Consider the following 56,731-nt stretch of genomic DNA (forward strand, 5'->3'; position numbering starts at 1 on the left):
AGATGTGTATAAGAGACAGTTCCAATCCGGGGCGGTTCTCGATCCTCTATAAGAGCGCATACGGCTTGAGCCCCTCATCCGATCTTCGCAATGCCCGTAAACATGAGGATGCAAGCTGAACAGCCAATCGCACTTTTCAGCATCGATCGGCTTAATATTTCCCGATGGGGTATTCTGAACGACTGCCGGAAGCCGGAAATAGAGCCTCATTGGAAGCGTTCCGCCCGGCGGGCCTAAAGGGGCAATAGGTCGGCCCAATAGCCAAGAGCTCAAAAATTGGTCTCCGGCAAACACAGTAGGGTTCACAAGCGTAGACGCTGTCGTTCCTTGCAAAACGGCGCCTTGGGGGAATATTCCCGCGTTTACAGAAAGATCACGGTGAAACCTTGAATAAATCGGAACTTATCTCTTTGATTGCTATGCGCAATCCTCATCTTTATCGCACCGACGTGGAGCGATTGGTCGAAACCGTTCTCGAAGATATTGCCGATATTGCATTCTCCGGCGATTTCCTCTGGCAGCAGGCAGCTAAAAGTAGTTCACGGAAAACGCTCGTATTACCGGACGGAGCGCAAGCCGCCTGAGTATTCTCTTTCCGTTCACGCCAACCGTTGTTCAGCGGGAAATCAACGCCATGCCCTCTTGCCGCCACATTGTTTGTAACGGCATTTTAGAGATGCGACAGTCGTCGCCTCTCGGCGGCGCCCTCGTCATCTTGTCGAACGCAAGATTCCGATCAACGAGATCGGCTCGGACGACATCGTTCGACCATCTATCGTGAGATCAGGTTCGCTGGATACAATTGTCGGCGACAATGAGGGGAGATTGTACCTCTAAGGCGAGAGCTACGACACTCTGCTCGGATCCAATCTCCGGTTCTTTAGGCTAAGGCTAGGCCGAGCTTCGACCTGCCCCATTTCGCCAGTTGCTCGATGGCCTCGTCGGCTTCCGATGCACGGCCGGCCATCATCTGGAAGCTGTGGAGCATTTCCGGGTAGATATCCAACCGGACTTCGACCCCGGCTGCCTTTGCGCGCTTCACGAACATCCGGCTGTCGTCGAGCAATGCCTCGTCGGCCCCGGCCTGCAGATAGACCGGCGGCAAACCTCTCAGATCGGCATAAAGCGCGCTGGCCAGGGGATTCTTATGATCAGCGCCCTCGCCGAGGATGTTGGCAGCAAGCCAATCGACCCCCTCCTTGGCAAAAGCGATGTCCTTGGCACGGTTGATTTCGTAAGTTGCGCCAGTCTGCGCGAGATCGAACCATCCCGACACAATCATGACTGCCGCAGGAAGTGGCATTCCTTCAGAGCGAGCGCGCTGTAAGGTCCCGTAGGTGAGAATTGCTCCGGCCGAGTCTCCCGCAAAGGCAATGTGTTTGGGATCGACGCCCTGTTTCAACAGCCAGCGATAGGCGCTGACGGCCGTTTCGAGCTGGTGAGGATATTTCTTTTGATGCGCGTAGGCGTATTGGAACATCAAAGCGCGGCAGCCGATCGCCTTTGCCAGATGCCCGACCATCTTGCGATGGGTATAGATCGAGCCTCCGACGAAACCACCGCCATGGGCATAGAAGATTACACGATCCTCGCTGGCACGCTTCGGCACGATCCACAAAGCCAGAACGCCGTCAGCATCGGCTTCGATATAGTCGACCCCTCGCGGCTCCGCCGTGAGCGATGTCCAATGGATATCTGCCCATTCGATATTATCTTCCGGACTCTTTATCTCGCCCCTGGACATAGCGAAAGCGAGTGTTTCGTAGTGATCCTTGTTGGCGTTGCTTGCATTGCTTGCCATAATATCATCTCCGTTTGAGATTTACTCATATATCGAAAAATCGCTCGTGATTTTGCCGGAACTTGCAACGGGATCACGACATGATTTTCGACATCTCCAAGACGAGTGGGGTCTGCAAAAAGATACGTCGCCCGACGCCAAGCGGGCGTGGACGTTGGCCCGTTTCGACGGATTCGTCGGCGCGTTCAGCCGTGCTCGACTTAGTGCAGCGTCGCCGAAGTGTCAGACTCGATCGTCAAGGAATCGGCGGCCGCAAATATCCACGGACATTGGGAATAGTGACGTATGGAGTGAATCCCGCGCCGGTCCGATTCCAGACGCACGATGACCGTCGGGACCATGTGCGGCGCTAACCCGCCCAGCAACACCAATACGCGTTCGCCGTCGAGAAGTGCGGTGACAAGCCTGCGCGGATATGGCAACAGCTCGAAGCGTGTGAAGTAGCCCGGCAACGCTGGGCCTGCAAAAAGATTGGTAACCAAAAGCCGCGCGTCATCGCGAATGAGTTGGCGTATACCCTCCCAGTCCTGGCGGTTGAAGCGCTCGACATAAAGAGCGTGCAGGTCAAGCAATTCCCTGTCCGCGGCGCCTGCCGACGATGGCTGGTCTGGCAGCGCAGCAAGCTTCGACCGGCCCCGGTGCAAAGCGACCTTGACCCCACCGACGGTACTGGCGACGAGCTCCGCGATTTCCTCGAGGCTATAGTCGAAGACGTCCTTGAGAAGCACGCAAGCCCGCTCCTTAGGCGGCAGGTTGATGACCAGCCGCTCCAAGGCCCGGTTGATGCCGCGACCGTGGACGTCGGCGGGAGACATTATGTCGGGCCCGGCCGCCGCAGCTTCCTTGGTCTTGCGCACCGCGCGCTTGCGTATGAAATCGATGCAGCGGTTGTGCGCGATGCGAAACAGCCACGGCCCGACATTCTGTCCGTCCTGCAGATGATTGAGCTTGCGATAGGCCTCCAAGAGGACATCCTGCATGATGTCCTCGCCATCGAGCACGGATCCGCTCATGCGGCTGCAATAGCGATGCAGCTTGCCACGATGTCCCGCGACCGTCTCGATGAAGGCTTGATAACGGTCATCGAACTTGCCGACGCGATAAAGATCCTCTGTCATATTTGCTCATACTCCCAACGACGGCGCATGAGGGCGTCGATGCCACCAAGGACGTTCGCCGAGCTCGGAAGGATACGTAATCCGACCAACATAGCCGCATCAAGTTCGGGATCGCGATGAAAGGTATGGAAGATACAGGGCCGCCATGCCCTTGCCATCAGACTGCATGTTGCCATCTAAGAAGGCAGTTACCCACTGACTGGCGAATAAATGGGAACTCGCAGGCTCTGGCTGAAGCAGCCGCCTCAGTGCCCATCCGGGGCGACGTCGTCCTTCGGGATCGTGTCGACCAAATTCTTTCGATGGAAGATGAAAAGCCCGGCAAGCACGATGACGACAGAGCCGATGAGGATCTGAGCATCCGGAATATCGCCGAAGAAAACAAAGCCCAGTATGATCGCCCAAAGGAGAAGACTGTACTGCAGCGGGGCCAGCAGCGATGCCGGAGCAAGTTTCAGTGATCGCGTGATCATCAAATGCGCGCCGCCGGCAACGACACCGAGCGCCAGCATGGCGCCAAGATCGAGTGCCGATGCCGCGCGCCAATTGCCGATGCTGAGCACCGATCCGGCCGCAAGGGCGCCCACCGTTTGCCAGGCGACGAGCGTGGCATCGCTCGTCTGGCGCAGCCGCCGGCCGAGCACAAGCGTCATCGCGAATGCGAGACTGCCGCCAAGGCCGAAGAGCGATGGCCAGGAAAACATCGCCGCCGAAGGTCTAAGCGCGATCAATACGCCGACGAAGCCGGCAAAAACGGCCAGCCAGCGCCGCCAACCGATCTTCTCGTCCAGGAAGAAATGTGAAATGGCCGCGACATAGATGGGACCGGCCATATAGAACGTCATGACATCGGCAAGCGGCAGATAGGCAACGGCGGCGTAGAAGAGAGCGACATCGAGTGTCGTCATCACCACCCGCAAAAACTGAAGCGGCGGCCGCTCAAGGCGAAAGAGCGCATCGCTGCGGAGTTCTATCTGAAGGCGCATGGTGCTCCGATCGCCTTTTAGCCTAATTCGATGCGTTCCGTACTCCCGCGATTGCGGAGTTGCTCGAGATAAATGACGGCAATACGTCCATCAAAAGTGCCGACAGCCAAAGAGGATTCAACTAGATCCATAGAGTAGATGACCGTTGGAAAACCTTCGATCGTCACTCGTCCAGCCATCACGACTACCCCGTCGGCTGCATTTAGCAGCGAGAGCGTGCCATCCAGATAGGCCACAACGATCAGCTCTTCTTTTGGAGCATGCACCATGGCACTTGCGACCGCCGTGGTGGCGAGTCGCCATGCTTCTTGCACCTTCTTGTCGTCGCTCAACCGACTAAGGACAAAACCGCGGCGCGCAAACCTGCTCTGCTCGATCGGCCTACGGAAAATAAACCCTCGATTGCCCTTGCTAGGGTTCGGATCATAATGCAGACCAGAAACAATTGCGCTTGGTCCCAATTCATCATCGATGTAGCAGCCAAGGCATTCCATGGCGTGGCTGGCGTTAGTACCATCGGGGGGCAAGAGGTGCCACAATGTCTCAACAGAGCCATCCGCTCGGACCCGGCAAAGACGTTTCTTCTCATGCTGGGTCTCGGGGGTGCCCTGAAGCATGAAAAGGTCAGGCGCGCCGTCAATCCCGAGGAAATGGTTGAAGCAATCATAGTGACCAAGGTCGAAAAGGCGGACATCGCCGGTCTTGATATCGACCATCACATCCGACTTTCCATCTCTTACCAGACTCCTGTCCAGTCGACCGAGCACCTGTCCGTCCATTGAGGAAACGAAGTTGTAGGCACCTTCAAATGTCGCGATTTCGACCAGGCCATCGTTGGAAATTGCCGATAGTTGCGAGCGTCGTACCTGCCAGCCTTCTCTTGCATATGACGCGACCAGAGGAGGCGATGTGCGAAGGAGGCTCGCGCCATGGGCACCATCCTTCTTGAGGCTGGTCACGCTGCCCGTTGTCAGATCATGGATTTCCACCAGGCAATCGTTATGAACGGCGGCGACCCTGTTATCATCGACCCAAGCGACGTCCCAGATTGGACCGCGTCTTGATATCCTATCAACGCCAAACCACTCCATGATCTGTTGATCGATCAGGTCATGCCGGCCGGAATCATTTCTAGCAAACTCGACAGTATGCCGGACAATTGCCTGCCCTGGGTCTATCTCAATATCAGCGCCACCAGCTTCACTCAGCCCTCCATAGGGAACACTCAGCAGATAAACACGATCGAAGGGATCGTCTCCCGCTCCCCAATCCTCGTCCCAGGGTCTGACTAGGACATTGAGCCGATTCCCGTCCTCCGTGAAGCTGCATTGTTCGACCTCCGGCACTACCTTTGCAGCCGGCCAGAAATGATCAGTCTGCCAGTTCCAGAACAGCAGTTCGCCCTCGAACAGAAAGCCGCCGTCATAACTCCCTGCGGCCACCGCTATGACCGGATCGGAAGGATGAAAACTCACATCGTTGATCGACAAGCGCAACTCATCAAAGACAGCGAATGGCCGCAGTTCACCTCGTCGGTGAAGTGCCAGCCTCTGACGCATCCGTTGTCCCATATAGGCCGCACGCCCGGGAGGATTTGTAAGTAGTGGAAATGTACTTGCGATAGCGAGGATACTGCTGTCAGGGCTTCGGAACACGCCTGTGGTCGCTCCGCTTCCCCGGATAGTTGGTGAACAGATGATCAAAGGGCTCGTCTCCTCGCTGCAGCCGCAGGTTAACTTGTAGTACCTGCTGAGCGTTCACCTGAAAACCCAGAAAGGTTCAAAATGCGGAAGCCTGCCAGTCCGCAATCGGCCCCTTGAACCAAGAATTTGCGCGTTCCTTCAACGGCCAATGGCGGCCTTGGAAGCTGCCGTCTGCTACGGCCCCATTCCCGCTATATATTGGTCAGTGCGCGTGCAGATCGCAGACCCGTTCAGTCGCTGCCTTCTCCGCAGGACGTCTTGGGACCACTGCCCGGTGTTGGAGACGACAAATCTTCAAATGTGCACCTTGAACGGCAGTTCAGTTCCAACTTAGGTAGTCTCTCGAGTGAATCTCAATCGCTTGTAAATCGCTCGTCGTTGCGGCGCATATCGGCAAAACGAGTGAATAATCGGCGGGGCCTCGTTATCCAACGTGCTTGCTGAACCGTTTAATTCGTCATATATGATATCTTGATCGATTAAACCTGCCATATATGGATAACTGTTATGGGATCGCCGAAATCACAGTCCGCCCTCGAAAGGCTTGGCCATGACATCCGCGGCGCTCGTTTGCGGCGCGGCATCGCCGTGGCCGATCTGGCGGTGCGCGCGGGCACGTCGCCGAGCACTGTCGCGCGTCTCGAGAAGGGAGATCCCGGTGTCGGGATCGGGACGCTAGCGGATATCCTGGTCGTGCTTGGTCTTGTCGACCGGCTGGCCGACCTGATCGATATCCGCAAGGACGATTTGGGCCTGGCGTTGACCGCCGAACGCCAGCCGCGTCGCGGACGATCTTTTGCGACTACACTGCGCAGGCAGAAGGCCAAGGGTAAGACGACGCAGGATGGTTCGGATGTCGTCGACCCGGACGGCTCGGCTTTCTGATGCCCGACTTCAACGCCCATGTCGTTCTCGGCGAGAGCCTGACACCCGTTGGTCAGCTGCGTTTCACGCAGGCCGGGCCGCGCCAGTTCTCGACCTTCGCCTATGACCCCGCCTGGATCGAGAACCCCCGCGCCTTTGCTGTGCAACCGACCTTTCCCCTTGAAGCTGGGCCATTTCACACATCCGGCCAGTCCGGAAACGTGCGCGACGCACTGGCTGGTGTCTTCGCCGACGCCGCGCCGGATAGTTGGGGCCGCAGGCTTCTCGAGCGCGCCTATGGCAACGGCCTTTCTGAGTTCGAGTACCTGACCCTGTCTGATGACACTTGCCGGCAGGGCGCGTTGCGATTTCTGGACGATAGGGGAGAAATCATCAGGGGTGGCGCGGCAGACGCCGTACCGCGTCTGGTCGATCTGGAGGCCATCACCTCCATCGCCCGGGCCTATGAGCAGGGCAAGGAAATATCCCCCGAGGACATGCAGGCGCTCGCCGGCGCGGGCGGTTCCGGCGGCGCACGTCCCAAGGCAAATGTCCGGGACGGCGAGACTCTTTGGCTTGCCAAGTTCACGTCGGTCCACGACCAGCAACCAATCGAATGCGTCGAGGTCGCCACGCTCCGCCTCGCCCGGGCCTGCGGGGTCCGCACGCCAGAGGTCAGGCTGGAACTGGCTGATACGTCGTTCCCGGTCGCTCTAGTCCAGCGTTTCGACCGGCGCGGCACCGCACGCATTCCTTACATTTCGGCCCGCACTGCTTTGGGGAAAACCGGAACCGAACTCGGTTCCTATACAGAGATCATCGACTTCATGCGGGCAAACGCCGCCGATCCGCAGGCCGATTTTCGCGAACTCTTTCTGCGCCTGATCTTCACCATCCTCGTATCGAACAAGGATGACCATCTGAAGAATCACGGTTTCCTTTATGTGGGGGCCGGTCGCTGGCGACTGTCTCCGGTTTTCGATGTGAACCCAGCACCTGACCGCAATCCGCATCTCGAAACGGCAATTCTTGAGGGCGGTGCTCATGATCGGTCGATCCGTCTGGCCCTCGACGCCTGCGAGTTCTTCGAGATCGCCGAGACGGATGCGCGTCAGATGATTCGCGAGACGGCGCAACGCATTTCCGTGGAATGGCGAGATGCACTTCGACAAGTGGGCGTCTCCGGCACCCTGGCGCGCGAATATGAAGCCGCCTTCGCAAACGAACAGACCGAGATAGCGCTCGCCTTTTAATTTCCAGATATGCACAATATTGTCCATTAAATGGTCATATATGACGCATTATGGCTCTGGCGTGATAGAGGGCATAATCTGAATTGGTCCTGATTATCACGCATCTCACATGGGCAATAACTCCCTGGTCGCCCGATCTCTCTCAACCGGCGATCCTACGGCGCTCGCCCATTCCAATGGTGAGTAAGCTGTGGCCAACTCCTTTTTGTTATCGATCGACCAAAGTTGAAGATTGATAGGAGGCGAATAGCCATAATCGCCGCTGCCGCTCTCAGCCTCTTTTCCGGATCGGGCTCAACGAAATCGACCTTGGGCGATCTTGCCGAAATATCGAGAAAATGGGGACTGACCAGCGCGTCGGTCTGCCTCAGGCGATGTCGGATGTTATCACCTGCCCCCTCCCTTCCCTTGCAACCCGGTCTGGTCGGGGGCTCGCCTCAGCGCAAGCGGACATGTCGGCATTTCTAACTGGCTGAGGACGTGCCCAAAGTGAAACTTTAACTTTGCATCGAAACGGACATTCCAACCTTGTTGCCACCCAATCTACAATTGTTCAAAGCGCAAGATACACCCTTTGGCGACGTTGGTGTACAGCACTTCCCGGCAGATCAGTTGACGTCTTGAAGCAACTTCGCGACGGGTTTCTGCGATGGTGCAGGAGCTTCATGTCTGGCTGAAATCGATGATGTGAGAACAGCAATGATTGCAACAGCTATATACGTTATCGTCCCTTTAGGCTTTCGGTCAGATACACAATGCCGTGTCGATTCTAGCGTGCGGGAATGTTCAGACATCTTGGTCCTTTGTTCTGGAGAGCGGGAATTTAAGTCATCAGCGCTCCCTAATGAACCACCAGAATCGCGTGCCTCCCTTGCAACAGGCGAATACCGGTCGCGTTTCGACGCAACGATTTTGTCGAAAACAATGCATCAATGATGGCCCCTGGAGAGGGGTGCTTCGGCTATTGAACAGTCGTGCAATGAGCGACGAGACGAGCCTGGCCCTGCGTTTTGGCCCGATACATGGCCTTATCGGCCTCCTCATAGAGCGAGGCCGAGGTCATTCCCGGCACGGCCCACGCGACGCCGACGGATGCACCGAGGACAATTCCGTCGCGAGCGTCCCAATGCATTTCCTGCGCAATACGGCTGGCAGCATGTTCGACATGCCCCACCGCTGCTCCGGTGTAGATCACTGCGAACTCGTCACCCCCGATTCTTGACACCAGATCGGCATGCTCCGCAGCGCCAGTCAGGCGCCGCGCCGCCTCTACCAGGCACGTATCCCCCATCCGGTGGCCCAGGGTGTCGTTGACGCGCTTAAATCCATCGAGATCTATCAACAGAAGCGCTGTGTTGGTGGCCGATCCCGATCCGCAGAGCGCGTCGAGGCGTTCGTGGAACTTGAACCTGTTGGGCAGCCCCGTCAGATGATCGAAGTCCGCTCGGCGGCGGATCTCGTGCAGCATCATGACTTCCGCCGTAACATCCTGTTTCAGGCCAAAGATACGGACGGGAATGTCATTCTCGCATTCGACCGTCGCCGTGATCCTGATCCAGCGTCGATTGCCTTTGCACGTAACGATCTCGGCATCGAGTGAGAAACTGCCGCGCTGTTCGATGGCTGCATTTCGAAGCCGCGCAAGCTCCTTGGCTGCGTCCGGCGAATAGAGCGCGACGATGTCATCCCGAACCAGGGGTGTTCCTGGTTGAAGATCGAACAGCTCGTAGACCATATCCGTCCAGGAGAGCCGTTCTTCCGGAAGGCTGCACTCCCACACTCCGATCCTGGCTGCCTTGGAACAGCGGTCGAAAACCTTTTTGAGATGGTGCACATCGTATGACGGATCGAGGCGATCAATGCCTGGCACCTCGGGGTGGCTCCGCATTCTTCTCATCAGGGACGACAGCAGGCTCAAATTCCCCATTCCGCTCGTTGGCTCTACAGGCTGCCATAGATTTGTTGATGCGCAGTTTATCGTAACGGGGGATGAACACGAATCCTAGTGGGCGGCTGGCCCTCGCCTCCCCTAATCTGCCTGGCCGACCTCTCCAAGTGGCCACAGTGCTGCGCTCAGGCAGACGAGTTGCCGAATGGCTGAAGATGTCATCGAGATGACGAGACGTGTCAGCCTCAATGCCCATCCGGGGCGACGTCGTCCTTCGGGACCGTATCGACCAAATTCTTTCGATGGAAAATGAAAAGCCCGGCAAGCACGATAACGACAGAGCCGATGAGGATCTGAGCATCCGGAATATCGCCAAAGAAAACAAAGCCCAGTATGATCGCCCAAAGGAGAAGACTGTACTGCAGCGGGGCCAGCAGCGATGCCGGAGCAAGTTTCAATGATCGCGTGATCATCAAATGCGCGCCGCCGGCAACGACACCGAGCGCCAGCATGGCGCCAAGATCGAGTGCCGATGCCGCGCGCCAATTGCCGATGCTGAGCACCGATCCGGCCGCAAGGGCGCCCACCGTTTGCCAGGCGACGAGCGTGGCATCGCTCGTCTGGCGCAGCCGCCGGCCAAGCACAAGCGTCATCGCGAATGCGAGACTGCCGCCAAGGCCGAAAAGCGATGGCCAGGAAAACATCGCCGCCGAAGGTTTAAGCGCGATCAATACGCCGACGAAGCCGGCAAAAACGGCCAGCCAGCGCCGCCAACCGATCTTCTCGTCCAGGAAGAAATGCGAAATGGCCGCGACATAGATGGGACCGGCCATATAGAAAGTCATGACATCGGCAAGCGGCAGATAGGCAACGGCGGCGTAGAAGAGAGCGACATCAAGTGTCGTCATCACCACCCGCAAAAACTGCAGCGGCGGCCGCTCAAGGCGAAAGAGCGCATCGCTGCCCTGCCGCGCAATCATGGGTGCCAGGACTATGAACGAGCCGAGCGAGCGGATAACCAGAATCTGCCCGACGGAGAAGCTCGCAACCAGCCACTTGCCCATGGCATCGTTCAGCGAAAACATGAAATCGCCGACGAGCATCAAAAGCATGCCGGCAAGCACGAGATTGCCATTCGCCGCAGCTTTGCGAACGTCCATGTCTTTGTCCTTGCGAATCCTGTATTTCTCCTGGTCGGGCTTTAGCGGTTTTCATCCCTGCTCCGCAAGGCGATCACCAGGCCTCGCGCGGAATATGATCGGCATCCAGCGCAACCACCCGAACGAAATTCTAATTGCGCCACAAAGTGTCAGGCTGTCGAAGGTGCTGGTGGGCACTGTGGCTTTCTCCCGCCATGCAATGCGACGCCTGCCAAATCCGCTCAGGTTCCTCCGGATAAAACCCCGATAAACCGGTATTTTTAGCCAGATCATGATCCAATATGCCTTTACGCCTTCGTATATGACGGCCAAAATGCTCCATCCGTTTTCATGGTTATATAACTGCTTGCCTCTATTGTCCGTTCACCACGTGAGAGAACATTGATGACACAGCGGCCGGGTAGCTCGTCGAAGTCAGCCAATACAGATGCGAACGATGATGACCGGCATGTCCGTGAGCTGCTCGAATTGCTCCGGGCTCAGCATCTCTCGCTTACCGAGCGTTATGAATGGCTCGAAGCGATGATCAACTACGTGCCGGACTATATTTACGCCAAGGACAGAAACGGCCGTTTCCTCTTTGCCAACCAGGCTATCGTTCTCAACAACGGCTTTACTCACGTCACTGAACTGATCGGCCTCACGGACGCCGAAATTCACCCGATGGCCGACGCGTATAAGATCGAGGAAGTCGAGCGCCAGGTCATGGAAAGCGGCGAAGCCGATCTCGGCGTGGAAGAGCGGCGCCTCAAGGGCGAAGGCTGGCTGATGATGTCGCGCGTGCCGTTGCGGGATAGAGATGGCAACATCATCGGTGTCGTCGGAGCCTCCCGCGATATCTCCGCTCGCAAGCGAGCCGAAGAATTGATGAGCGCGCAGACGAAACTCCTGCAGGATGTGGCACGAGGCGTCGATCTTGACGAGCTTCTGAAGGATGCCCGATCCCTCCTTGAACGGTTGCTCGATGGCCGGCAGATCGAGTTTATTCTCGACAGCGAGCAACCCGAATCCTTGGCCGGCGACATTCTGGAATTTCCGATCTTCTCGCGGGATGGCGGCAGACACGGCGCGCTGGTGACGATGAAGACCGAGGGGGACGAAGCTGGGCTGATGGAATTCCTCGCCGGCATAGCGCAAACGGTTGGGATCGCTATCGATCGCCATCGCGACATCGCCCATATTGCCTATCTGGCCGAACACGATGCCCTCACCGGCCTGCCCAATCGCATGCTGCTCGACCGCAAGCTCAGCGCCCTATTGCAAAAAGCCTCGCGAAAGCAAAAACCGCTGGCCGTTGCCTTCGTCGACTTGGATAATTTCAAGCTGGTGAACGACACACTCGGGCATGCCGCCGGAGACGAATTGCTGATGGCTGTTGCACAGCGCATATCGACCCATGTCGGCCGCCGCGGCATTGTTGCGAGGATCGGCGGCGATGAATTCATCATCGTTCTGGAGGAGTCCTCCGATTCCATATACGAGAGGCTCACCACTGTTCTCGAGGCCATATCCAAGCCGCTGATTATCGACGGCGTCGAAATCCGCGTCGGCTGCAGCATCGGTGTCGCTTGCGCCATGGAGCACGGCGAAACCGCCTCGGACCTATTCGCAAGTGCCGATATGGCGCTCTATCGTGCCAAGGAAGCGGGGCGAAACTCTATTCGATTGTTCACGCCGTCCATGGCGGAGGACGCCCGCAACAAGCTGAGCCGGATCGAAGAGCTGCGGCGCGCGGTGGAACGGGATGAATTCGTGCTGCATTACCAGCCGCAAAAGGAGGTCCGCAGCGGCAGGGTGATCGGCGTCGAAGCCCTGGTGCGGTGGCAGCATCCTTCCGAAGGCTTGCTGCTTCCCGGGGACTTTATTCCGCTGGCCGAAGAAACGGGGCTCATCGTCCCGCTCGGTGAAATCGTTTTGCGCAAAGCCTGTCAGCAGGCCAGGGCATGGCTGGATCGCGGCCTGCCAGCGCTGCGTATGAGCGTGAACGTATCGGCCCGGCAATTTCTGGAGAGCTCGCTGGCTGCCCAAGTTGCGTCGGCGCTGCAGACGGCGGGTCTCGATCCGCAATGGCTCGAGCTCGAGCTGACGGAGAGCTTGATCATGCGCGACGTCGAGGGAGCGATAGAGCGCATGCTTGAACTGAAGAGGCTGGGCGTCAGTCTCGCAATCGACGATTTCGGTACCGGATATTCAAGCCTGAGCACCCTCAGGCGCTTTCCGCTTTCCCGATTGAAGATCGATAGATCCTTCATTGCCGATATTCCGGACAAGCCCGGCGATATGGCAATTACCTCCGCCATCGTGTCGCTTGGCCGAACGCTCGAACTGGAAGTCGTGGCCGAAGGCGTGGAGACCGAAGAACAGGCCCGCTTCCTCGAAGGCGCGGGATGCGAGCTGCTTCAGGGCTATTTGTTTGCCCGGCCCCTTCCCTCTTCCGAGGTGGAAAGCCTGCTTGCGGGGATGGCTGCCAAGGCGGAATAACGGATCCGGCGCTTGGCGTTTGCAGCATAGGGCTGCACTTCAAGGCAATGTCACGATCTCGATCCAGTTGGCGCCGGCATCGACCGGATATCGATCGACTGGTGTGAGCGCCCCGCTTGCCTGATCGATGGCATAGACCGAAAGCTTGTCGGATTTCTCACCGGAAGCAACAAGGAAGCGGCCCGATGGATTGATGCGAATGCCGCGCGGCTGCTGCTCGGTCGGATAATTCGTGACGTAGGTCAGCTTTCCATCGCCTGCGGCGACATGAAACAGCGCGATCTTGCTGGTGGTCCGTTCGGTCGTATAGAGGAATTTGCCGTTCGGCGTGATGCCGAGATCAGCAGCCCATACCTTCGGCTTGCCGTCATCGACCGGAGCCGCAATCGGTGCGGTTGCGTTGAACGCTGCCTGAGCCGGCGGGGCAATGCCTGGAAAAAGTCCGGCATCATCGGGAACGGACTTCACGCTTTCGATTTCGCTCAGCGTGCCTTTGGCGGCATCGAGGGCGTAGTGGATGACGTGGCCCGTCAATTCCGTCAGAACGTAGACGGATTTGTTGTCCGGCGAGACGATGATGTGGCGCGGGCCAAAGCCCGGCCTGGTCGCGAGTTTCGGCGGATCGTTCGCCTCCAGCATGCCGGTCTCCGGATTGAGCACGAATTGCAGCACCGCGTCGGAACCAAGATTGGTCGCGAAGACATATCTGCCGGTCCGGTCGCTTACGATCGAGTGCGCGTTGCGGCCGGTGAGGATCATCTGCCGGGCACCATCGGTCACAAGCCCATCCCTGCCGATCGGCAGCACCGCGACCTTGTTGCCGCTATAAGACGCGGTGAACAGCAAACGGCCCGATGGATCGGTGGAGACATAAGGCATGCTGTCAGGCAAGGCGGCGACGGCTTCCTGGATGAGTTTGCCCGTTGCAGGATCGATCGCCAGCGTCAGCACGCGATAGGGCTGCGAACGGATAACAGCATAGAGGTGCTTCTTGTCGGCGCTGACGGCCATAGGCATGACCATTTTGCCCGCATCGAAGGTCGAAACCTGCTGGAGCGCGCCGGTTTTCGCGTCCATGCTGTAAGTGTCGATCGCTCCGGCCGTCGCCGCCGAAACATAAACGAACGTCCTTGCCGAAGCGCCGCCGGCACCTGAGAACATCGCCGTCGTTGCCAGCACCGATGCGGCAAGTCCAAAGGATATTTGTGTCACGCGTCTCCTCCCTCCAATATGGGTCGTCGTTGTCGCAAACGATCGCTCAAGTCCTGGCTAACGTCACCCTGCCGAGGCGATAATCTTCTCCAGCACACCCATTTCCTCCGGCGTCAGATCCGTCAAAGGCGGCCTGACCGGGCCGGGATCCTTGCCGACGATGCGCAGGCCCGCTTTGATGATGGAGACCGCATACCCCTTCTTGCGATTGCGCAGGGTTACCAGCGGGAAGAAGAAGCTCCGGAGAATCGTGTCGACCGTTGCCTGGTCTCCGGCGCGCAGCGCGGCATAGAAGCGCTGCGCCAGAGCCGGAATGAAATTGAAGACCGCGGAAGAATAGGTTGTGACGCCTGCCGCGAAATAGGCTTGGGCGTAGACCTCATGCGTCGGCATGCCGCCGACATAAACAAGACGATCCTTGAGGGTCGTGGTGATCTCGATCACCTTGTCGACGTCGCCGACCCCATCCTTGTAGCCGATGAGGTTGGGGCATTCGTCGGCAAGCCGAGCCAAGCTCTCCGCGCTGAGCACCGCATTGTCGCGATTGTAGACGATCACGCCAATGCCGACGGACTGGCAGACCGCCTTTACATGAGCGATCAGGCCCGCCTGCTCGGAAAACATGAGATATGGTGGCAGAAGCAGCAGACCGTCGGCGCCGGCCTTTTCCGCGGCCCTGGCGATTTCGATTGCAAGCGACGTTCCGTAACCCGCGCCAGAGATGATCGGCGTCTTGCCGGCCGACATTTTAGCGGCGCGCACGACCTGCGGGATTTCGGAGGGGTTGAGGGAAAAGAACTCACCCGTCCCACCGGCGGCGAAAAGTGCGGCGGCGTCGAAGCCCGCCAACCATTCGATGTGGCTGCGGTACTTCGCCTCGTCGAACCTCAGATTCTGATCAAAATGCGTGACCGGGAACGATAGGAGACCGCTGCCAACAGCCTTTTTCAGTTCAATCGGGTTCATCGTGGAATCCTGTCTTTATTCAATTGGGTCAACAAGGTTCAGGCCTGATCGAGCGCTTGAACGAGCGCGGCGATGTAACCATAACAGAAGGCGAAGGCGACGCCGGTCGGATCACGGCCGCTGATCGTCGGGACATGATCCGGCATCAGCATGTAGCGATATCCGACTTCCTTATAGATCCGGGCGGAGCGGACCATGTCCATGTCGCCCTCGTCCGGAAAGGTCTCCATGAAGGACAGTTTGCCGCCGCGGATATTGCGGAAATGGACGTTAAAGATTTTATCGCGCGTACCGAACCATCGGATGATGTCATCGATCTCCTCGCGCGGATTGTCGAGCATCTCGCCGATCGATCCCTGGCAAAAATTCAGCCCGTGATAGGGGCTTTCACGCATGAGGACGAATTTCTTCAGCCCCTCGACAGAGCCGAGCACACGCGTGACGCCGCGATAGCCCGGCGGCGTGTAGGGATCATGCGGGTGGCAGGCGAGACGAACGCGATTGCTTTCCGCCACGGGGATTACCCGCTCGAGGAAATAGTCGATGCGCTCCCAGTTTTCGTCTTCCGACAGAACTCCTGCAAGGCCGGGGGCTGCATCGTGGTCCGCCCTGTCCCAGCGGAAGCTCGCATTCATAGAGCCCCCTCGCCCCGGCTCTTCCGGAGTGCGCGGAATGCCGATGAGGTTCAAATTGTATTTTGCAGCGGGAATGCCGGCTGCCGCCACATTCTCGATCAGCTTGCAGACCGCATCTATCTGGCGATCGCGATCGGGCCCGGCGAGAAGGATATCGGGATAGGACGCCTTTTCGATCGGCTGCGACGGCAACGGAAGCTGGATCATGTCGAGAATCAACCCGAAGCTCTCCACCCTGTCGCGAAGACGTTCGAGATCGGACAGCGTCCAGCTCTCCGGCTTCCCCGGCGGATCGGCGCAGATGTGCTTCACCCCCAATTGTGCAAAGACCCGATAGTCATCGTCGTCCCGCGCGTCGACCTGCGTTCCCAGATACACCCGCAATGTCTCCCATTTGATCTCATTATGTCATATGACATAATATGAATTTTGTGAGGAGTCGAGCCCTATTGCTGTTGCTGCTCGGCAAGGAAGCGATAGCGTCGTTGGCTGGCCATCATATGCGCTCGCATCGCCTGGCGCGCGCGCTCGGGATCCTGATCCGCAATGGCCGCCAGGATTTCGACATGTTCGGCATGAACCTTTTCCAAGTAAGCGCGATCATTGGCTTCGGGCAACGTCGGGAACTGGCCTCTCGGGATCGTGCGGGCACCGAAATGCCTGAGAACATCGACATAGAATCGATTGTTCGTGGCCGCAGCTACAGCCATATGGAATTCATAATCCGCCTCGACCGTCGGCAGCCCCTGATCGATCAGCATCGCCATTTTCCGATTGGCCGCAGCAATTGCCGCCTCCTGCCCGGCAGTTCTTCGATAAGCGGCAATGGCAGCAGCCTCCCCCTCCGCTGCCATGCGAAACTCCAGCAATTCAAGGGTTTCCGGAATGTTTTTAATCTCAATCGGCGTCAGCGCCAGTCCGCCGCGTGCCGCCTGCTCCGCAACGAAGACGCCCTTGCCCTGAATTGGCTTGACCAGCCCGGCGGCACGCAGATCGGCAATCGCTTCACGCACGACGGTGCGGCTGACACCGAATGTCGCCTCCAGCTGCGGTTCCGTCGGCAGTTGATCCCCCACCTGCAATTTGCCCGTTTCGATCTGCGCCCGCAGTTGATCGATCACCTGCTGCGCCAGCCTTTGCCGACCTCGGCTCATCGTCGTCATTCTTTGATTCCCCCAATCTGGTTGCCGCCAATCGATCCGCGCAGATCTTGGCAGCCCGCCGATCTTCAATATTCATAATACGACATACGGACGACATAATACGTATTTATAGTAATCCAAGGAGGAGTCATAATGAAGCACTTTTCGAGATCCGCATTCGCCGGCATTGCGATGAGCGCATTGACACTCGCCGCTCCACAACTCTACGCGGCCACTCCGAAGGATCAGTTGGTGATCGGACATATAGGCCAGCGTGACCCACGACGCTCACACGCGCGAGCTGTTTGAAGCGAGTTTCCTTTGACGATCGCTTTGCGAGTTACGGCCGATCCCGATCCGTCGTCAGGCATTGGCTATGTGGCCTGATCGGCGAACGGCGTACTGGACCTTAGGATGCCGCCTCTACGAGACCACGAAATACTGCGTTACCGGGATGCTCCAGTTCGGCAAATAGCTCTTGGTGCCATTGAATGCCTATCGCAAAAGAGGTCGAGACGACCTCGACAGCTTCAACGATTCCATCTTCTGCGTGGGCGCTGGCCATAACGGTTGGTGACAATTGTACGATTGCTTCACGATGGAATGTGTTCACTTCGATGCGAGATGCACCGATCATCTTCGCCAGCCGCGTTCCCGGGAGAATTTCGATGGTATGAAGATGGTCTCGCTTGTCATGTTCATTCGAAGCGGGAAACGACTCGCGCAAATCGGAAGTGAGACGGCATCCGTTCAAGCATGCGAGCATCTGCATTCCGGCGCATATGCCGAGGATAGGTTTATTACTTTCCAGATAGCCCTCTACGATTGCCTTCTCCACGTCGAAGCGTTCGGACGGTGGGGCTTTGGAGACCTGCCCAGCGATGTACCAGTCGTCGGGATAGGCGAACCGGCCGCCCACGGCCACCAGGCCGTCGAACTCATTCAGAGCGATGTTTATGACTTCGGGCAGATATGGGATGCCGAGAGGAAGTCCTCCCGCATCTCTCACCGCCCGAAAATACCCCTTGGCCGCTTCGTAGCGCGTTCCGCCGGTGCTGGTATTCTCATCAAGTATTATGGCTATGCGAGGCCGTCGCATCAGAGATGGCTTTCCGTTTTCGTCGTTTCCACGCGGTTGAGATCATAAGACCATATTCTTCAATTCATGACGAGTTTGATGAGCGATGCCGACGTTGAAACCACCATCCAGCCGGTAAATCTGGAGACGCGGACGCACTTCGCGAAGATCTTGGAAGAGGTCAATGAGCGTGCGCAAAAACCTCTGCCGCAGCACGAACGCAGTCGGCGAATAATGAGGTTCATCGCGCGATGCCTCGTTCGCTCGGCAAACCCCATTTTACCTATCGCCGTTCCGCGGCTCTTGCGGCCGTCCGGTCGGTTTTTGCGGATGCGGACGCGCTGGTCTTCACGCTCGGTCTGACGGAAGCATGGAGGTCGAAGCTCGACGGTTCGGTATTTCCGCTGGCTCCCGGCGTGGTCGCCGGATCGTTCGATCCGACGCGGCATGAGTTCATCAATTTCAAGGTCGCGGATGTCGAGGCAGATCTTTCTATCTTTCTGAAGAAGCTCAAGCGGAAAAACCCCCAGATCCAAGTCCTTCTGACCGTTTCGCCGGTGCCGCTGATCGCCACCTATGAGAAGAGAAACGTTCTCGTTTCGACGACATACAGCAAGTCAGTCTTGCGGGTGGCCGCCGAGCAAATCGTCTCGGACTTCGCGTGGGTCGATTATTTCCCCTCCTACGAAATCATTGCAGGGAGCTATGCCGGAGGCCTGTATTACGAAGACGACTATCGCGAGGTGAACCCGCTCGGCGTGGCGCATGCCATGCGGTGTTTCGTCGAGAATTATGCTGCCGATCCGATGGATCGAATTCGACGCGAGAACGAAGAAGCCTCTCTGATCCAGGCTCCGGAACCCTCGCGTCGCGATATCATCTGCGACGAAGAGGCGATCGATTCGATACGGGGATAGCAGCCACCGGTCTTCGTTGTAAGGTAGTTGGTCCTGGACTTACTTTTAGACGAGGGAATTCATGCTTTTGCGGATTCGATCGGGTATCCTTATTCAGGATTGGGCTGTGAATCTGTTCATGCTAAACTTGATTCGTTGGGCGTATATCCCGGTCGCTTTCGCTGAGGTGCCGGCAATGCCCGTCCTGTCCCAGCGCGGTTATATGGCTGCCTAGTTCACCCGCCTTTAGGTACAAAACCAACCCCGAAACCGAATAACCGTCCGATTTTGTCCAAGGTCTCAAGCGTTGGGTTCGCCGTGCCGGCTTCGATTTCGGCGACCTGCCGCCGCGTCAGCGAAAGCGTTTTGGCGAACTCCTCCTGGGTCATGCCGAAACCTTTTCGGATTTCTGCAACGGCTTCGGGAAGCCTTAGATCACCAGCGCGAGCACGCTCCGTTAGCGTTCGTCTGTTTTCAAAAATCTCTTCTTTCGTGGGTTTCTTCCAGCGAGCCATTTAGCTGTTCTCCGGCATCATAGGCACGCCGCCAGAATGCTGTCTGTTATCTCTGTGCAGCGCCCCATCGCACGTTCCGGAATTTCCGGCGGCGCACCCATATTTTTCGCCATATCCGGTGCATGCCGCAGCTGCTCGGCGAATGCGGAAAGCGCAGCCGCGAGAGCTTGCTGCTGAGCAGGATTTGGCATCAGTTCGACGCAAATCCGGTTCCAATCTGGAAGATGATCGCGACCACCGTTACGCATCATCGCCCACCTGGTGGAGCGAACGATCCCCTCTTTGGCGAGCCGCATTGGTGCGAAATCAAACAGCGGAGACAGTCGGATCGTGCCGTCCTGATGCTTGCTGAGAGCCGAGTTCCGGCCGTGATTGTCGGGATTGCCGAGCGCCAGATTGGCGACATCGCGTTTCAGATATTCGACTATGTCCGCGAATGGATCGGCAGAATATTGGCGCAGAACGTCGATGTAGACCTCATGCGTGCCGACGTGGCCGAACTCGGCAACGCCAATCGCGGACACGAGGCTTTCCTGCCCCAGCCGGACCGTTCCCCCGTTTTGTCTCTTCTCCCGATCGAAACGGGGAATGATGAGGACGCCCTCTGCATAGATCGAAGGCTCGATGACATTTAGCCCGATCTCTTGAGCGATCCGAGAATAGAGGGCTTCGCCTTCGAGTATAAGGCGGTCCACAGGCTCATTGCTGCGTATCAGCTTGACGATAACGTGGCGAACGGCCTCATCATCGGTCACGAAGCCGTCAGGATAATAAAGACCGTCATTGGCCTGGGTCATCGAAACCTTCGGCCATTCGCCTTGCAGGCCGCTTGAGCCGGAGGCGAGCATTCCAAAGCGATCGGCGACTTCCGTGAAGCGATCCGACCGCTCAAGGATTTCCGCTTCTGTCACCCCTTGGCGCTCAACACCACGCAGCCGCTCCGTTTCGGCCTCGGCCGCTTCCTTGATCCGGATATTACCTATGCCGCCCGTCGCTGACCGCAGAAGCAGCGGGAAATCAGAGGCGCGCGAGCCTTCAGCAAGGCCGAGGTGTTCGGCAAGCTTTCGTCTTGCATGTCCCTGGGGCATGAGATCCAAGAGGAACGGCGGCCAGGTACGGCTATATCGATTTTCAAGATCAACGGGATAGCGGACGGACAGAGCGCGATGGTCACGAATCGTCTTTCCGGTCGCAAACTCAGCCGATGCTGCACTGACGAAATAATCAAGATCGTAGTCGACGATCGACGCGCCCTGGAAGCCGGCCCCATCGTCCTTGAGTTCCAGCGAAGCGGCGTCGTGCCACTCATTATCAAAATGAGTTTGGAGTGTCAGTCGCATTAATTGACCCCTTTGAAGGATCAATTAAATGTCTTTACCGAAATAATCAACCCATCGAAGTGGGTTAAATAAGATAGCTTCGTGGTTTGCTCACTCGCGAAGCGGCCATGAAGCTTTTATCGACTAACCACCTTCGTTGGCGCAACGCAATTCCGACTGCAGGCAATATCATCGAAGCTATAGCGGCAAAGCACCGCGCCTTCATATATCCCAAAGCCGTACTTTATTGAGAGTAATGGATGAGTTGGCCGAATGTCGAGCATGGCGTAATTGCCTTGCCGACTTCCGTTTTCCCGATACCGGCTGCGCCAGCGAACAAACGTCACACAAAGACACGAGCCGCCTCCTGCACCATCAGCCTATCGCTAACACTGCCAATCAAGAAAGGAGCGAGGATTCGTGCCTCGACACGTCTACGGATGTAATCGCGACGATAGTCGTCCGCTACCGATACATATCGACTGCGCCAGCCATGCGCACATTACACAAAAAAGACGATCTCAACTTATGAGATATTATAGTTAAAATACAACAAGTTACAAAAAATTTCTAAACTATTGCATCGGTATTGGGAGCCGCACTCTTCAACCCAATTGCCGGCTTTTCGTTAAATGTAGGTCGCATATTGACATTTGTCGAACAGACATCGAATATTGTCAACGAAGCGCGGCGAGGGACGGTGTCGCCGGAACCCGTTTCGGCACCGGGAGTGAGGAGGAGAAGGTGGAATTCCTGCTTGAGGTAGAGGGACTGAAGAAGTCCTTTGGCGGTGTCGCCGCATTGCGCGATGGCCAATTTCAGTTGCGTCCAGGCTCCGTGCACGCCCTGTGCGGCGGCAACGGTGCAGGCAAGTCGACTTTCCTCAAGATTCTAATGGGCATTCACAAGCGCGATGCCGGTCTCATCCGTCGCTGGGGCAAGGACGTGGATTATGCAAGCCCTGCTGAAGCGCTGGCCGCTGGCATTGCCATCATAGAACAGGAACTCAGCCCCATCCCGCATATGACGGTTGCGGAAAACATCTATCTTGGTCGCGAGCCTTCTGTCCGCTTTGGTGGCATCGACTTCAAGACGATGAACGGCAATGCGCAGGCGCTGCTCGATCGGCTGCAATTCAACATCCGTGCCACGCAATTCATGATGAACCTTTCGGTCGCCCAGGTTCAGTTGGTCGAAATCGCCAAGGCACTCAGCCACGATGCCGAGGTGATCTTCATGGACGAACCCACCTCGGCGATCGGTGAGAAGGAAGCACAGCAGCTGTTTGCGACCATCGAGCGGCTGAAGGCCGAAGGCAAAGGCGTCGTCTATGTCTCGCACCGCCTGTCCGAAATCTTCCAGATCGCCGATTCCTACACGGCGTTCCGCGACGGGTCCTATGTCGATAGCGGCGCGCTTGCTGACGTCGACCGGCCCGGCCTCATCCGCATGATCGTCGGCCGCGCGCTTGGCGAGGAATACATCAAGACCAACGTGCCGACGACAACGCCAGGGCTGGAAGTCGCTGGCCTTACCGCAGAAGGCAAGATTAACGACATCTCCTTTATCGCGCACAAGGGCGAGATCTTCGGCATTTACGGACTGATGGGATCGGGTCGTACCGAGATCTTCAACTGCATCTTCGGCGTCGATGCCATCAGCAGCGGCCAGATCAAGCTCGCCGGCGCGCCTATCACCGCGCGCAAGCCGGCAGAAGCAATGCAGCATGGCATCGCCTTCGTCACGGAAGATCGCAAGCTGACGGGGCTTAACCTCATCGACAGCGTGCGCAACAACATCTGCCTTGCAAGCCTGCCGGAAATGAGCCCGCATTTCTCGATGGATCGTCGAGCCGAGGCCAGCGCCAGCCAGGATATGATCAAGCGCTTCGGCATCAAGGCGGCACGCGACAGCATGCCCGTCTCCGGCCTTTCTGGTGGCAACCAGCAAAAGGTCGTTCTCGGCAAATGGTTCCTGCGCAAGCCGAAGGTATTGCTGCTCGACGAGCCGACACGCGGCGTCGATGTCGGCGCCAAGCGGGAAATCTATCGCATCATCTGCGACTTCGCTGCCGAAGGCGGCACTGTGATCATGATCTCATCCGAAATAGACGAGATTCTCGGCATGTCCGACCGTATCCTGGTGATGCGCCAAGGACGCTCTGCCGGGATTCTCAAGAGGGAGGAGGCCGACGCGCAATCGCTCGTGCATCTGTCGACCTGAAGGCGACCGAGCACGAAGCCCAGAATGAAGCGCCCGGCAACAAGAGGTATTTGTAATGTCCGCCACTGACAACAATCCGTCCAACTCTTGGTTCGGCTCGGACCGGCGCAGGTTGATCATTCAGGAATACGGGATCTTTCTCGCCTTCCTGCTGCTTGCCATCGTCCTCTCATTCTCGAATGAGTATTTCCTGACGGCCGGCAACATTTCCAACGTCTTGCTGCAGACCTCGATCAACGGGGTTCTGGCGATCGGCATGACATTCGTCATCCTGACGCGCGGCATCGATCTCTCCGTCGGCTCCGTGGTCGCGCTCACGGGGATCGTCAGCGCGAGCTTCGCAACGACGTCGGCGACGGCGGGCATCGTTGGTGCGCCTTATCCGCCCTATGTCGCGCTCGCTGTCGGCTTGCTCGTCGGTGTCGCCTGCGGTGCTGTCGTCGGCCTCATCGTCTCGCGCTTTGCGGTTCCCGCTTTCGTTGCGACGCTCGGCATGCTCTCTGCCGCGCGCGGCCTGACGCTGATCTATGGTGGCGGCAAGCCTGTTCCGGCGTTAACGTCCGATTTCCGCTGGATCGGCACCGGCAGTGTGCTCTCGATTCCCATGCCGGTCATTCTGCTTGCTGTTGTCTTCATCGTCGCATGGTGGGTTCTCAATCGCACGCGGTTCGGCCGTTACATTTATGCCGTCGGCGGCAATCCGCATGCTGCCATCACTTCGGGCATCAATGTCAGCAAACTGCGCTTCCTGGTTTACGTGATTTCCGGCGGCCTTTCCGGGCTCGCAGGCATGATCCTTGCAGCCCGCACCGGCTCCGCCCTACCGCAGGCCGGCATTGCCTACGAACTCGACGCGATCGCGGCTGTCGTCATCGGCGGCACCAGCCTTTCCGGCGGCGTCGGCCGCATCACCGGCACGCTGATCGGCGCATTGATCATCGGCGTCATGAACAATGGCCTCGATCTTATGGGGATCCAGTCCTACTACCAGCAGGTCCTCAAGGGGGCGCTCATCGTCGGCGCCGTCATGCTCGACCAAAAGAGAAATCTGGGCGGCTGAGCCCGAAGAAATTCCAGTGCTCACACTCGGAAAACCAAACGGCGCGTCAAGGCGACGGCCGGACTTTCAACGGAGGAGACTTATAATGAAGAGATTATTGATTGCCCTTGCTGCCGCAACCGCCCTTCTGGCGTCACCCGCCCTCGCCCAGGACAAGAAACTGAAGATCGGCGCGGCACCCTACGGTCTCAACGCCGAGTTCATGCAGATCTGGTCGGCCGCGCTGAAGGAACATCCAGCCGTCAAGAACGGTGACGTCGATCTGACCATCTTCGATGGCCGCTACGACGCGCTCGTGCAGCAGGAGCAGGTCAACACGATGATCACGCAGAAGTTCGACGCGATCATCTTCGTGCCGATCGATATCGAAGCAGCGGCGACCGCCGTTCAGGCAGCGCATGACGCCGGCATCCCGGTCGTCGGCTCGAACACCCGCGTCAATTCCGATCTCCTGACTTCCTATGTCGGCTCCGACGATACGATATCTGGCTACATGGAAGCTAAGACCGTTCTCGACAAGATCGGCTGCAAGGGCAATGTCGTCATCCTCGAAGGCCCGATCGGCCAGTCGGCGCAGATTTCGCGCCTGGAAGGCAACAAGAAGGCGCTTGCGGAGTGCCCGAATGTGAAGGTTCTGGAAGACCAGACGGCCAACTGGTCGCGCGCGGAAGCCCAGACCCTGATGGAGAACTGGCTGACCTCTCACCCGGGCCAGATCAACGGCGTCATCGGCCAGAACGACGAGATGGCGCTCGGCGCTATCGAGGCGATCAAGGCTGCCAAGCTCAACGTCAAGGACTTCGCCATCGCCGGCATCGACGGCATCACCGATGCGCTCCACGCCGCCAAGCAGGGTACGATGACTTCGATCCTGCAGGACGCCAGCGCGCAGGCTCAAGGCGCCCTCGACCTCGCGATCTTTGCAGCCAAGAAGGGTAACTACAAGCCGGAATCCAAGATCTGGGAACAGTATCCCACTATGCCCTTCAACGACGGCAAGGACAAGAACTACAATGTTCCGTGGACCCCGGTAACGGCCAAGAACGTCGACAAGCTGCTTGAAACCCGCAAGTAAGATCAATGCGGCGGGGCGAACTATCGCCCTGCCACACCCCGAAGACAGAGGCTTGAAAAAGATGACCGAGACATCTCCATACATTGATTTGAACTTCCCGCTCTCAGGCAAGACAGCGCTTGTTACCGGCGGCGGCTCCGGCATCGGCGCCGCGATCGCGGCAGCGTTTGCCTCCAAGGGTGCGAAAGTCGCCGTCCTCGATATCAATGTCGACATGGCGAAGGCCAAGGCATGCGAAATCGGCGATGGCGCTGAAGCATTCATCTGCGATGTGTCCGATCCAGTCTCGGTCAACAAGGCGGTCAGCAATGTCGTCGCGCAGCTGGGCGGCATCGACATCGCCGTCAATAGCGCCGGCGTCGTCTTCCTCGCGCCCGCCGAAGACCTGCCGCTCGATTACTGGGACAAGACGATCAACATCAACCTCAAGGGCACGTTCCTGGTCACACAGGCCGTCGGCCGCGCCATGATCGCCGCCGGCAAGGGCGGCAAGATCGTCAACCTCGCCTCGCAGGCGGGCACCGTCGCCATTGAAGAACACGTCGCCTACTGCGCCTCCAAGTTCGGCGTAATCGGCATGTCCAAGACCTTTGCCGCCGAATGGGGCAGGCATGGTATCAACGTCAACACCATTTCCCCGACTATCGTTTTGACCGAGCTCGGCAAGAAGGCCTGGGCCGGCGAAAAGGGCGAGGCTGCCAAGAAGCGCATCCCCACCGGCCGTTTCGCCTTCCCGCAGGAGATTGCAGCCGCGGCTGTTTTCCTCGCCTCATCCGGCGCGGATATGATCAACGGCGCCGATCTGCTGATCGACGGCGGCTACACCATTCTTTGAGCGCCAGCGCTCGACAATTCGACAGGAGAGACCATGCAGCGGTTCATCAACAATCCCGATGAAGTCGTTGAAGATACTGTAAAAGGCTTCATCAAGGCGCATTCGGATACTGTCCGTCTGGCAGAAAATCCGCGCGTTGTCATCGCTAAGGATGCGCCGCATGCCGGCAAGGTCGGCGTGATCACCGGCGGCGGTTCGGGTCATGAGCCGGCCTTCATCGGCTATACCGGCAAGAACATGCTGGATGCGGTCGCAGTCGGCGAGCTTTTTTCATCCCCGACGGCCAAGAGCTTCTACGACGCCATTCGCGAAGCCAATGGTGGCCGCGGTGTCATCTGCCTTTACGGCAATTATGCCGGCGACAACATGAACGTGAAGATGGCAACGAAGCTAGCCGCAAAGGACGGTATCGAAGTCGCGACCGTCGTCGCGAACGACGATGTCTGCTCAGCACCGCCCGAGGAGCGCGAGAAGCGCCGGGGCGTCGCCGGCGAAATCTTCATGTGGAAGGTGGGCGGCGCCAAGGCGTCTAAGGGCGCAAGCCTTGAGGAAGTCCGTGTGGTCGCGCAGAAGGCGATCGACAATTGCCGCTCCGTCGGTATCGGCCTTGGCCCCTGCACCCTGCCGGCAGTCGGTCATCCGAATTTCCAGATCGAACCCGGCACGATGGAAGTGGGTATCGGCCATCACGGCGAGCCCGGCGTTCGCGTGGAGCCGCTGAAGACGGCTGCGGAGATTGCTAAGGACATGTGCCAGATCGTCCTCGACGATCACAATCTGGCAGCCGGAACGGAAGTGGCCGTCCTGGTCTCGGGCCTTGGCGCGACACCGGTCAACGAGCTCTACATCCTCAACGATACGATCGAGGCGAAGATCTCCGAGCGGGGCCTGAAGATCTACAAAACCTATATCGGCAACTACTTCACGTCGCTCGAAATGGTCGGCGCTACGCTGACTGTGATGGCGCTCGACGAGCAGCTGAAAGAGCTTCTGGACGTCGAGGTCAAGTGCACGACGCTGCTCTGAGGGGGACGCACACATGCAAACATTCAACAATGCAACATCAGGCGACATCGTTTTGGCTATGGCCGATCGCATCATCGAGAACCGGGCCTATCTCAGCGAGATCGACGGCAAGATCGGCGATGGCGACCACGGCGTCAACATGGCCAAGGGCTTCGCCATGGCCGCAGAACGCCTGAAGGGCAAGAACCGGTCGCTATCGGCTTCGCTCGACACGCTGGGCACGGTGCTGATGACCGAGATCGGCGGCTCCATGGGCCCGCTGTATGGCGTTATGTTCACCGAGATTGCCGAAAAGCTCGAAGGCATCGAAGCGATCGACAGTATCGCCTACAGCAAGGCGCTGCATGCCGGGCTCGAAGGCATCCAATCGATCGGCTCCGCGAAGGTCGGCGACAAGACGCTGCTTGACACGCTGGTTCCGGCGATCGAAACGTTCGACGCTGCGGATGCAGCTGGCAAGTCCTTCGCTGAAGCGCTCGATGCATTGGTCGAAGCTGGCGAAGCGGGTCGTGACTCCACGCTCAATCTCGTTGCCAGAATCGGGCGCGCCAGCCGGTTGGGCGAACGCTCGCTCGGCGTGCTGGATGCGGGTGCGACCTCCTGTGCGATCATCCTGAAGGCGCTTTCCCTCGGCGCTCGCGCGCGGCTGCACTAAGCGGGCTCTCCCAAGGCCGCGCGATCCCGTGCTCCACCATGGGGTCGTGCGCCGCCCCCCGCCGAAGAAGCATTTGCAAACATGCGCCATTGCTCCCATGTTCGGGCAGGAAAAGGGAATTGTGAATCGTCATGACAGGCAAGGCATCATCGGTTGGCAAGAATAGTGCAAGCAAAGCGGGCGTGCCGGATGCGACCGATAGCATGCCGCTACGCTATGGCGACGACCCTTACGTGTGGGCCTGCTGGCTCTACTATGAAGACGGCAAGACCCAGGGCGATATCGCAGAGATCATGGGCATTTCGCGGGCAACCGTGAACAGCTACCTCGCCGATGCCCGCAGCCGCGGCATCGTCAATATCTCGCTCGAGCCATCCCGCCTGAGCTCGCTCTCCATCGCACAGGAACTCAAGCGCCATTTCGGCCTGCATGACTGTCTCGTCGTGCCCAGCGACGACGGCTCGCGGCCGCTGATCGACCGCCTCGGCACGGCCGGTGCGCAGGCTATTGCTAAGCTCCTGAAATCCGGCGACACGCTTGCCGTCGCCTGGGGCCGGACGGTTCTCGCGGTCGCCGAACAGGCCAACGTGCCCAACCTGCAGGACGTCACTATCGTTCAGGCAACTGGCGGCACGCGTGCACGCTTTGTCTATACGCCGGAACTCTGCGCCGCGGCCTTCGCGAACGCGACGGGCGGCAAGCTGATCAACATAACGGCACCGGCCATCGTCTCCGCTCCGCAGGTTCGGGAGATCCTGCTGCGCGAGCCGCTGGTCGAAGACCAGTTCGCGACGCTCTCCAAGGCGAACAAGGCCATCTTCGGCGTCGCATCGCTGCGGCCGAATTCGACGATCCACAGCAGCGGCTTCTTCGAATCCGTCTCGCTGCAGGATTATCTCGCGAAGAATGCCGTCGGCGTTCTTGCCGGCCGCTTCATCGATGCCAGGGGTCAGCCGGTTGTCGGGCCGCTCGACGATCGCACCATTGGCATATCGCTCGACATGCTGAAATCGATCGGTCTGCGCATCGCCGTGGCCGGTGGCTTCGACAAGGTACCGGCTATCCTCGCCGCCTTGCGCGGCGGTTATATCAACGTGCTGATTACCGATGCGGCCACCGGGCGTGGCATTCTCAATGCAGACGGCGTTACCCAATTCGATCAGAAAGCCCAGCAGCGCCCGAGAACGGACAACAGCCTCGCCCTGCCCAGCAGCTACCGAACCCATATCAAGAAATTCCTCAACAATCCCGATGACGTCGTCGACGAGATGCTGGAAGGCATCGTAAAGGCACACGCCTCGCATATCACGCCGATCAAGGGATCGAATCGGGCGCTGGTGGCACGTCATGGGCCGAGGAAGGGCAAGGTTGGCCTGGTGATCGGTGGCGGAACAGGGCACGAACCCTGCTTCCTCGGCTATGTCGGCAAGGGCCTCGCCGATGCCGTCGCCATCGGCAACATATTTTCCTCGCCACCGCCGACGCCGATCCTCGAATGCGCCAAGGCCTCCTCCAGGGGCGAAGGTGTGCTTTTCGTCTATGGCAATTATGCCGGTGACGTCATGAACTTTGAAATGGCTGCCGAAATGGCGCAGGAACAGCAGATCGATGTCCGCACAGTCCTGACGACGGACGATATCTCCTCCTCGCCGATCGAGGATCGAGAGGGACGGCGCGGTGTCGCCGGCAACTTCTTCATCTTCAAGATCGCGGGCGCTGCCTGCGATAAGGGCCTTTCGCTCGATACTTGCGAGGCGATTACTCGCAAGGCCAATGACCGCACCTTCACCATGGGGGTTGCGCTGGAGCCTTGCTCGCTGCCGCAGACGCGACGCCACAATTTCGAGATCGAGCCTGACGATATCGAATTCGGCATGGGCATTCACGGCGAGCGCGGCGTCACCCGCGAAAAGATGATGAGCGCCGATGAAATCACTGACCGTTTGATGGACCGGATCTTTTCAGAGATGAAGCCCGTTGCCGGCGATCGGGTGGCGGTGCTGATCAACTCCTCCGGCGCGACGCCATTAATGGAGCTCTATATCCTGTTCCGCCGTGTCGAGCAGAGACTGAGCGCCAAGGACATTAAAATCGAGGCAAATTGGGTGGGACATTATTGCACGTCGCTCGACATGGCCGGCGCCTCCATATCCATTCTGCATCTCGACCAGGAACTGACCGAAATGCTGCACCATCCATGCGACACCTTCGCTTTGAAGGTCGGATGAACCGATAAGAATGCGCCCGGCAACAAGAGAAACCGCCGGGACCGGGAGGAAGATGATGTCTGAAAAAGCCGCGCGATGCCTGGGCAGCATGTTTCAGCGCATATCGGTCGCGATCAACGCTGAAAAAGACCGGCTTTCCGAACTGGACGGCGCGATCGGTGATGCCGATCACGGCATCACCATGGCCCTCGGCTTCATGGCGGTGAATGCGGAACTGGCAAAGCTCGATCTCACACAGGCCCTGCCCTCGGAAATCTTCTCCGTTGCAGCCTCGGCCTTCTTGGATGCCGTCGGCGCATCGACCGGCCCGCTCTACGCCACAGCCTTCCGCCGGGCCTCGCAGGCATTGAAAACGGACGAATCCCTGTCGCCTGGCTGCCAGGCGATGATCGTCGACGAGATGCGCGCCGGCATCCAGCAGCGCGGCAAGGGCCAGCGCGGCGACAAGACCATGCTTGACGCCTGGATCCCCGCCGCGGAGGTGGCCATCGACGCGAAGGCGCATTCGCGCGATGGTACAGCCATGTGGAACGCTATCCTTGAAGCCGCCGAAGCGGGAGCGAGCTCCACAAGCTCCATGGTCGCCGCCCGCGGACGCGCAGCTAGATTGGGAGAACGATCCCTGGGACACATCGATCCGGGTGCGGCGTCGGCCGTGATTATCCTGCGGGCGATGCGAGATACCTTCGCGGAAGACACGGTCAGGAATTCCGGCAGTTTCATTTTTCGATAGAGAGGTTGTCGAATTTATAAGCTCAAGGTTCTCGCTCGATAGACCCTAGCTGTCGCCGTTCCGTGGCCTTCTTGCGGTCTTGGACGGCATTTCTCCAAAGGCCCGATGATAGAGCGCAGCAAAGCGGCCCATATGGGAAAATCCCCAATCGCGTGCAGTCTCGGCGACCGGCCGTGAAGACCCGCAGTCCACCAGCGCTCTGCGAACGCCCTGCAGACGGATCATCCTCAGATAGTTGAGGGGCGTCATGTTCTTGAACTGCTGAAAGGCGGCCTGAACTGATCTCACGCTTGTCCCGGCCTCGCGGGCAATTTCTGCAATCCGGATGTCGGCGCCAACATTGGCATGCATGTATTCGATCGCGCGCTTCAGCTGTTTCGGCATTGCCGGCGAAACGGGCTTGCGCAATTGCGTGGAATAGTTATGCGGCACCACCTCCAGCAGCGCGATCATCATCGCCTGCAACAGACGTTCGCTGAACGCAGGGGAAGATCGGTCCACATCGTCGACCGTCAGATCCTGCCAGATCAAACTTCCGAGCGCCGCAATCTGCGCGCCTCGTTGCGTCGTGAGATCGACGGTGCCGCTCATTTCCAGATGATCGAGAACGGGCGCGTCCAGCAATTCGCTCAGCTGACGGATCATTGCCGTTTTTTCGAAGGCCATGCCCATATGACCGCGCCGCTCTTCAAGTGTCAGCTTTTCGAACGACGACATATCGGCAAGCAACCCCTTGCCGACTTCCGATACGAGCTGTCGTCCTCGCGCGTCGATCAGCATCTTGCCCATGGTTGGAAGGTAGAAACCATAGGCATCAGGACCGCCCGGAAGCGTCACGCTCATTCCTGAATGGCATTTCCCCTTCCATACACTGCAGGAGCCGACCGAATAATGGCTATCCTCCACCGAAATCGAAGCGCCTCGTTTGAGAGGCTCGACAATGGCAGGAAACAGGGTTCTCGCATAATGCGCCGTCATCTCTTCGGCATCGGCGTTGTCAATTTTGAATACCGATTGAGTAACGTACGTCAAAAATTTCCCTCGAATGCCCACGGTGAGACGCATTCTTTCGGAATTTGCCCAATGCGTGCGCCAGCGGCTCATCATTCATATATCAAGCAATAATTTTAGACGAGATGTGATCAAAGCGCACTACCCAAGAAATATTAGTCCGAGCCTAGAAAATACAACTGCAGTTAGTACTATGAACGCTTAGCGAGAAATATCGTCATTTCATAAGATGATTACGATCTGTAATTTTTTTATTTTACATATAAAGGAAATAATCTGAAAAATATGGAAACCAATTCTTTCAATGTTAAAGGAACACGGCCGGCATGAGGTTGGGAATGGAAGGCCTTGACGGAATGTTATCGATAACATAGCCTCCTCCCATCGACGCTTTGGGAGGAGCAGGATGGACGACGGGAAGCTGCTCGAATTTTGCGAGATCACCAAGGAATTTGGTGGAACGCGCGCCTTGTCGAACGTTTCACTCGATCTTAGGCAGGGTGAAATCCTTGCGCTTCTCGGTGAAAACGGCGCGGGCAAATCGACGCTCATCAAGACATTGGCGGGCATTTACAAGCCGGATGGCGGTCAGATCCTATTTCGCGGAAAGCCCTATCACCATCGCCCGCCGCAGCCCAACCAGCGCCAGCCGGTCGCCTTCATCCACCAGGATCTCGGGCTGATCGAATGGATGACTGTGGGCGAGAATGTCGGCCTTGCGCAGGGCTATTCGTTGCGCGGCCGCCTGATCGACTGGCGCGCGACGGAACGGCGCACCGCGGAGGCGCTTAAGCTCGTCGGCTGCGACTTCGACCCCTCGACCCGCGTCCAGGAACTGACGCGCACGGAAAAATCACTCGTCGCAATCGCCCGCGCACTCGCCGTCGAAGCAGATGTGCTGGTCCTTGACGAACCCACCGCCAGCCTGCCCGCCGATGAGGTCGAGAAACTGTTTGCCGCCATCCGCCCGCTGAAAGAGCGCGGCGTGGCCATGATCTACGTCTCGCACCGGCTGGACGAAATTTTCCGCATCGCCGACCGCGTTGCCGTCTTGCGCGACGGTCAACTGGTCGGCCAGAAGCCGGTATCCGAGACGACGCCCGACGAGCTCATCCGCATGATCGTCGGGCGCAAGGCCGATCAATTGTTCGTCAAGGCGGAAAGAGCAACGGGACCCGCAGTCGTTTCCGTCAAGGAGCTTTCCTGCCATAGCGCCGGGCCCGTGTCCTTCGATATCCGGCAAGGCGAACTGCTCGGTCTCGTCGGCTTGCGCGGTGCGGGGCAGGAACTGATCGGACGTGCGCTGTTCGGCTGCGAGCCGGCACAGGGCGCCGTACGACTGAACGGGGCCGAGCCGGACCTTTCCAGCACGGTTGCGGCGATGGCCTCCGGTATTGGCCTGATCGCCAGGGACCGGACCGAAGAGTCCGTCGCCATGTCGCTCAGCCTGCGTGAGAATACCTTCCTGAACCCGGGCGCATCAGGCAGGAGCCTGTTTTCATTCCTGTCGCCGCGCCGGGAAGCGGAAATCGCCCACTCCCTCGGCAGCCGCGTCGGTCTGAGACCCAATGACCAGAGCCTTGCCATCGAGGCGCTGTCGGGCGGCAACCAGCAAAAGGTCGTGGTCGGACGATGGCTGGCGACGGGACGCAAATTGCTGATCGCCGAAGATCCGACGGCCGGCGTCGACGTCGGCGCCAAGGCCGACATTTATCGGCTGATCGCCGAGGCGGTCGAGGCCGGCCTTGCCGTTCTCGTCGTCTCAACTGATTTCGAGGAAATCGCCCATATCTGCCATCGTGCCCTGGTGTTTTCGCGCGGGAGGATCGTGCGCGAGCTCAGTGGCGCTGACCTCACAACACCGGCGGTCATCGCCGCCGCATCGGCATCCGAAGCGGCCTGAACCGGAGAGAAACATCATGCAATCGATCGAATCCAATGCGCTCGAGCCGACCCGCGCCGAGCTTTCGACCATGAGCTTCGGCCAGAAGATCCAGCGTCTGCTGCCCGTCTACGGCCTCGTCATCCTGACCGTGCTGCTGATCCTGCTTTTCTCCATTCTGCTGCCGCAGACATTCCCGACAATGCTCAACCTGCGTTCGATCGTTTCGGACAAGACGATCATCGCCATCCTGTCACTTGCGGCGATGATCCCGATGGCGGCAGGTCGTATCGATCTGACGATCGGCTATGGCATCGTGCTCTGGCATGTGCTGGCGATCAGCCTGCAGACGATGTTCGACCTCCCCTGGCCGGTCGCCGTGCTTGTTGTCATCGCCCTTGGGGCGCTCACGGGCTTCCTGAACGGTCTTCTGGTCGAAATCGCCAAGATCGACAGCTTCATCGCAACGCTTGGCACCGGTACGGTCCTTTATGCGATCGCACTCTGGCATACGGGCGGCCGGCAGGTTGTGGGCATGCTGCCGCAGGGATTTTATGCGCTGAACGGCACCATGGTCTTCGGCCTGCCGATCACCGGCATCTACGTTCTGGCGCTTGCCTTCGTCATGTGGATCGTCCTCGAATATCTGCCGATCGGCCGTTATATCTATGCGATCGGCGCCAATCCGAAGGCCGCCGCGCTGAACGGTATTCCCGTCCGCCGTTTCGTCATCGGCGCCTTCGTCACCTCGGGCACGCTTGCCGCCATCGCAGGCGTGCTGCTTGCCTCCAAGCTGCGTATCGGTCAGGCAAGCGTCGGGCTTGAATATCTCCTGCCCGCGCTCGTCGGCGCATTCCTTGGATCGACCACCATCAAGCCCGGCCGGGTCAACGTCTGGGGCACGATGATCGGCGTCATCATCCTGGCGGTCGGCATTGCCGGCATCCAGCAGTTCGGCGGTTCCTTCTATGTCGAGCCCCTGTTCAACGGCGTCACATTGCTGGTCGCGATCGGTATTGCCGGCTATGCGCAGCGCCGCCGCAGCCACGCAGGGCGCATGGCACCTGCCCAGGCACCGCAACTTTCCGCCAAGCCGGCGGAGAAGTGAAGATCATCCGAAGTTCGAATGTCCAAAGGGAGGAGAAGACATGAACCATAGACAATTCCTGCGAGCCACGACCGCGGTGCTGGTGCTATGCGCCGGCCAGGCCTATGCCGATCCGATGGCGGATGCGAAGGCCATCGTCGAGAAATATGCAACACCGGTCACCAAATGGGATGGTCCGACCACCGGTCCGAAGGCGCAGGCCGGCAAGACCATTGTCGTTCTGGCGGGCGATCTCAAGAATGGCGGCATTCTCGGCGTCAGCAACGGCGTCGAGGAAGCGGCAAAGGCGATCGGCTGGCAGGTGAAGGTTCTCGATGGCGCCGGCTCCATCGGCGGACGCACCGCTGCCTTCGGTCAGGCGATAGCGCTGCAGCCTGCCGGCATCATCATCGATGGTTTCGATGCCGTCGAGCAGGCGCCGGTGCTGGAACAGGCAAAGGCTGCCAAGATCCCGCTGGTCGCCTGGCATGCCGGCCCGATCATCGGCCCCGACGACAAGAGCGGCCTCTTCGCCAATGTCAGCACCGACGCCATGGAAGTCTCGAAAGCCGCCGCCGACTGGGCCTTCGTCGATGCCAAGGGCAAGCCGGGCGTCATCATCTTTACCGATTCTACCTATGCAATCGCGATTGCCAAGGCGGACAAGATGAAGCAGGAGATCGAACAGCTCGGCGGCAAGGTGCTCGAATATGTCGACACGCCGATCGCCGAGACATCGCAGCGCATGCCGCAGCTGACCACCTCGCTCCTGCAGAAATACGGCGACAGCTGGACCCATTCGCTCGCAATCAACGACCTCTATTTCGACTTCATGGGCCCCTCGCTTGCGTCGGCCGGCAAGGGCGGAACTGATGCGCCGATCAATGTCGCCGCCGGCGACGGCTCGCAATCGGCCTATGAGCGCATCCGCGCCGGTCAATTCCAGAAGGTCACTGTGGCAGAGCCGCTCAATCTCCAGGGCTGGCAATTGGTTGATGAGCTCAACCGTGCTTTCGCCGGTGAAAAATGGTCCGGCTACCTGTCGCCGCTGCATGTGGTGACGGCGGACAATATCCAGTCCGATGGCGGCCCGCAGAACGCGTTTGATCCGGATAACGGCTATAAGGATCAATACAAGAAGATCTGGGGCAAGTGATCCCGGCAAAAGAATGTGGCGCGGCCTGCAGGTCGCGCCACTTCATTCGGCAAAAGGGCTAAACTCGGCGGCTGCTGTCGCGCGCAATCAGTTCGGGCGAGATCCTGACATCAGTGCCTTGCGTGCCGTCAAGAATATCGAGGATCAACTCAGCAGTCCGTTCGCCGATTTCCCGCGCAAAGGCGTTGATCGTCGTCAGTGTCGGCACGCAGACCTCGCCGATTTCATAATTGCCGAAGCCGCCGATGGAAAAGCGTTCCGGCACGGGAATTCCGAGCCGGCGACATTCGGTGAGAGCGCCGTAAGCAGCAAGATCCGAGACGCAGGCGACGGCCTCGGTATCCGGATAGAGCTCGATCAGCTTCGCCATCGCGTTGGCGCCTTCCCGCATCGAGATTGGCGGCGATCCCGCCGCGATCAATCTCGAAGCATCGAGGCCATGCGCCTGCATCGCCGCGATAAAGCCGAGCCGGCGTTCGCTGCCGCGTGAGTCCCGCTCGACATCGCCGCCGATGAAGGCAATGCGCCGACAGCCGAGCGCAACGAAATGGTCCACCATGTCACGCATGACAGCCGTATTGGAAAAGCCGACATAATGACCGATTGGATCTGTCGGGATGTCCCAGGTCTCTATCACGGGGATTGCCACGGTCTGCAAAAGCCGGCGCGCACGCTCCGTGTGGCGGCCGCCGGTCACGACGATCGCCTGCGGCTTACGGCGCAGCAACTGTTCGATCAGCCGCTCCTCCTCCTCGACATTATAGTCGGTATAGCCGAGCAGGATCTGCATATCCCGCTTCGACAGAGTATCGGAGAGACCGCCGACCGTATCGGCGAAATTGGCGTTGTTGATCGAAGGGATGGTAACGGCGACGAAGCCGGATTTCTGCGAGCGCAGATTGGAAGCCGTGCTGTCGAAGACATAGCCCAGCTCTTCCGCCGTCTTCAGGATGGCTTGACGCGTCTGCGGGCTGACGAGGCTGTCGGCCTTGAAGGCGCGCGATACCGTCATCGGAGAAACTCCCATGACGCGGGCTATGTCCGCCATGGTGGGCGTTTTGCGATCGTTGCTCATCGACAGCCTATGTTATCGTTACCATCAGAGTAGTATGCCTCTCCCATGGATGGCAAGAGCCCGCCCCATTCATCCCTCTATGCGGGTACAGGCTCATTCCGCATTCGCCTCGAAGCGTCTCTTGTAAGACTGCTTATAGCTGAAACTCATGCGCAAGCGTCACATGATGATGGATGCGTCCTTCGAAGAACCGGGAGAGGACGGCTTCCGTCGCAGCGCGCGCCTCGGTCCGCACTGGGCTAGCCAGGGCTTTTTCCACCGCAGCCATGTCCGGATAGTTGACGGCCAGGATCATCGGAAACTCAGGCGCACCTTCGTCGCGTGCTTCGGCGAATGTGACCCGTACGTCGAGCGCGCCGGGAAACTGCTTCCACTTCGGCAGGATGGTTTCCATGACAGCCGTGCGAAACGCTTCCGCCTCTCCTTCCCTGACTTTGCCCTCGAATAATGCGTAGCGGGTGATCATCCGGCAATCTCCTTGTTCGGCCCTTTGAAGAATTCCATCAGCGCCGCCTGATCTTCGCCGCCGAGCCCGGAAGCCGTCAGCATGCGGTGTATCTCGGCACAGACCGCCGTCAGCGGCATGGCGGTATTGGTCCTGCGGGCGAGATCCTGGGCGCCGTTCAGATCCTTGACCATGTTGTCGATCCGGCCGGTGCGGCGATAATCCTTGGCGACGTAGCGCGGCATGTATTCCTGGAGGATAGCGCTGTCGGCTCGCCCGCCCTTCAGTGCCCGCGGGATCTTGGCGGCATCCACGCCGGCATCGAGCGCCAGTTGCGTCGCTTCGGCGACGGCTAGGAAATTCAATGCGCAAAGAACCTGATTGATCAGCTTCGTGGTCTGGCCCGCACCGGTAGGCCCCATATGCGTGTAATTCGAAGCCACGTGGCGCAGGACTTGATGTGCGTCCGCGACATCTTGCTCACTCCCGCCGGCCATCAGGGTCAATTGCCCGATCAGCGCCTTCGGCGCGCCGCCGGAAAGTGGGCTGTCCACCCAGCGCAGTCCCTTTTCCGTCGCTTCAGTGGCAAACGCTTTCGTCGTGTCGGGATCGATCGACGACATATCGATGATCAGCGTTCCCGGCCTAGCACCTTCGGCAACACCGCCCGGGCCGAATACCGCAGCATGCACAATCCTGGGCGAATTGAGGCTCAGAATCACAAAATCGGAAACGCTTGCCGCCTCCGCAGCGCTGGCGGCTGACACGGCACCCTTTGCGGTCAGGATGGCGACCTTGTCCTTGTCGAGATCGAAAACCGTCAGCCGATTGCCGGTCTCCACCAGGCGGGAGCCGATCGCACCGCCCATTGCGCCGGCGCCGATCAGCGCCAACTTGTTGCTCATGCTTGGTCCTCCTCCAATGCGGCCATGATGGCCGCCACCACCGCATCCAGCGGCTGATCGATATCGACGGTGATCGCTCGCTCGTCAGCGCCGGGCGGCTCGAGCGCGGCGAATTGACTGTCGAGCAAAGCCGCCGGCATAAAATGATCGCGCCTTGCCTGCATGCGTCTCAGGATGGTTTCCTTCGTGCCGGCAAGGCAAATGAAGGAAACCGGCGCGCCGGCGACCTCGCGGATCCGATCACGATAGGTACGCTTCAGCGCCGAACATCCAATCAACGCCGTCTCGTCCGCCAGGGCCAGGCATTGACCGACCTTGTCGAGCCAGGGCCATCGATCGGTGTCGGTCAACGGAATGCCGGCGCTCATCCTGGCAACATTGGCCGCTGGATGGAGATCATCCCCATCGAAATAGATGCCGCCAATGCGCGCCGCAATCGCCGAACCGACCGACGACTTGCCGCAGCCGCTGACGCCCATGACGACGAAGCGGCGCAGCTCGGCGCCGTCAGAGCGAAGCTGTGATGCCGCCGTCGACATAGAGCACGTGACCGTTGACAAAGGAGGAGGCGTCGGAGGCAAGGAAAATGCAGGCGCCGACCAGTTCTTCGACACGACCCCAGCGGCCGGCGGGCGTGCGCTTTTCGAGCCATGCGGAGAAATCGGTATCGGCAACGAGCGCCGCATTCAGCGGCGTATCGAAATAGCCGGGCGCGATAGCGTTGCACTGCAGCCCGTGCCTCGCCCAATCCGTCGCCATGCCCTTGGTCAAATTGCCGACAGCCCCCTTGGTTGCCGTATAAGGCGCGATCGATGGCCGCGCCAGAGCCGTCTGTACGCTGGCGATGTTGATGATCTTACCGGCGCCGCGCTTGATCATATGACGGGCAACGGCCTGGCCGACATTGAAGACGCTCGATATGTTCGTGCGCAAAAGCCGCTCGAAGGCGTCGGCGGGGAAATCCTCGAGTGGTGTGCGAAACTGCATGCCGGCATTGTTGACGAGGATATCGATCGCGCCGGTCTCGGCCTCGAAGGCATCGACAGCCTGACGCGCGGCCTCGTGATCCGTGGCGTCGAATGGCAGCACATGCACCCTGCCCTCGAAGCTTTCAGCCGCCTTGGCGAGCTTTTCCTTGTCGCGTCCGTTGAGAACCAGCTCCGCGCCCGCCGCGGCCAAACCTTTGGCCAGCGCCAGCCCGATGCCTTGGGAAGAACCCGTCACCAGGGCTCGCCGCCCTTTCAGATCGAAAAGACCAAGAGACATCGTTTCCTCCGTTTTTATCTCGACAATGCTTGCCTTCCCTGTTTATGTTATCGATAACATTTGATGTCAAGGGAGGACATGAAAGATGGACAAGCCATCAATCCTGCAGATTGGTCCCTATCCGCAATGGGATCAAGAACCGCTCGATGCGGCGTTTCAGGTGCATCGCTATTTCGAGGCCGACGACAAGGCGAAACTGCTTGCCGACGTCGGGCCGTCGATCAGGGCCATTGCCACACGCGGCGAGCTCGGCGCCAACCGGGCCATGATTGAGGCCTGCCCCAACCTTGAGGTCATTTCGGTCTATGGCGTCGGCTTTGACGCCGTCGACCTGCAAGCCTGCCGCGAGCGCGGCATTCGCGTCACCAATACGCCGGATGTCCTGACCAATGATGTTGCCGACCTCGGCGTTGCCATGATGCTCTGCCTGTCGCGCGGCATGATCGGTGCCGAGACCTGGGTGCGCGACGGCAGCTGGGCCGAGAAAGGGCTCTACCCCCTCAGGCGCCGCGTCTGGGGACGGCGTGCCGGCGTGCTCGGCCTCGGCCGCATCGGCTTTGAAGTCGCCAAGCGGCTGAAGGGCTTCGATATGCAGATTGCGTATTCCGATGTCGAAGCGAAATCCTACGCATCCGACATGACCTTCGTGACCGATCCGATCGAGCTCGCGAAGCAATCGGATTTCCTGTTCGTCACGCTCGCCGCTTCGGCAGCGACCCGGCATATTGTCGGCCGTGAGGTGATCGAGGCGCTCGGCCCGGAAGGCATGTTGATCAACATCTCCCGAGCCTCGAATATAGACGAGGAAGCACTGCTGGCGGCACTGGAGGCCGGCAAGCTCGGCTCGGCAGCGCTCGATGTTTTCGAAGGTGAGCCGAAGCTCAATCCGCGTTTCCTGGCGCTCGACAATGTGCTGCTGCAGCCTCACCATGCCTCCGGCACGCTGGAGACGCGCAAGGCCATGGGCCAGCTGGTGCGCGACAATCTCGCCGCCCATTTCGCCGGTCAGGCTCTGCCGACACCCGTTCTTTGAGGAGAAAAAGATGAAAGCCATCGTCGCTCACGCCGCCAAGGATGTGCGGATCGAGGATCGTCCAGGGGAAGAACCGGGTGCCGGAGAAGTCAAGCTGAAGCTTGCGACCGGCGGGGTCTGCGGCAGCGACCTGCATTACTACCATCACGGCGGCTTCGGCACTGTGCGCTTGAAGGAGCCGATGATCCTGGGGCATGAGGTCAGCGCCACCGTCACCGCCCTCGGCTCCGGCGTGCAAGGCCTCGAGGTCGGACAGCTCGTCGCCGTTTCCCCCTCCCGCCCTTGCCGGACTTGCCGCTACTGCCTGCAGGGATTGCCCAATCAATGCCTCAACATGCGCTTTTACGGCAGCGCCATGCCCTTTCCGCACATCCAGGGCGCATTTCGCGAGACACTGGTCGCCGACGCCATTCAATGCGTGCCGGCCGATGGCCTGACGCCGGGCGAAGCGGCCATGGCGGAACCGCTGGCGGTGACCTTGCACGCCACCCGACGCGCAGGCGAGATGCTCGGCAAGCGCGTTCTCGTGACCGGCTGCGGTCCGATCGGCGTGCTGTCGATCCTGGCTGCACGCCGCGCGGGTGCGGCCGAGATCGTCGCGACCGATCTTTCGGATTTCACCCTGTCGCTCGCCAAGCAGGCCGGCGCCGACAGGATCATCAATACCAAGAACGAACCGGAGGCCCTTGCCGCTTATTCCGCCGACAAGGGCACCTTCGATGTCCTTTATGAGTGCTCGGGTGCTGCCGCCGCACTGGTCGGCGGTATCGCAGCGCTTCGTCCGCGCGGGATCATCGTGCAGCTCGGTCTCGGCGGCGACATGAGCCTGCCGATGATGGCGATCACCGCCAAGGAACTGGAGCTGCGTGGCTCCTTCCGCTTCCATGAGGAGTTTGCCGTCGGCGTCGATCTGATGCGCAAGCGTCTTATCGATGTGCGGCCGCTCATCACCCACACGGTGCCGCTTGCCGAGGCACTCAGCGCCTTTGAGATCGCGTCGGACCGAAGCAAGGCGATGAAGGCGCAGATCGTCTTTGCTTGACCTTGCGACCTCCCTCGGATCGGCGAGATGCGAGGGAGGCGCCGTTCTACTGATCGAGATCGGCGCCGATTGCCTCAAGCGCAGCGCGTGCCACCTGTTCGTCCTGTTCTCCAGAACCTGATCCGACGCCGATGCCGCCGACAAGCGCACCTGAAACGCGGATCGGCAAGCCGCCGCGCAAGCCGGTCATCGCGCCATGGGTTGCGACCGCGAGCGGCACCCTGGCATGTTCCGGCAAAGAGTGGCTTGGCGCGCCGATGGAGGCGGCCGTCTGTGCCTTGGCCGCGGCACTTTGCAGCGATTGGAAGCGTGAACCGCGCATGCGGAAGGAGCCGAGCGTTACGCCGGACTGATCGACGATGACGATACATTGCGGCTGCCCCATCTCGGTGGCCGCGGCAATGGCGACCGTCAACAGCGTCATCACGCCTTCGTCGCTCAACACACTCGACGTCAGAACATGGCTCATGCAACTATCCTCCCGCTTGCGGACTCAATTCAATATGTTATCGATAACACATCAATCTCCGGATGTAACCTTATGGGAGGTATTGTCATAATGTCGTTCTTCGAGATCATCGATCCGGCCTTCGGGAAATTCATCCTCGGCAATGCTCCCGTCAAGCAGATCGCCACCGGTTTCGACTGGGTGGAAGGGCCGGTCTGGTTCGGAGATCTGAATTGCCTGCTCTTCTCCGATATTCCCAATAACCGCATCATGCGCTGGGTCCCGGGCGTCGGCGTCAGCGTCTTTCGCGAGCCCTCGAATTTTTCGAACGGCCATACGCGCGACCGGCAGGGCCGGCTTGTCAGCTGCGAACATGGCGGCAGGCGCGTGACGCGCACCGAATATGACGGTTCGATCACCGTCATTGCGGACAGCTATCAGGGCAAGCGGCTGAACTCGCCGAATGATATCATCGTCGCCTCGGACGGCGCCATCTGGTTCAGCGATCCGCATTATGGCATTGCGACGGACTATGAGGGGCATAGAAGCGAGCAGGAACTGCCTTGCAATGTCTACCGGGTCGATCCCTCCGGTGCGATCACCGCTGTCCTGACGGATTTCAATTGCCCGAACGGGCTTGCCTTTAGCCCGGACGAGAAGAAGCTCTATGTCGCCGATACCGGCCGCATGCATGGCAGCGACCCGCAGCACATTCGCGTCTTCAATGTCGGCGAAAACTGGCGGCTGTCCGGTGGCGACGTGTTTCATGCGATTTCACCGGGCTGTGCCGATGGCATGCGCCTCGACAGCGACGGCAACCTCTGGTCTTCGGCTGCCGACGGCGTGCATTGCATCGCGCCGGACGGTCATCTCATGGGCAAGATCCTGGTGCCCGAGACCGTCTCCAATCTCTGCTTCGGCGGACGCAGCAAGCACAAGCTCTTCATCACGGCGACGACCAGTGTCTATGCGGTCTCGCTCAACCGGAGCGGCGCACTCTGACAGCAGATCCAGGGTGGCAAAACCAAGAGTGAGGAGACTTGGCGATAACGGCAAAGTAAATGATATCAGCGCAAATCGACCTGCGGCACCGACCGCGCAGTCGCATGCGCAATCGACGGAAGATTGACCGACAAGGCAAGTTCCTGCCTGCGGGCGGCATCCTGCAGCAGACCGGCCATCCTTGAGACAGATATGTGATCTGCGCGCATGACCTGGCGGATCAGCGGATCTTTGAGAACTTCGGCGATCGTCAAGTCCCTATGGGTCATGGTTACCTCCTGTTCGTTGCAGCAGAAGATAACCAGCTTAATTAGCAGCGCGATGTCAAAAGACGGACAAAAACAAGGCATTTCGTTCGATTTTGTTACAGAATAATTGCAAAACGAAAGGTGGAGCATATTCCCAAATTACAACAGGACCCTAATTGTCGGCTGCAGAAAGGTTGATCGCTGGCGATCGGCCTGAATGGGAGGTCCGTTTGCTCCGCGAAGGCGCAACGTTTTTGCAATAATCAGACCATAATTTTGCAATTTTTGCGTTTATCATCGCGCGATGCCGGGGACTCTGCAGTTTAAACATCAACGATCGGCCGCGCCATGTATTCAGATCAGACCACGGAAGATGAGCGCCTCATCTACCACGCAGATCTTCTCAGTCAGCTCTCCAATCCCAAACGTCTCGAGGTTTGCATTCATCTGTCCCGCCACGAGGAAGATGTGAACAGCCTGGCCAAGAAGCTGGGAATATCGCAATCGGCACTGAGCCAGCATCTGACGCGACTGCATCATTCCGGTATCGTCAAAGTGCGCCGCCAGGCGCAATTCAGATATTATTCTTGCGATCACCCCGGCGTTCAGCAGATCCTGAAGACATTGTCGAAGCTGTTCGATGCCGAGCTTGAGCCAACGCCACCCGAGGACGGTGCTCGCGGCAAGAAGTCGTGATCGGCAGTCCTTGCGGAATGTGGTGAAATCCCAAGCGAATGCCTGATGTTGCCACTTGCAAACGTGATGGTTCACGTTCGCAAGTGATGGGCATTGCGGGACATTTGCGGAACAGGCGAAATCCTACGCTAAGGCTTAGCCCATTGATGTTTTCATTAGAGCAAGAAGACAAGCCAGCCAATCGGCTGAGGCCCGCCGGATGGCTTCCTTTCGTCATGATGGATTCTCAGCCCAGCGAACAGCTGATTTAGCTCTTGTTCCATCCCTTTTTCTTACCAATTCTCGGCCAGCACTCGGTCGACGATGTGTTTATCGCGATCCCATATCCGGGTGTCTGAATGAGGGAGCTAGTCATCCGTCAGCAGCATCAGATGAGGCCGGATGAAGTTGACCTCCCTCCGGACCTTACGGGCTGAGCAAATTTCGCTTATTTGCCTTTCAGCGCAAAGCTGTCTGCACTGCAGCCTTCAGTGGAGGACGACGTATATTTCTTCCAATCAACGCTGCTGAGCATCCCTATGCGGATTCCGCCGACGGCAGATAGATCCGCAATCGTCACCCATCGGACAGGCTGATCACAGAAGCCGTTCTTGCCTTTGTTATTCTTAAAAAAGGCATCCGCATTCATGACCTGATATACATCACCGCTAAATTCGGTATCTCCATTTTCCGGTTTACGGACACCGGCATACTGCAATTGCATCTTGCCTGTCAGTTTGGAGAAATTGGCTGAGCTTTTACTCAACTTCATATTCCCCAATGTGGCGTCGGTACCATTCGATATCGGTATATATGCCCGCACCTGGTCATTTGGCATATCGTTGGAGCCAGGGCTTGCAGCGAGACTGACACCCGTTGCCAAGCTTAGGGCCACTGCTACCGATATCCGAATCAAGTACTTTTTCTGCATGATCGCTATCCTCTTGTGATGCATTCCGTCATCCGATCAAAGATGAATCGAGATTAGATCAGTTGGGGCTTTCTGGATTGTCGACCTGACATCCGATGCCATGGCGGCCCTGGTAGTTGCCCTGGGCGTCGAAATTGGGGTTGCCTTCCTTATCGAATTGCAGTCTCGGGTCGATCGACTGGTCGCTGGATTTCCGGGATGCGTGTCCAACGGCTCTGACATAGCCCCGAAGCGTCCTAGCGAGCCGATAGAAATTCCCCTTCCGCTTATCCATGATGACATCAGGATAAGAGACTTTACAAGCAGTCACTTACATTCATAGTTAGTAATTAAATTTCTGGTGGCAACGCTATCGGGGCGATTCAGGACGGAGAGGGAAAGATGCGTGCTCTTGATGACGGGTCGATGAAGACGATCGGCAGGCTTGTGAGAAGCTTGACCGTCACATCGGGCCTGATTGCCGCGGTGGCGGTGTCCGGTTGTCAAAGCAGAAATGCAACGCCGCAAGAGCTACAGGGCTGGTATTCCATGATTTGTGACAAGCATGGTTTCAACATGGGATCGGATCGGATTGATTGCATGAACGGTCTGAAACAATCCAACGGCCGGCAACTGCCGAACGGCCCGACACCGTCCGGTGATTGGCCACCCTTCGCGCCCAGCCAAATGCCTGATCCCAGTTGAGCGGACGATAGTAGCAGCCGTATGGCGTCAATAACGAAGGATGAGCCGATCGCAGCGGCTCAAACGCCGCGCCTGTTGCCCCAAATCAGCACGTGCAATTGCGGCAACACCCTTGCCTCGAACCATTGGTCGCTGCTGACCTTGTCGACGAGCCAGCGCATGCGCTCGACGATGCCTTCGATATCGACGGTGGCATCGTCGGCTTCCGGCGGTGGCGGCGTGTGGTTGCCGGGTTGCAGATAAAGCGGCAGGTTGGGATAGCGCGACGCAGCCTTGCGCGCATAGGCGTAATCGACGTCGTCGAACACGACGATCTTCAGCGCGACCTGCGGCTTCTGGGCCGCCATGCGCAGACAGTCGTCGAACGCGCCCCAATCCGTCGCCATGCCGCTCGATGGCGGCTTCGGGCTCAGCACCAGCACGTCGAGCTCGGCAAACCAATCCTTCGCCAGGCTCCCTTGGGTTTCCAAGGCGGAACGATAGCCCTCGGCGTGGCCGCGCGCGATCAGCGGACCGAGAGGCTGGATTGCGGGATTGCCGCCCGAAAGCGATATCGTCAACGGCTTGCCGCCGGAAAGCCGCGTCACCTCCGACCAGATCTCATCGACCGACATCGGCTGCCACTGATCACGATAGTCGCTGTCGACTGCGTGCAGCGTATCGCACCAGGAGCAGCGGTAGTCGCAGCCGCCGGTGCGCACGAAGACCGTAGGAAGGCCGATCAGAATACCCTCGCCCTGGATCGTCGGCCCGAAGATCTCGCTGACGCGAATGCGCGCTTCGCTCATGGCCGATATTCCGCCCAGGTCTTCGGCGTCTCGCTGACGCGCACCGCCGATGTCTCCGGCAGGCGGGACTTACACCAGTCGTAGAAATGCTTGGCCAGGTATTCCGAGGTGACGCGATTATGGCCGAGCACATCGTTGAGGTGGCGATGGTCGAATTCGTCGTCGATATAGCGCTTCAGCGGCTGCAGCTCATGATAGTCACGCACGAAGCCGTTCCCATCGAGTTCTCTGGCCGAAAGCTCCACCACGACGATGTAATTGTGGCCATGCATGCGCGCGCACTGATGGTCGTCGGGAAGATGCGAGAGCTGATGCGAGGCGGAGAAATGAAACTCCTTGGTGATGCGGAACATCACTTCACCTCCGCCGCGACGAAACCCGACGTTGCCGACACCCAGAAATCCGGATCTTCATAATCCGTGGGATCCGCGATGCCGGCGATATGGAAGGCTTCGCGCCGCTCAACGCAGGTGCCGCAGCGGCCGCAGTGACGCTCACCGCCCTTGTAACAGGACCAGGTCTCGGCAAAAGGGGTTCGATGGCTCGCGCCATCCGTGACGATATCGGCTTTCGAGATGGTCACATAGGGCGCATAGAGGGAAACGCTGGCATAGCCATCAAGCGCGTGGTTCTGCATCTGCTGGAATGCATCGATGAAACCGGGCCGGCAATCCGGATAGATGAAATGGTCGCCGCCATGAACGGCAACGGCAACCGCATCCGCCTTCTGGGCGGCCGCCAGCCCGAAGGCGATCGCGAGCATGATCGCGTTGCGGTTCGGCACGACCGTCGCCTTCATGGTTTCTTCGGCATAATGCCCGTCCGGCACGTCGACATTATCGGTGAGCGCCGATCCGGTGAGATGCTTGCCGATGCCGGTGATGTCGATGATCTGATGAGGGACGCCGAGGCGCGTTGCGCAAGCGGCGGCGAAGTCCAGTTCCTTGCGATGCCGTTGGCCGTAGTCGAAGGAGACAAGGCCGATAAGCTGGTGTTCGGCTGCGACCTTATGGGCGAGCGAAACGGAGTCCAATCCGCCGGAGCAGATGACGATAGTCTTCATAACATAGGATCCCTTGTTTTGACCGGGTGGGCTGCGACCGGATTTCATGGCTCTTCGAAGCCACAGCGCGGTCTGTAGCAGCAGAACTCGGAGGAAACAAGGCATCCATAATATTTCACGACGACACGCCGGCGAATGCCGGCGCGCTGGTAGTGATTGCCAGGAAGTTAGCTGACGCCGGCAAATTGCCCGGAGAGTTTCAGTTCCGGATAATAGCCGGCGGGCTTGCCTCCGACCGTCTGGCCGCCGGTCAAACCGCCCTGGACCTCAGGGCCGAAGAACGAATAAGGAAAGGTCGGCTGCAAGGCGCTGACGTCGTCGAGACGGCGCCGCAGCTCGGACGGTATTACAAAGTCCAAGGCGCCGAGATTGTCGTTCAATTGCTCCAATTTGGTGGCGCCGACGATGATCGAGGCTATTCCGGGCTGCGTCATCGCCCAGTTGACCGCCACCTGCGCCATGCTGCGCCCGAGCTCTGTCGCCACCTTCTCCAGTTCGGCAACGATGGCCCAGTTGCGATCGGTAAACTTCTGGAAGCCGGGATTGGTGGTGCCGCGCACCGTCTCCAGCCGGCCGGCGGTTTCCCCCTCGCCGCTTGGGCGATATTTTCCGCTCAAGAGGCCGCTTGCCAGCGGGCTCCAGGCCATGATCCCGGCGCCATAGCGCGTGCCGAACGGCACGAACTCGTTCTCGATATTGCGTTCGACCAGCGAATATTCGAGCTGCAGCGCCGAGATCGGCTCATAGCCACGATGTTCGGCAACGGCCTGGGCACGGCTGGCGTACCAGGCGGGCACATCGGACAAGCCGACGTGGCGTACCTTGCCGGAGCGAACGAGGTCGTCGAAGGTGCGCATCACCTCCTCCGGCGGCGTCAGGCGATCCCAGCAATGCATCAGATAGAGGTCGATGTGATCCGTATTGAGCCGCTTCAACGAGCCTTCGACGGCCCGCAGAATGTTCTTACGGCCGTTGCCTGCCGCGTTCGGCGTGCGGGCGGTCAGGTTCATCGTGAACTTGGTTGTGATCACCGCATCATCGCGCAGCCCGCGTTCGGCGATGAATTCGCCCAGCCAGGTCTCCGACGTACCGCCCGTATAGGCGTCGGCCGTATCGAAGAAGTTGCCGCCGGCGTCGACATAGGCGTTGAAAATGGCGCGTGCCGCCGCCTTGTCCGATCCCCAGCCCCATTCCGTGCCGAAAGTCATGGTGCCGAGGGCAAGCCGTGTCACCTTCAGGCCACTGTTGCCAAGCGCGTAAAACTCCATGCTCATCGCTATGCTCCTCTTTGACATGCCGGGCCCGAATTCGACGATCGAGTGAGCCCGCAGCGATTTGATGCGGGTAGGTTCGCTGCTTTTTGGTCATTCGATAAGATCATTTAATTTGCATGCATTATGCGATATGATGCATGAATGGATCGCGATCTGCTGCCACATCTGCCTGTTATCGCCACGGTTGCGCGCCGCGGTGGATTCGCTGCCGCCGCGAGTGAGTTGGGGATGAGCGCATCGGCCGTCAGCCATGCGGTGCGGCTGGTGGAGGAAAGGCTCGGACAACCGCTGTTTGCACGCACGACGCGCAGCGTGGCGTTGACCGAGGCAGGCAGGAGCCTGATTGGCACCATCACCCCGGCGCTGCAGGATATCCATGAGCGCATCGAGCGCATAAAGGCCGTCAAGGGAAGGCCGAGCGGCCTCTTGCGCATCAATGCGTCTCGTGTCTGCCTGCCGCTTGCCGTCACCCGCGTGATAGCGGCCATGGCCGAACGTTATCCGGAAGTCGAAGTTGAGATCTTCTCCGATGAGCGATTGACCGATATCGTCGCCGAGGGTTTCGATGCCGGCATACGCATCGGCGAAATGATCGCGCAGGACATGGTGACCGTCCGCCTCACCCCGCCTTTCCGATCGATCATCGTCGCCTCCCCCGGTTACATCGCGCGTTTCGGCCGCCCGAATACGCTCGCCGATCTTTCCAGCCACAATTGCATCGGCTACCGCCTCATGCGCTCCGGCGGTCTCTACCAATGGGAATTCGTCGAGAATGGGCGGGATGTTGCGGTTACCGTAAGCGGCCAGGCGATCGTCACGGAATCGCATTCGGCAATCGAACTGGCCTTGGCCGGCGTGGGACTGGCCTATGTCTTCGAACCGCTGGTGCAGCCGGAAATCAGATCAGGCACGCTTATTCAGCTCTTGAGCGACTATGCTGTCACGGAGGCTGGCCTTTTCCTTTACTTCCCACGTCGCGCCGAACTGGCGCCAAAACTCCGGGCCTTTATCGACACGGTACGGCATATCGGCCGCGAGGCGCCCGCTGGCTAGGCGGGAGCGCTTTTCAGCGTCCGCACCTTTCGGGGATAGTCAGATTGCGCAGGTATTGTACCGAATGCGCACCAAACGGACGGCTCTGCCTCCATCGAGGTAAATTGACGTTGCCGTTTTTCATGGCGCCCGGCAGTCATAGACGGAAGGCTCCGCAAGATTCCGATTAAGAAGTTTCGCGGCCTCCGTCCATCGGCTCCCCCAGGTTTGATGGGCGGCTTCACGGTCAAGACATGAGGAAGCAGTGCAAGATAGCCCCCCCAAAAAACTCCCCAGTCCCATCGATGTAGAAGTTGGCAAGCGCATCCGCGCGCAACGTCGCTTGCTAGGCATGAGCCAATCGGCATTGGCCGAAAAGCTGGATTTGACGTTCCAGCAAGTGCAGAAATATGAGAAAGGGACCAACCGCGTCGGCGCAAGTCGTTTGCAACGCGTGGCGGAGAGCCTCAGCGTTCCGATCTCGCATTTCTTCGACAATACCGCATCGAGCGGCGATGCTTCGACGCATGAGGCGCATGCGCTCAAGAACGACCTCGTCAGCTTCCTTTCATCCGAAGAAGGCGTCGAACTCAATCGCGCCTTTGCAAAGATCAAGGATGCAAGGACACGTCAAAAAATCGTGGGCCTGATCAAATCGCTTACCGTGGCCTAGATCGTCCTTAACGTTGCTGGCGATCGCGATCGCCGCCGTCAGCTTGTAATGCGCGGTGTGCGAATGACTTTCAGGAACAAGGCGTTCATGGCGTCGGAAATGCCCTGCGTCGGACTGACCTCGAAGTAGAGGCCGGGCGAGGCGCAGCTCTGCAGATTGGTGCCGATCTGCGATTGGAAGGGCGCGATCCATTGATTGTACCAACCGTTGGTCGGTAACGGAAAGTAGGTCGTATAGAGAATGGCGATCTTAATGTTCTGATTCTTCAGCGGCTGACAGAAGGCGGTGGCGAGCGGCTCCTGGCAACGACCATTGGTCGTCGGCTTGGTGCAGGTTTTCGGCTTGTAGCTGTCGCCGACACCGTCAGTGACAAGGAAGAGGACCTTCTGACGATCGGAGCTTGTTTTTCCGCTGCCGCCTGTGCCGATGATCGGCGCGAGTTGCGTCAGCATCGTATCGAAACTCGTATCCTGGTCATTGTTGTAACTCTGTCCAGGAACAGCCATCAGGTCCACCCCACCGGTGGCTTTGCTAACTTGTGCCATATCGGATAAGAGCGGCGATACGTTGGTCAAGCCAATTTTGGTGGCGTCAGGACCGAACGTATAGACGGCCATTCTGTATTGATCGGGTGTCACCCGGTTCGTCTTAGCAGTTTCCGTAAGCGACTGTGTCGCCTGCCCGACGACAGCGATGCGGGTCTTAACGCCAAGGCTCTTTGCAAGATTGTAGTAATTGTTTTGCGTGGTGCTGTCATGGCACGCAAAAGCACATTTGTCTGACGTCTTTGCCACCATTGTCTGAATATCGGTCATGGTAGCACCGATCCCCATGGATGGCGTGTTGTCCAGCAACATATAGAAGTCCATGAAGGTCGCGGTCTGATACTGCGCGGATGCGGAACCACTCACGGGAATGGATGTCTTCCCGATAATCTGGCTGAGCGTGGTCGGCACATTGGCCGAGAAGCTGACCGTCGACGAGACGACGTTTCCCGTGCGCGTCACCGCGACATTGACATTGACCGGCGTGTTCGGAAGATCGCCGGACGCCTGACCTAGAAAGAGCTTGTTGGCATCATCCTGACCGATAGTGACGGTGCCATCCTGCGTCATGGCCATGGCGGCCGCGACGGCCGGGGATGAATCTGCGATTGCACCGACCGCGGCTGCATCCGCGGCGTTTTGCAACTCCGTCCTGACGAGCATGGCGTTGGTGACATCAAGCGCTAGACCGCCTGCCGCGATTAGCGGAACAGCGATCAGGGCAGTCGTCATGCCGAAATTGCCCGATCTTTCCGCGAGCAATTTTCGCAAAAGCTTAGGCATTGCACCGAACGACTGCGAGCGAATCCAGGATTTCTTCACCAAACAAGCTCTCTATTATACAAATTGCATTTTCAAAACCGTCGCCGACTTTAAGGTATTATCATTTTCAGATATACTAATTAATAGTATCGCATGGAAATATTGAAAATCCGATAAAAGAAGATCCTCTACTTTATATTGTTAGTTTCCACGGAAAATTTACCAAAAGCCAAATTATGCTTCCGAAAACAACCGGAAGAAGAACCAGAATAAAAACCTATTTCGTCGCAAAATGACGTGCGTTTGAATCGGATTTGATGATTCCCGTAAGAAAATAATATAGTCAACAACGACAAAGCGGTTCAAACCACGTGTGAATGGCCCGCCGGCTGTAATTTTTGCTCAAAATATCTTTACTCGATTTTTAGTGTTTACCCGCAAAAGCGGTGCCATTGATTCTAGATGGTAGCCCTGGTTGAGGGCACCCTTATTTTATTGACCAAAATTGGGATTTTCACGTGCGTGTTCTTTCCTGCATCTTCACGGAACATAATCCGTGGCTTGTTCTTCTTGCAGCATTTGTCTGCGTCAGTGGCGGATGGATCACGTTCGGCCTGCTGCAGCAAGCAGGAAAGACGCGCGAACTTCAGCGCGGCGGATGGATTTTCCTAACGGCCGTCGCGGCGGGATCTTCGATCTGGTGCACGCATTTCATCGCCATGCTGGCCTATGAGGTCGCGGCGCCGGTCACCTTCGATCCGATCCTCACCATGGCCTCCTTTCTGCTTGCCGTGATCGGCTGCGCCTTCGGTTTTGCAATCGCCCTGTCCGGTCTGCCGCGGGTGGCGCCGGAATTGGGAGGCGCCATTGTCGGCCTTGCGATTACAGCCATGCATTACACCGGCATGATGGCCTATCACGTCGATGGCATTGTTGAGTGGAACGAGGGCTATGTCGTCGGCTCCGTCGTGCTTTCGGTGATCTTCGCCACGCTGGCTCATCATCAAGCGATCCGCCGTCCCTGGCATTTTTCAGGACTTGCGGCACTCGCCCTCTTCGTCGTTGCCGTCGTGTCGCTCCATTTTACCGCGATGACAGCCGTATCGGTCACGCCATTGGCAACCGGCGCCGGACTTGCCGATTCCTATGCGCTGCAGGCCATGGCCGTGGCGGTCGCCGGCGGCGGGCTCATCATCATCGGCACGGGCGTTGCAAGCTACATGATCGATGAACGCGCCTCGCGCGAATCCATCCAGAAACTCCAGCATATGGCACTGAACGATCTGCTGACGGGCCTGCCCAATCGCGGCAGCTTCGCCGATTATCTTCAGGCCGAAATACAGCATGCCGAGGAAGACGGCGCAAAGCTTGCGGTGATCGGCATCGATCTCGACCGCTTCAAGGAGATCAACGACTTGCGTGGCCACAAGGCCGGCGACCAGGCCCTTAAGGCAATCGGCCGGCGGCTTGCGCGTCTCGTCAAGGATGGAGAGTTTGTCGCGCGTGTCGGCGGCGACGAGTTCGCCGCGGCCAAACGGTTCCAGAACCAAAGCGAACTTCTGGATTTCGTAGCTCGCCTGGAAAAGACCCTGTTCGAACCCATCCGCATCGATGATTTCGAGACGGCGACCGGCGCGAGCATCGGCGTCGCCATCTATCCGGATGACGGTACCGATCAGGAGCGCCTGGTCAGCAATGCCGATCTCGCCATGTATCGCGCCAAGGCCGATGTCGGCCGCGCGGTCTGTTTCTACGAGTCCAAAATGGATGAGGCGGCGCGCGCCCGGCACACGCTGGCGCAGGATCTGCGCCGCGCCGTCGAGCTGGATCAACTCGAACTGCATTATCAGGTACAGACCTCGGTCAGCACCGGAGAGATCTGCGGCTACGAGGTTCTGGTCCGCTGGAACCACCCCGAACGCGGCGCCGTGCCACCTTCGGAATTCATTCCCATCGCGGAAGAGAGCGGCACGATCCTCGTCATCGGCGAATGGGTGCTGCGAACCGCCTGCCAGGAGGCCGCATCATGGGAGAAGCCCTACAAGATCGCCGTCAATCTCTCGCCGGTACAATTTGCCCATGCCGATCTCGCCCGGCTGGTTCATTCGATCCTTCTTGAAACCGGCCTGCCCCCGAAACGGCTGGAACTGGAAATCACCGAGTCCACCATCATTGCCGACAAGAGCCGCACGCTGCATGTGCTTCGGCAGATCCGGGCGCTCGGGGTGACCATCGCCATCGATGATTTCGGAACTGGCTATTCGTCGCTCGACACGCTGCGCTCATTCCCGTTCGACAAGATCAAGCTCGACCGGTCCTTCATGAACGAGGTGGACCGGAGCATCCAGGCAAAGGCGATCGTGCGCGCCGTGTTGACACTCGGCAAGAGCCTCGAGATTCCGGTTCTGGCGGAGGGCGTGGAAACCGATCATCAGCTGGAAATCCTGCGCATCGAAGGCTGCGACGAAGCACAGGGCTTCTTCCTTGGCCGCCCGAAGCCCGTCGCACAGATCTTTCAAATGACGGCCACCGACGAGGACGAAGCATCACCGTTCTCCGGCCGCATCCCGCCGCAACGCATGCGCCGTCGCTAGAGCGTCCGAGACCGCCGGCACGCTGACAGGTCCCCCGAGGGTGCATGTCGTTGAGCCCCGGCGCCTATTTGCCGATCCGCTTGCCGCTACCCACAACGTCAAATCGAACGGTCGCCGGTTTCGCCGATCCATTCATCCACAAGCTCGATCGTCACCGTAGAGCGGATGTCAGCAGCATTGGCGGCGGCAACGAGCTCGTAGCGGCCGGCTGTTGCGCGGAACGTCCTCGTCCTCTCGTCAAAATAGCTGAGATCACGCGGCCGCACGACCAGTGACGCCGTGCCCGTTTCGCCGGGCGCCAGCCGCAGCTTGGCAAAAGCGCGCAGTTCCTTTTCCGGACGCTCGATCTTAGAATCGATTGCCCGCACATAAAGCTGCACGAGCTCAGAACCCGTTCTCTCGCCGATATTGGTGACATCGATCGTAACGGTAACGCCTGCTGCGCCCATCCGCGTCGTCGACGCCTTTATCTGGCCCCAGGAAAAGCGCGTGTAGCCAAGACCGAAGCCGAACGGAAACAAAGGTTCGATACCGCTGTTATCATGATGACGGTAGCCGACGAAGACGCGTTCGGCGTACCGCACATGCCCATCCTTGCCGGGATAAACCTGAGGATCCCCAACCATGGCGCAATTGTCCGAGAGGCGCTTCGGAAAGGTCTGCGGCAAGCGGCCGCCGGGTTCGACATCGCCGAACAGCACATCGGCGACGGCATGCCCCAACTCCTGGCCGGGATACCACATCTGCAACACAGCTCCGACCTTGCCGATCCAAGGCATTTCGATGGGACCACCTGTCTGCAGCACGACGACGACATTGGCGTTGACGGCTGCCACGCGCTCGATCAATTCCTCCTGTCGGCCGGGCAGACGCATGTCGGGCAGATCGAGCCCTTCGGTATCCCATTCGCCGTCACGACCGACAAAGAGCAGGACGACGTCGGCATCCTCGGCCTTTGCGACGGCATCCAGCATGTCGGCCTCAGCGAGTGGCTTTTCGACGCCGAAACGGACCGCCGTCAGGTTGATCCCCTCCTCGCTCGTCGCCAGCGAGCAATATTCGACGACTATCTGATATCGCTGGCCGGCCTCAAGATGAATAGCCTGCCGCTGCTCGACATTGGCCGTACCGAAATAATTGTCGCCGCGCGACCAGCCGTCATGACCATTCACGACGAGCTTGCCATCGACATAGAGCCTGGCGAGACCCGCATTGGTCATGCCGAAAACATGCTCGCCACTTTCCGCCGGAATGTAGGAAGCCGTCATACGGGCGGAGAAATCGCTTGGATCAAGTTCGGACGACGGCAGTTCGAACCAGAAGAACTCGCCCTTGTTTGCCGTTTCGATGGCCATTGCCGGGCCGGCAGGATCGCGGCCCTTGAAGTACTCCACCCGCATCTCACCGGAAAAGACGTTGATCAGCCGATTGTTGCGGCAGGCGGCTGCATAATGAATGCTGTTGGCATTCGCCAGCGCCTCACGGATGCCTTCAAGCGGGCTGATTTTATAATGCGCGGCAATCTGGGCGCTGCCGCCACCCATGACACGGGCTTCGGCTGCATTCGGTCCGATAACTGCCACATGCCCGAGCCCTGCTTTCTGCAGGGGCAGAATACGGTCATTCTTCAAAAGGACTGCGCCTTCTGCGCCGAGCTGACGGATCAGAGCCCTATCTTCCGGCAGATCCAGCGCCTGTTCGCTCAAATCGGGTGCTTTCTCGAAAGCACCCACGCGCTCGAGCAGCGTCAGAATGCGGCGCGCGGCTTGGCGCACTGTCGCCGCCTCGACCTCACCGTTGCGCACAGCCGCCACCAGCTTGTCGCCACGATCGCGCGTCGGGCCGGGCATTTCCAGATCAAGTCCGGCATTGACCGTCGGCGCCGTCGAATGTGAGCCGAACCAGTCGGACATGACGATACCGTTGAAACCCCATTCCTCGCGCAAAATCTTGGTCAATAGCCAGGAATGCTCACTGGTGTAGGTGCCGTTCAGCCTGTTATAGGAGGACATGACCGCCATCACCCCCGCCTTCTTTACCGCCTGTTCGAACGGCGGCAGATAGATTTCGCGAAGCGCCCGCTCACCGATATCCGAGGACATCGTCTGACGCTCGATTTCGGATTCATTGCCTGCAAAATGCTTGATGGTGGCGGCAACACCTTGGCTTTGCACGCCCTGGATGTAGGCGACAGCGAGTTCGGCCGTCAGCACTGGATCTTCCGAATAGCATTCGAAATTGCGGCCATTCAGTCCGGA

Annotated in this window: 52 protein-coding genes and 1 pseudogene (1 of these 53 cut by a window edge); 24 read left to right on the plus strand and 29 right to left on the minus strand. The window is 58.8% G+C overall.

What is annotated here, in order from left to right:
* Positions 1-386 precede the first annotated feature (386 nt).
* On the plus strand, positions 387-584 hold the full coding sequence (locus ACPYOP_RS15505; protein ID WP_481411251.1) for an HU family DNA-binding protein: 198 nt from the start codon (positions 387-389) through the stop codon (positions 582-584).
* 296 nt (positions 585-880) lie between these two features.
* Here the strand turns inward: ACPYOP_RS15505 and ACPYOP_RS15510 are convergent, their stop codons facing one another.
* From ACPYOP_RS15510 to ACPYOP_RS15525, 4 genes and pseudogenes are all read right to left on the minus strand, one after another.
* The gene (locus ACPYOP_RS15510) at positions 881-1,801 is read right to left on the minus strand and encodes an alpha/beta hydrolase (RefSeq protein ID WP_481411252.1); all 921 of its coding nucleotides are present in this window, start codon (positions 1,799-1,801) and stop codon (positions 881-883) included.
* 200 nt (positions 1,802-2,001) lie between these two features.
* The gene (locus ACPYOP_RS15515; RefSeq protein ID WP_481411253.1) at positions 2,002-2,919 is read right to left on the minus strand and encodes an RNA polymerase sigma factor; all 918 of its coding nucleotides are present in this window, start codon (positions 2,917-2,919) and stop codon (positions 2,002-2,004) included.
* 245 nt (positions 2,920-3,164) lie between these two features.
* Positions 3,165-3,875: pseudogene (locus tag ACPYOP_RS15520) on the minus strand (DMT family transporter); the annotation flags it as partial.
* 47 nt (positions 3,876-3,922) lie between these two features.
* Positions 3,923-5,395 carry a hypothetical protein gene (locus tag ACPYOP_RS15525; RefSeq protein WP_481411254.1) on the minus strand — a complete coding sequence of 491 codons (1,473 nt, stop codon included), beginning with the start codon at positions 5,393-5,395 and terminating at the stop codon, positions 3,923-3,925.
* A gap of 720 nt (positions 5,396-6,115) precedes the next feature.
* Between ACPYOP_RS15525 and ACPYOP_RS15530 the strand changes: the two genes are divergently transcribed.
* Positions 6,116-6,493: a helix-turn-helix domain-containing protein gene (locus ACPYOP_RS15530; RefSeq protein WP_481411255.1), complete on the plus strand. Its 378-nt coding sequence runs from the start codon at positions 6,116-6,118 to the stop codon at positions 6,491-6,493.
* Complete coding sequence (locus ACPYOP_RS15535) at positions 6,493-7,725, plus strand: type II toxin-antitoxin system HipA family toxin (protein WP_481411256.1); 1,233 nt, start codon at positions 6,493-6,495, stop codon at positions 7,723-7,725. The genes ACPYOP_RS15530 and ACPYOP_RS15535 overlap by 1 nt, the downstream gene beginning before the upstream one ends.
* 961 nt (positions 7,726-8,686) lie before the next feature.
* Here ACPYOP_RS15535 and ACPYOP_RS15540 read toward each other — a convergent pair.
* Entirely contained in the window at positions 8,687-9,643 is a 957-nt protein-coding gene (locus tag ACPYOP_RS15540) for a diguanylate cyclase domain-containing protein (protein WP_481411257.1), read from the minus strand.
* 215 nt (positions 9,644-9,858) lie between these two features.
* On the minus strand, positions 9,859-10,773 hold the full coding sequence (locus ACPYOP_RS15545) for a DMT family transporter (protein WP_481411258.1): 915 nt from the start codon (positions 10,771-10,773) through the stop codon (positions 9,859-9,861).
* 522 nt (positions 10,774-11,295) lie between these two features.
* Between ACPYOP_RS15545 and ACPYOP_RS15550 the strand changes: the two genes are divergently transcribed.
* Positions 11,296-13,254, plus strand: coding sequence for a putative bifunctional diguanylate cyclase/phosphodiesterase (locus ACPYOP_RS15550; RefSeq protein ID WP_481411348.1), 1,959 nt, complete (start codon positions 11,296-11,298; stop codon positions 13,252-13,254).
* Positions 13,255-13,293: 39 nt separating this feature from the next.
* Here ACPYOP_RS15550 and ACPYOP_RS15555 read toward each other — a convergent pair whose 3' ends face one another.
* The 5 genes from ACPYOP_RS15555 to ACPYOP_RS15575 all read right to left on the minus strand — a co-directional run bounded on the left by ACPYOP_RS15555 (position 13,294) and on the right by ACPYOP_RS15575 (position 18,308).
* Positions 13,294-14,466, minus strand: a complete 1,173-nt coding sequence (locus ACPYOP_RS15555; RefSeq protein ID WP_481411259.1) for a lactonase family protein — start codon at positions 14,464-14,466, stop codon at positions 13,294-13,296.
* Between the two features lie 63 nt (positions 14,467-14,529).
* Positions 14,530-15,432: a 5-dehydro-4-deoxyglucarate dehydratase gene (gene kdgD / locus ACPYOP_RS15560; RefSeq protein WP_481411260.1), complete on the minus strand. Its 903-nt coding sequence runs from the start codon at positions 15,430-15,432 to the stop codon at positions 14,530-14,532.
* A 38-nt stretch (positions 15,433-15,470) separates the two neighbouring features.
* Entirely contained in the window at positions 15,471-16,445 is a 975-nt protein-coding gene (locus tag ACPYOP_RS15565) for a mannonate dehydratase (RefSeq protein ID WP_481411261.1), read from the minus strand.
* 68 nt (positions 16,446-16,513) lie between these two features.
* Positions 16,514-17,230 (minus strand): FadR/GntR family transcriptional regulator, encoded by a 717-nt coding sequence (locus tag ACPYOP_RS15570; protein WP_481411262.1) that lies wholly within the window; start codon positions 17,228-17,230, stop codon positions 16,514-16,516.
* A 388-nt stretch (positions 17,231-17,618) separates the two neighbouring features.
* The gene (locus ACPYOP_RS15575) at positions 17,619-18,308 is read right to left on the minus strand and encodes a gamma-glutamyl-gamma-aminobutyrate hydrolase family protein (protein WP_481411263.1); all 690 of its coding nucleotides are present in this window, start codon (positions 18,306-18,308) and stop codon (positions 17,619-17,621) included.
* A 230-nt stretch (positions 18,309-18,538) separates the two neighbouring features.
* Here ACPYOP_RS15575 and ACPYOP_RS15580 point away from each other — a divergent pair, with 230 nt between their 5' ends.
* Positions 18,539-19,204, plus strand: coding sequence for a GSCFA domain-containing protein (locus ACPYOP_RS15580; protein ID WP_481411264.1), 666 nt, complete (start codon positions 18,539-18,541; stop codon positions 19,202-19,204).
* Between the two features lie 215 nt (positions 19,205-19,419).
* On the opposite strand, the gene ACPYOP_RS15585 is transcribed toward ACPYOP_RS15580, so the two are convergent.
* Entirely contained in the window at positions 19,420-19,698 is a 279-nt protein-coding gene (locus tag ACPYOP_RS15585; protein WP_481411265.1) for a helix-turn-helix transcriptional regulator, read from the minus strand.
* 17 nt (positions 19,699-19,715) lie between these two features.
* The gene (locus tag ACPYOP_RS15590) at positions 19,716-21,038 is read right to left on the minus strand and encodes a type II toxin-antitoxin system HipA family toxin (RefSeq protein ID WP_481411266.1); all 1,323 of its coding nucleotides are present in this window, start codon (positions 21,036-21,038) and stop codon (positions 19,716-19,718) included.
* Positions 21,039-21,761: 723 nt separating this feature from the next.
* Here ACPYOP_RS15590 and ACPYOP_RS15595 point away from each other — a divergent pair.
* The 8 genes from ACPYOP_RS15595 to dhaL (ACPYOP_RS15630) all read left to right on the plus strand — a co-directional run bounded on the left by ACPYOP_RS15595 (position 21,762) and on the right by dhaL (ACPYOP_RS15630) (position 30,852).
* On the plus strand, positions 21,762-23,240 hold the full coding sequence (locus ACPYOP_RS15595) for a sugar ABC transporter ATP-binding protein (protein ID WP_481411267.1): 1,479 nt from the start codon (positions 21,762-21,764) through the stop codon (positions 23,238-23,240).
* Between the two features lie 55 nt (positions 23,241-23,295).
* Positions 23,296-24,300: an ABC transporter permease gene (locus ACPYOP_RS15600; RefSeq protein WP_481411268.1), complete on the plus strand. Its 1,005-nt coding sequence runs from the start codon at positions 23,296-23,298 to the stop codon at positions 24,298-24,300.
* 85 nt (positions 24,301-24,385) lie between these two features.
* On the plus strand, positions 24,386-25,375 hold the full coding sequence (locus tag ACPYOP_RS15605; RefSeq protein ID WP_481411269.1) for a substrate-binding domain-containing protein: 990 nt from the start codon (positions 24,386-24,388) through the stop codon (positions 25,373-25,375).
* Between the two features lie 61 nt (positions 25,376-25,436).
* A complete protein-coding gene (locus ACPYOP_RS15610) occupies positions 25,437-26,210 on the plus strand; it encodes an SDR family oxidoreductase (protein WP_481411270.1) in 774 nt (257 codons plus the stop codon).
* Between the two features lie 33 nt (positions 26,211-26,243).
* A complete protein-coding gene (locus tag ACPYOP_RS15615; RefSeq protein ID WP_481411271.1) occupies positions 26,244-27,236 on the plus strand; it encodes a dihydroxyacetone kinase subunit DhaK in 993 nt (330 codons plus the stop codon).
* Positions 27,237-27,249: 13 nt separating this feature from the next.
* Positions 27,250-27,891, plus strand: a complete 642-nt coding sequence (gene dhaL, locus ACPYOP_RS15620; protein WP_481411272.1) for a dihydroxyacetone kinase subunit DhaL — start codon at positions 27,250-27,252, stop codon at positions 27,889-27,891.
* 131 nt (positions 27,892-28,022) lie between these two features.
* Positions 28,023-30,119 (plus strand): bifunctional sugar-binding transcriptional regulator/dihydroxyacetone kinase subunit DhaK, encoded by a 2,097-nt coding sequence (locus ACPYOP_RS15625; protein WP_481411273.1) that lies wholly within the window; start codon positions 28,023-28,025, stop codon positions 30,117-30,119.
* A gap of 55 nt (positions 30,120-30,174) precedes the next feature.
* Positions 30,175-30,852 (plus strand): dihydroxyacetone kinase subunit DhaL, encoded by a 678-nt coding sequence (dhaL, locus tag ACPYOP_RS15630; protein WP_481411274.1) that lies wholly within the window; start codon positions 30,175-30,177, stop codon positions 30,850-30,852.
* Positions 30,853-30,897: 45 nt separating this feature from the next.
* Here the strand turns inward: dhaL (ACPYOP_RS15630) and ACPYOP_RS15635 are convergent, their stop codons facing one another.
* Entirely contained in the window at positions 30,898-31,917 is a 1,020-nt protein-coding gene (locus ACPYOP_RS15635) for an AraC family transcriptional regulator (RefSeq protein ID WP_481411275.1), read from the minus strand.
* 352 nt (positions 31,918-32,269) lie between these two features.
* Between ACPYOP_RS15635 and ACPYOP_RS15640 the strand changes: the two genes are divergently transcribed.
* The 3 genes from ACPYOP_RS15640 to ACPYOP_RS15650 are packed head-to-tail and all read left to right on the plus strand — an operon-like array spanning position 32,270 to position 35,988.
* Positions 32,270-33,766 carry a sugar ABC transporter ATP-binding protein gene (locus tag ACPYOP_RS15640; protein ID WP_481411276.1) on the plus strand — a complete coding sequence of 499 codons (1,497 nt, stop codon included), beginning with the start codon at positions 32,270-32,272 and terminating at the stop codon, positions 33,764-33,766.
* A gap of 16 nt (positions 33,767-33,782) precedes the next feature.
* Complete coding sequence (locus ACPYOP_RS15645) at positions 33,783-34,853, plus strand: ABC transporter permease (protein WP_481411277.1); 1,071 nt, start codon at positions 33,783-33,785, stop codon at positions 34,851-34,853.
* A 40-nt stretch (positions 34,854-34,893) separates the two neighbouring features.
* Positions 34,894-35,988, plus strand: a complete 1,095-nt coding sequence (locus ACPYOP_RS15650; protein WP_481411278.1) for an ABC transporter substrate-binding protein — start codon at positions 34,894-34,896, stop codon at positions 35,986-35,988.
* A 58-nt stretch (positions 35,989-36,046) separates the two neighbouring features.
* On the opposite strand, the gene ACPYOP_RS15655 is transcribed toward ACPYOP_RS15650, so the two are convergent.
* The 5 genes from ACPYOP_RS15655 to ACPYOP_RS15675 form a co-directional block, all read right to left on the minus strand.
* On the minus strand, positions 36,047-37,063 hold the full coding sequence (locus ACPYOP_RS15655; RefSeq protein ID WP_481411279.1) for a LacI family DNA-binding transcriptional regulator: 1,017 nt from the start codon (positions 37,061-37,063) through the stop codon (positions 36,047-36,049).
* Positions 37,064-37,196: 133 nt separating this feature from the next.
* Positions 37,197-37,529 (minus strand): hypothetical protein, encoded by a 333-nt coding sequence (locus ACPYOP_RS15660; protein ID WP_004120191.1) that lies wholly within the window; start codon positions 37,527-37,529, stop codon positions 37,197-37,199.
* Positions 37,526-38,413 (minus strand): NAD(P)-dependent oxidoreductase, encoded by an 888-nt coding sequence (locus tag ACPYOP_RS15665; protein ID WP_481411280.1) that lies wholly within the window; start codon positions 38,411-38,413, stop codon positions 37,526-37,528. The genes ACPYOP_RS15660 and ACPYOP_RS15665 overlap by 4 nt, the downstream gene beginning before the upstream one ends.
* Entirely contained in the window at positions 38,410-38,952 is a 543-nt protein-coding gene (locus ACPYOP_RS15670) for a gluconokinase (RefSeq protein ID WP_481411281.1), read from the minus strand. The genes ACPYOP_RS15665 and ACPYOP_RS15670 overlap by 4 nt, the downstream gene beginning before the upstream one ends.
* On the minus strand, positions 38,921-39,679 hold the full coding sequence (locus tag ACPYOP_RS15675; RefSeq protein ID WP_481411282.1) for an SDR family oxidoreductase: 759 nt from the start codon (positions 39,677-39,679) through the stop codon (positions 38,921-38,923). The genes ACPYOP_RS15670 and ACPYOP_RS15675 overlap by 32 nt, the downstream gene beginning before the upstream one ends.
* A gap of 85 nt (positions 39,680-39,764) precedes the next feature.
* Here ACPYOP_RS15675 and ACPYOP_RS15680 point away from each other — a divergent pair, with 85 nt between their 5' ends.
* A complete protein-coding gene (locus ACPYOP_RS15680; protein ID WP_481411283.1) occupies positions 39,765-40,712 on the plus strand; it encodes a 2-hydroxyacid dehydrogenase in 948 nt (315 codons plus the stop codon).
* Positions 40,713-40,722: 10 nt separating this feature from the next.
* The gene (locus ACPYOP_RS15685) at positions 40,723-41,754 is read left to right on the plus strand and encodes an L-idonate 5-dehydrogenase (protein WP_481411284.1); all 1,032 of its coding nucleotides are present in this window, start codon (positions 40,723-40,725) and stop codon (positions 41,752-41,754) included.
* A gap of 46 nt (positions 41,755-41,800) precedes the next feature.
* On the opposite strand, the gene ACPYOP_RS15690 is transcribed toward ACPYOP_RS15685, so the two are convergent.
* On the minus strand, positions 41,801-42,223 hold the full coding sequence (locus ACPYOP_RS15690; RefSeq protein WP_481411285.1) for a GlcG/HbpS family heme-binding protein: 423 nt from the start codon (positions 42,221-42,223) through the stop codon (positions 41,801-41,803).
* Between the two features lie 90 nt (positions 42,224-42,313).
* On the opposite strand from ACPYOP_RS15690, the gene ACPYOP_RS15695 reads away from it, so the two are divergent.
* Positions 42,314-43,204 carry an SMP-30/gluconolactonase/LRE family protein gene (locus ACPYOP_RS15695; protein ID WP_481411286.1) on the plus strand — a complete coding sequence of 297 codons (891 nt, stop codon included), beginning with the start codon at positions 42,314-42,316 and terminating at the stop codon, positions 43,202-43,204.
* A 65-nt stretch (positions 43,205-43,269) separates the two neighbouring features.
* Here ACPYOP_RS15695 and ACPYOP_RS15700 read toward each other — a convergent pair whose 3' ends face one another.
* A complete protein-coding gene (locus ACPYOP_RS15700) occupies positions 43,270-43,473 on the minus strand; it encodes a hypothetical protein (protein ID WP_481411287.1) in 204 nt (67 codons plus the stop codon).
* A 327-nt stretch (positions 43,474-43,800) separates the two neighbouring features.
* Here ACPYOP_RS15700 and nrcR point away from each other — a divergent pair, with 327 nt between their 5' ends.
* Positions 43,801-44,148, plus strand: coding sequence for a transcriptional regulator NrcR (gene nrcR, locus ACPYOP_RS15705; RefSeq protein ID WP_481411288.1), 348 nt, complete (start codon positions 43,801-43,803; stop codon positions 44,146-44,148).
* A 427-nt stretch (positions 44,149-44,575) separates the two neighbouring features.
* On the opposite strand, the gene ACPYOP_RS15710 is transcribed toward nrcR, so the two are convergent.
* The gene (locus ACPYOP_RS15710; protein ID WP_481411289.1) at positions 44,576-45,058 is read right to left on the minus strand and encodes a hypothetical protein; all 483 of its coding nucleotides are present in this window, start codon (positions 45,056-45,058) and stop codon (positions 44,576-44,578) included.
* Between the two features lie 58 nt (positions 45,059-45,116).
* Positions 45,117-45,332 (minus strand): hypothetical protein, encoded by a 216-nt coding sequence (locus ACPYOP_RS15715; RefSeq protein ID WP_481411290.1) that lies wholly within the window; start codon positions 45,330-45,332, stop codon positions 45,117-45,119.
* Between the two features lie 107 nt (positions 45,333-45,439).
* On the opposite strand from ACPYOP_RS15715, the gene ACPYOP_RS15720 reads away from it, so the two are divergent.
* A complete protein-coding gene (locus ACPYOP_RS15720) occupies positions 45,440-45,742 on the plus strand; it encodes a hypothetical protein (protein ID WP_481411291.1) in 303 nt (100 codons plus the stop codon).
* Between the two features lie 59 nt (positions 45,743-45,801).
* Here ACPYOP_RS15720 and queE read toward each other — a convergent pair whose 3' ends face one another.
* From queE to ACPYOP_RS15740, 4 genes are all read right to left on the minus strand, one after another.
* Positions 45,802-46,530, minus strand: a complete 729-nt coding sequence (gene queE / locus ACPYOP_RS15725; protein WP_481411292.1) for a 7-carboxy-7-deazaguanine synthase QueE — start codon at positions 46,528-46,530, stop codon at positions 45,802-45,804.
* Positions 46,527-46,883: a 6-carboxytetrahydropterin synthase QueD gene (gene queD / locus ACPYOP_RS15730; RefSeq protein ID WP_481411293.1), complete on the minus strand. Its 357-nt coding sequence runs from the start codon at positions 46,881-46,883 to the stop codon at positions 46,527-46,529. Before queD ends, queE begins: the two co-directional genes overlap by 4 nt.
* Positions 46,883-47,593, minus strand: a complete 711-nt coding sequence (gene queC, locus ACPYOP_RS15735) for a 7-cyano-7-deazaguanine synthase QueC (RefSeq protein WP_481411294.1) — start codon at positions 47,591-47,593, stop codon at positions 46,883-46,885. The genes queD and queC overlap by 1 nt, the downstream gene beginning before the upstream one ends.
* Positions 47,594-47,760: 167 nt before the next feature.
* Positions 47,761-48,867, minus strand: coding sequence for an aldo/keto reductase (locus ACPYOP_RS15740; protein ID WP_481411295.1), 1,107 nt, complete (start codon positions 48,865-48,867; stop codon positions 47,761-47,763).
* Positions 48,868-49,008: 141 nt separating this feature from the next.
* On the opposite strand from ACPYOP_RS15740, the gene ACPYOP_RS15745 reads away from it, so the two are divergent.
* Both ACPYOP_RS15745 and ACPYOP_RS15750 read left to right on the plus strand, forming a co-directional pair.
* On the plus strand, positions 49,009-49,920 hold the full coding sequence (locus ACPYOP_RS15745; protein WP_481411296.1) for a LysR family transcriptional regulator: 912 nt from the start codon (positions 49,009-49,011) through the stop codon (positions 49,918-49,920).
* Positions 49,921-50,164: 244 nt separating this feature from the next.
* Positions 50,165-50,572 (plus strand): helix-turn-helix domain-containing protein, encoded by a 408-nt coding sequence (locus tag ACPYOP_RS15750; RefSeq protein WP_481411297.1) that lies wholly within the window; start codon positions 50,165-50,167, stop codon positions 50,570-50,572.
* 38 nt (positions 50,573-50,610) lie between these two features.
* Here ACPYOP_RS15750 and ACPYOP_RS15755 read toward each other — a convergent pair whose 3' ends face one another.
* The gene (locus tag ACPYOP_RS15755) at positions 50,611-51,900 is read right to left on the minus strand and encodes a TadE/TadG family type IV pilus assembly protein (RefSeq protein ID WP_481411298.1); all 1,290 of its coding nucleotides are present in this window, start codon (positions 51,898-51,900) and stop codon (positions 50,611-50,613) included.
* A 497-nt stretch (positions 51,901-52,397) separates the two neighbouring features.
* Between ACPYOP_RS15755 and ACPYOP_RS15760 the strand changes: the two genes are divergently transcribed.
* Entirely contained in the window at positions 52,398-54,473 is a 2,076-nt protein-coding gene (locus ACPYOP_RS15760) for a putative bifunctional diguanylate cyclase/phosphodiesterase (protein WP_481411299.1), read from the plus strand.
* Positions 54,474-54,571: 98 nt separating this feature from the next.
* Here ACPYOP_RS15760 and ACPYOP_RS15765 read toward each other — a convergent pair whose 3' ends face one another.
* Positions 54,572-56,731: the 3' portion of a glycoside hydrolase family 3 C-terminal domain-containing protein gene (locus ACPYOP_RS15765; RefSeq protein WP_481411300.1), read on the minus strand. 312 nt of this gene lie beyond the right edge of the window; the window shows 2,160 of its 2,472 coding nt (coding positions 313-2,472); its start codon lies off the right edge, out of view — the gene reads right to left on this strand; it ends in the stop codon at positions 54,572-54,574.

The sequence above is a fragment of the Rhizobium sp. KNZ2-6A genome (assembly GCF_056755475.1).

Coding starts and splice junctions, on each gene's coding strand:
- ACPYOP_RS15510 (WP_481411252.1), bottom strand. CDS start 1,801: ATGGCAAGCAATGCAAGCAACGCCAACAAGGATCACTACGAAACACTC.
- ACPYOP_RS15515 (WP_481411253.1), bottom strand. CDS start 2,919: ATGACAGAGGATCTTTATCGCGTCGGCAAGTTCGATGACCGTTATCAA.
- ACPYOP_RS15530 (WP_481411255.1), top strand. CDS start 6,116: ATGGGATCGCCGAAATCACAGTCCGCCCTCGAAAGGCTTGGCCATGAC.
- ACPYOP_RS15535 (WP_481411256.1), top strand. CDS start 6,493: ATGCCCGACTTCAACGCCCATGTCGTTCTCGGCGAGAGCCTGACACCC.
- ACPYOP_RS15545 (WP_481411258.1), bottom strand. CDS start 10,773: ATGGACGTTCGCAAAGCTGCGGCGAATGGCAATCTCGTGCTTGCCGGC.
- ACPYOP_RS15550 (WP_481411348.1), top strand. CDS start 11,296: ATGATCAACTACGTGCCGGACTATATTTACGCCAAGGACAGAAACGGC.
- kdgD (WP_481411260.1), bottom strand. CDS start 15,432: ATGAACCCGATTGAACTGAAAAAGGCTGTTGGCAGCGGTCTCCTATCG.
- ACPYOP_RS15570 (WP_481411262.1), bottom strand. CDS start 17,230: ATGACGACGATGAGCCGAGGTCGGCAAAGGCTGGCGCAGCAGGTGATC.
- ACPYOP_RS15575 (WP_481411263.1), bottom strand. CDS start 18,308: ATGCGACGGCCTCGCATAGCCATAATACTTGATGAGAATACCAGCACC.
- ACPYOP_RS15580 (WP_481411264.1), top strand. CDS start 18,539: ATGCCTCGTTCGCTCGGCAAACCCCATTTTACCTATCGCCGTTCCGCG.
- ACPYOP_RS15585 (WP_481411265.1), bottom strand. CDS start 19,698: ATGGCTCGCTGGAAGAAACCCACGAAAGAAGAGATTTTTGAAAACAGA.
- ACPYOP_RS15590 (WP_481411266.1), bottom strand. CDS start 21,038: ATGCGACTGACACTCCAAACTCATTTTGATAATGAGTGGCACGACGCC.
- ACPYOP_RS15600 (WP_481411268.1), top strand. CDS start 23,296: ATGTCCGCCACTGACAACAATCCGTCCAACTCTTGGTTCGGCTCGGAC.
- ACPYOP_RS15605 (WP_481411269.1), top strand. CDS start 24,386: ATGAAGAGATTATTGATTGCCCTTGCTGCCGCAACCGCCCTTCTGGCG.
- ACPYOP_RS15610 (WP_481411270.1), top strand. CDS start 25,437: ATGACCGAGACATCTCCATACATTGATTTGAACTTCCCGCTCTCAGGC.
- ACPYOP_RS15615 (WP_481411271.1), top strand. CDS start 26,244: ATGCAGCGGTTCATCAACAATCCCGATGAAGTCGTTGAAGATACTGTA.
- dhaL (WP_481411272.1), top strand. CDS start 27,250: ATGCAAACATTCAACAATGCAACATCAGGCGACATCGTTTTGGCTATG.
- ACPYOP_RS15625 (WP_481411273.1), top strand. CDS start 28,023: ATGACAGGCAAGGCATCATCGGTTGGCAAGAATAGTGCAAGCAAAGCG.
- dhaL (WP_481411274.1), top strand. CDS start 30,175: ATGTCTGAAAAAGCCGCGCGATGCCTGGGCAGCATGTTTCAGCGCATA.
- ACPYOP_RS15635 (WP_481411275.1), bottom strand. CDS start 31,917: ATGCGTCTCACCGTGGGCATTCGAGGGAAATTTTTGACGTACGTTACT.
- ACPYOP_RS15640 (WP_481411276.1), top strand. CDS start 32,270: ATGGACGACGGGAAGCTGCTCGAATTTTGCGAGATCACCAAGGAATTT.
- ACPYOP_RS15645 (WP_481411277.1), top strand. CDS start 33,783: ATGCAATCGATCGAATCCAATGCGCTCGAGCCGACCCGCGCCGAGCTT.
- ACPYOP_RS15650 (WP_481411278.1), top strand. CDS start 34,894: ATGAACCATAGACAATTCCTGCGAGCCACGACCGCGGTGCTGGTGCTA.
- ACPYOP_RS15655 (WP_481411279.1), bottom strand. CDS start 37,063: ATGAGCAACGATCGCAAAACGCCCACCATGGCGGACATAGCCCGCGTC.
- ACPYOP_RS15660 (WP_004120191.1), bottom strand. CDS start 37,529: ATGATCACCCGCTACGCATTATTCGAGGGCAAAGTCAGGGAAGGAGAG.
- ACPYOP_RS15665 (WP_481411280.1), bottom strand. CDS start 38,413: ATGAGCAACAAGTTGGCGCTGATCGGCGCCGGCGCAATGGGCGGTGCG.
- ACPYOP_RS15670 (WP_481411281.1), bottom strand. CDS start 38,952: ATGTCGACGGCGGCATCACAGCTTCGCTCTGACGGCGCCGAGCTGCGC.
- ACPYOP_RS15675 (WP_481411282.1), bottom strand. CDS start 39,679: ATGTCTCTTGGTCTTTTCGATCTGAAAGGGCGGCGAGCCCTGGTGACG.
- ACPYOP_RS15680 (WP_481411283.1), top strand. CDS start 39,765: ATGGACAAGCCATCAATCCTGCAGATTGGTCCCTATCCGCAATGGGAT.
- ACPYOP_RS15685 (WP_481411284.1), top strand. CDS start 40,723: ATGAAAGCCATCGTCGCTCACGCCGCCAAGGATGTGCGGATCGAGGAT.
- ACPYOP_RS15690 (WP_481411285.1), bottom strand. CDS start 42,223: ATGAGCCATGTTCTGACGTCGAGTGTGTTGAGCGACGAAGGCGTGATG.
- ACPYOP_RS15695 (WP_481411286.1), top strand. CDS start 42,314: ATGTCGTTCTTCGAGATCATCGATCCGGCCTTCGGGAAATTCATCCTC.
- ACPYOP_RS15700 (WP_481411287.1), bottom strand. CDS start 43,473: ATGACCCATAGGGACTTGACGATCGCCGAAGTTCTCAAAGATCCGCTG.
- nrcR (WP_481411288.1), top strand. CDS start 43,801: ATGTATTCAGATCAGACCACGGAAGATGAGCGCCTCATCTACCACGCA.
- ACPYOP_RS15710 (WP_481411289.1), bottom strand. CDS start 45,058: ATGCAGAAAAAGTACTTGATTCGGATATCGGTAGCAGTGGCCCTAAGC.
- ACPYOP_RS15715 (WP_481411290.1), bottom strand. CDS start 45,332: ATGGATAAGCGGAAGGGGAATTTCTATCGGCTCGCTAGGACGCTTCGG.
- ACPYOP_RS15720 (WP_481411291.1), top strand. CDS start 45,440: ATGCGTGCTCTTGATGACGGGTCGATGAAGACGATCGGCAGGCTTGTG.
- queE (WP_481411292.1), bottom strand. CDS start 46,530: ATGAGCGAAGCGCGCATTCGCGTCAGCGAGATCTTCGGGCCGACGATC.
- queD (WP_481411293.1), bottom strand. CDS start 46,883: ATGTTCCGCATCACCAAGGAGTTTCATTTCTCCGCCTCGCATCAGCTC.
- queC (WP_481411294.1), bottom strand. CDS start 47,593: ATGAAGACTATCGTCATCTGCTCCGGCGGATTGGACTCCGTTTCGCTC.
- ACPYOP_RS15740 (WP_481411295.1), bottom strand. CDS start 48,867: ATGAGCATGGAGTTTTACGCGCTTGGCAACAGTGGCCTGAAGGTGACA.
- ACPYOP_RS15745 (WP_481411296.1), top strand. CDS start 49,009: ATGGATCGCGATCTGCTGCCACATCTGCCTGTTATCGCCACGGTTGCG.
- ACPYOP_RS15755 (WP_481411298.1), bottom strand. CDS start 51,900: ATGCCTAAGCTTTTGCGAAAATTGCTCGCGGAAAGATCGGGCAATTTC.